Origin of the sequence: Streptomyces sp. WAC 01529 (assembly GCF_003945545.1) — a bacterium.
GTDB lineage: Bacteria > Actinomycetota > Actinomycetes > Streptomycetales > Streptomycetaceae > Streptomyces > Streptomyces anatolicus.
The window spans coordinates 8,000,886-8,055,452 of record NZ_CP029617.1; the positions used below are offsets into that span (position 1 = coordinate 8,000,886).

The 54,567-nt window shown below is 71.6% G+C and carries 56 protein-coding genes (1 of these 56 cut by a window edge); 27 read left to right on the top strand and 29 right to left on the bottom strand.

What is annotated here, in order from left to right; genetic code table 11:
- Positions 1-51: 51 nt before the first annotated feature.
- From DMA15_RS35185 to DMA15_RS35195, 3 genes are all read right to left on the bottom strand, one after another.
- The gene (locus DMA15_RS35185) at positions 52-1,260 is read right to left on the bottom strand and encodes a serine hydrolase (RefSeq protein WP_125516722.1); all 1,209 of its coding nucleotides are present in this window, start codon (positions 1,258-1,260) and stop codon (positions 52-54) included.
- Positions 1,261-1,385: 125 nt separating this feature from the next.
- Entirely contained in the window at positions 1,386-1,874 is a 489-nt protein-coding gene (locus DMA15_RS35190; RefSeq protein ID WP_125516724.1) for a glutathione peroxidase, read from the bottom strand.
- Positions 1,875-1,885: 11 nt separating this feature from the next.
- A complete protein-coding gene (locus tag DMA15_RS35195) occupies positions 1,886-2,689 on the bottom strand; it encodes an ABC transporter permease (protein WP_125516726.1) in 804 nt (267 codons plus the stop codon).
- Positions 2,690-2,811: 122 nt separating this feature from the next.
- On the opposite strand from DMA15_RS35195, the gene DMA15_RS35200 reads away from it, so the two are divergent.
- The 3 genes from DMA15_RS35200 to DMA15_RS35210 all read left to right on the top strand — a co-directional run bounded on the left by DMA15_RS35200 (position 2,812) and on the right by DMA15_RS35210 (position 5,380).
- On the top strand, positions 2,812-3,897 hold the full coding sequence (locus tag DMA15_RS35200; RefSeq protein ID WP_125516728.1) for an S-(hydroxymethyl)mycothiol dehydrogenase: 1,086 nt from the start codon (positions 2,812-2,814) through the stop codon (positions 3,895-3,897).
- Complete coding sequence (locus DMA15_RS35205; protein ID WP_125516730.1) at positions 3,897-4,553, top strand: MBL fold metallo-hydrolase; 657 nt, start codon at positions 3,897-3,899, stop codon at positions 4,551-4,553. Before DMA15_RS35200 ends, DMA15_RS35205 begins: the two co-directional genes overlap by 1 nt.
- 113 nt (positions 4,554-4,666) lie before the next feature.
- On the top strand, positions 4,667-5,380 hold the full coding sequence (locus DMA15_RS35210) for a DUF2470 domain-containing protein (RefSeq protein ID WP_125516732.1): 714 nt from the start codon (positions 4,667-4,669) through the stop codon (positions 5,378-5,380).
- Here DMA15_RS35210 and DMA15_RS35215 read toward each other — a convergent pair.
- Positions 5,345-5,632 carry a YkvA family protein gene (locus DMA15_RS35215; protein WP_125516734.1) on the bottom strand — a complete coding sequence of 96 codons (288 nt, stop codon included), beginning with the start codon at positions 5,630-5,632 and terminating at the stop codon, positions 5,345-5,347. The genes DMA15_RS35210 and DMA15_RS35215 overlap by 36 nt on opposite strands.
- Before the next feature lie 60 nt (positions 5,633-5,692).
- On the opposite strand from DMA15_RS35215, the gene DMA15_RS35220 reads away from it, so the two are divergent.
- Complete coding sequence (locus tag DMA15_RS35220) at positions 5,693-6,271, top strand: isochorismatase family protein (protein ID WP_276314383.1); 579 nt, start codon at positions 5,693-5,695, stop codon at positions 6,269-6,271.
- 15 nt (positions 6,272-6,286) lie between these two features.
- Here the strand turns inward: DMA15_RS35220 and DMA15_RS35225 are convergent, their stop codons facing one another.
- Complete coding sequence (locus DMA15_RS35225; RefSeq protein ID WP_125516736.1) at positions 6,287-7,576, bottom strand: lactonase family protein; 1,290 nt, start codon at positions 7,574-7,576, stop codon at positions 6,287-6,289.
- 231 nt (positions 7,577-7,807) lie between these two features.
- Between DMA15_RS35225 and DMA15_RS35230 the strand changes: the two genes are divergently transcribed.
- Positions 7,808-8,989 (top strand): hypothetical protein, encoded by a 1,182-nt coding sequence (locus DMA15_RS35230; RefSeq protein ID WP_240660105.1) that lies wholly within the window; start codon positions 7,808-7,810, stop codon positions 8,987-8,989.
- Between the two features lie 56 nt (positions 8,990-9,045).
- Here DMA15_RS35230 and DMA15_RS35235 read toward each other — a convergent pair whose 3' ends face one another.
- The 3 genes from DMA15_RS35235 to DMA15_RS35245 all read right to left on the bottom strand — a co-directional run bounded on the left by DMA15_RS35235 (position 9,046) and on the right by DMA15_RS35245 (position 11,731).
- Entirely contained in the window at positions 9,046-10,224 is a 1,179-nt protein-coding gene (locus DMA15_RS35235; RefSeq protein ID WP_125516738.1) for a GTP-binding protein, read from the bottom strand.
- Between the two features lie 14 nt (positions 10,225-10,238).
- Complete coding sequence (gene rpmF, locus DMA15_RS35240) at positions 10,239-10,409, bottom strand: 50S ribosomal protein L32 (protein ID WP_125516740.1); 171 nt, start codon at positions 10,407-10,409, stop codon at positions 10,239-10,241.
- 68 nt (positions 10,410-10,477) lie between these two features.
- Positions 10,478-11,731 carry an MFS transporter gene (locus DMA15_RS35245; RefSeq protein ID WP_125516743.1) on the bottom strand — a complete coding sequence of 418 codons (1,254 nt, stop codon included), beginning with the start codon at positions 11,729-11,731 and terminating at the stop codon, positions 10,478-10,480.
- A 142-nt stretch (positions 11,732-11,873) separates the two neighbouring features.
- Between DMA15_RS35245 and DMA15_RS35250 the strand changes: the two genes are divergently transcribed.
- The gene (locus DMA15_RS35250) at positions 11,874-12,809 is read left to right on the top strand and encodes a LysR family transcriptional regulator (RefSeq protein WP_125516744.1); all 936 of its coding nucleotides are present in this window, start codon (positions 11,874-11,876) and stop codon (positions 12,807-12,809) included.
- A 30-nt stretch (positions 12,810-12,839) separates the two neighbouring features.
- Here DMA15_RS35250 and DMA15_RS35255 read toward each other — a convergent pair whose 3' ends face one another.
- From DMA15_RS35255 to DMA15_RS35280, 6 genes are all read right to left on the bottom strand, one after another.
- Positions 12,840-13,427, bottom strand: coding sequence for a DUF402 domain-containing protein (locus DMA15_RS35255; protein WP_125516746.1), 588 nt, complete (start codon positions 13,425-13,427; stop codon positions 12,840-12,842).
- 27 nt (positions 13,428-13,454) lie between these two features.
- Complete coding sequence (locus DMA15_RS35260; RefSeq protein ID WP_125516748.1) at positions 13,455-14,684, bottom strand: ATP-grasp domain-containing protein; 1,230 nt, start codon at positions 14,682-14,684, stop codon at positions 13,455-13,457.
- 60 nt (positions 14,685-14,744) lie between these two features.
- The gene (locus DMA15_RS35265) at positions 14,745-15,863 is read right to left on the bottom strand and encodes an iron-containing alcohol dehydrogenase (protein WP_125516751.1); all 1,119 of its coding nucleotides are present in this window, start codon (positions 15,861-15,863) and stop codon (positions 14,745-14,747) included.
- On the bottom strand, positions 15,853-17,070 hold the full coding sequence (gene pgk / locus DMA15_RS35270) for a phosphoglycerate kinase (RefSeq protein ID WP_125516753.1): 1,218 nt from the start codon (positions 17,068-17,070) through the stop codon (positions 15,853-15,855). The genes DMA15_RS35265 and pgk overlap by 11 nt, the downstream gene beginning before the upstream one ends.
- Positions 17,071-17,072: 2 nt before the next feature.
- Positions 17,073-18,173 carry an N-acetyl-gamma-glutamyl-phosphate reductase gene (gene argC / locus DMA15_RS35275; RefSeq protein WP_125516755.1) on the bottom strand — a complete coding sequence of 367 codons (1,101 nt, stop codon included), beginning with the start codon at positions 18,171-18,173 and terminating at the stop codon, positions 17,073-17,075.
- A gap of 94 nt (positions 18,174-18,267) precedes the next feature.
- Entirely contained in the window at positions 18,268-19,245 is a 978-nt protein-coding gene (locus DMA15_RS35280; RefSeq protein ID WP_125516757.1) for a hydroxyacid dehydrogenase, read from the bottom strand.
- A gap of 661 nt (positions 19,246-19,906) precedes the next feature.
- On the opposite strand from DMA15_RS35280, the gene DMA15_RS35285 reads away from it, so the two are divergent.
- The 3 genes from DMA15_RS35285 (at position 19,907) to DMA15_RS35295 (ending at position 22,627) form a co-directional block, all read left to right on the top strand.
- Complete coding sequence (locus DMA15_RS35285) at positions 19,907-21,175, top strand: MFS transporter (RefSeq protein ID WP_125516759.1); 1,269 nt, start codon at positions 19,907-19,909, stop codon at positions 21,173-21,175.
- A gap of 60 nt (positions 21,176-21,235) precedes the next feature.
- Positions 21,236-22,099, top strand: coding sequence for an isocitrate lyase/phosphoenolpyruvate mutase family protein (locus DMA15_RS35290; protein ID WP_125516761.1), 864 nt, complete (start codon positions 21,236-21,238; stop codon positions 22,097-22,099).
- A gap of 297 nt (positions 22,100-22,396) precedes the next feature.
- On the top strand, positions 22,397-22,627 hold the full coding sequence (locus tag DMA15_RS35295) for a hypothetical protein (protein WP_125516763.1): 231 nt from the start codon (positions 22,397-22,399) through the stop codon (positions 22,625-22,627).
- A gap of 60 nt (positions 22,628-22,687) precedes the next feature.
- Here DMA15_RS35295 and DMA15_RS35300 read toward each other — a convergent pair whose 3' ends face one another.
- The 3 genes from DMA15_RS35300 to DMA15_RS35310 form a co-directional block, all read right to left on the bottom strand.
- A complete protein-coding gene (locus DMA15_RS35300; protein ID WP_125516765.1) occupies positions 22,688-23,794 on the bottom strand; it encodes a glutathione S-transferase C-terminal domain-containing protein in 1,107 nt (368 codons plus the stop codon).
- Positions 23,791-24,084 carry a hypothetical protein gene (locus tag DMA15_RS35305; protein WP_240660108.1) on the bottom strand — a complete coding sequence of 98 codons (294 nt, stop codon included), beginning with the start codon at positions 24,082-24,084 and terminating at the stop codon, positions 23,791-23,793. Before DMA15_RS35305 ends, DMA15_RS35300 begins: the two co-directional genes overlap by 4 nt.
- 87 nt (positions 24,085-24,171) lie before the next feature.
- Complete coding sequence (locus tag DMA15_RS35310; RefSeq protein ID WP_125516767.1) at positions 24,172-25,653, bottom strand: cytochrome P450; 1,482 nt, start codon at positions 25,651-25,653, stop codon at positions 24,172-24,174.
- Positions 25,654-25,762: 109 nt separating this feature from the next.
- On the opposite strand from DMA15_RS35310, the gene DMA15_RS35315 reads away from it, so the two are divergent.
- Entirely contained in the window at positions 25,763-26,371 is a 609-nt protein-coding gene (locus DMA15_RS35315; RefSeq protein ID WP_125516769.1) for a TetR/AcrR family transcriptional regulator, read from the top strand.
- Positions 26,372-26,408: 37 nt separating this feature from the next.
- Here the strand turns inward: DMA15_RS35315 and DMA15_RS35320 are convergent, their stop codons facing one another.
- From DMA15_RS35320 to DMA15_RS35335, 4 genes are all read right to left on the bottom strand, one after another.
- Positions 26,409-27,047 (bottom strand): HAD family phosphatase, encoded by a 639-nt coding sequence (locus tag DMA15_RS35320; protein ID WP_240660109.1) that lies wholly within the window; start codon positions 27,045-27,047, stop codon positions 26,409-26,411.
- Between the two features lie 3 nt (positions 27,048-27,050).
- Complete coding sequence (locus DMA15_RS35325) at positions 27,051-27,848, bottom strand: DeoR/GlpR family DNA-binding transcription regulator (protein WP_240660110.1); 798 nt, start codon at positions 27,846-27,848, stop codon at positions 27,051-27,053.
- A 73-nt stretch (positions 27,849-27,921) separates the two neighbouring features.
- Complete coding sequence (locus tag DMA15_RS35330; protein WP_125516773.1) at positions 27,922-28,413, bottom strand: hypothetical protein; 492 nt, start codon at positions 28,411-28,413, stop codon at positions 27,922-27,924.
- On the bottom strand, positions 28,410-28,964 hold the full coding sequence (locus DMA15_RS35335) for a hypothetical protein (protein ID WP_125516775.1): 555 nt from the start codon (positions 28,962-28,964) through the stop codon (positions 28,410-28,412). Before DMA15_RS35335 ends, DMA15_RS35330 begins: the two co-directional genes overlap by 4 nt.
- Before the next feature lie 176 nt (positions 28,965-29,140).
- On the opposite strand from DMA15_RS35335, the gene DMA15_RS35340 reads away from it, so the two are divergent.
- The 3 genes from DMA15_RS35340 to DMA15_RS35350 all read left to right on the top strand — a co-directional run bounded on the left by DMA15_RS35340 (position 29,141) and on the right by DMA15_RS35350 (position 32,524).
- Positions 29,141-29,662, top strand: a complete 522-nt coding sequence (locus tag DMA15_RS35340) for a hypothetical protein (protein WP_125516777.1) — start codon at positions 29,141-29,143, stop codon at positions 29,660-29,662.
- 173 nt (positions 29,663-29,835) lie between these two features.
- On the top strand, positions 29,836-31,653 hold the full coding sequence (locus tag DMA15_RS35345; RefSeq protein ID WP_125516779.1) for an ABC transporter ATP-binding protein: 1,818 nt from the start codon (positions 29,836-29,838) through the stop codon (positions 31,651-31,653).
- Positions 31,654-31,711: 58 nt separating this feature from the next.
- Positions 31,712-32,524 (top strand): maleylpyruvate isomerase N-terminal domain-containing protein, encoded by an 813-nt coding sequence (locus tag DMA15_RS35350; RefSeq protein ID WP_125516781.1) that lies wholly within the window; start codon positions 31,712-31,714, stop codon positions 32,522-32,524.
- 59 nt (positions 32,525-32,583) lie between these two features.
- Here the strand turns inward: DMA15_RS35350 and DMA15_RS35355 are convergent, their stop codons facing one another.
- Positions 32,584-33,132, bottom strand: a complete 549-nt coding sequence (locus DMA15_RS35355; protein WP_125516783.1) for an isochorismatase family cysteine hydrolase — start codon at positions 33,130-33,132, stop codon at positions 32,584-32,586.
- A gap of 168 nt (positions 33,133-33,300) precedes the next feature.
- Between DMA15_RS35355 and DMA15_RS35360 the strand changes: the two genes are divergently transcribed.
- Positions 33,301-34,041, top strand: a complete 741-nt coding sequence (locus DMA15_RS35360) for a polysaccharide deacetylase family protein (RefSeq protein ID WP_125516785.1) — start codon at positions 33,301-33,303, stop codon at positions 34,039-34,041.
- 42 nt (positions 34,042-34,083) lie between these two features.
- Here the strand turns inward: DMA15_RS35360 and DMA15_RS35365 are convergent, their stop codons facing one another.
- The 4 genes from DMA15_RS35365 to DMA15_RS35380 form a co-directional block, all read right to left on the bottom strand.
- A complete protein-coding gene (locus DMA15_RS35365; protein WP_125516786.1) occupies positions 34,084-36,888 on the bottom strand; it encodes a LuxR family transcriptional regulator in 2,805 nt (934 codons plus the stop codon).
- A gap of 33 nt (positions 36,889-36,921) precedes the next feature.
- A complete protein-coding gene (locus DMA15_RS35370) occupies positions 36,922-37,842 on the bottom strand; it encodes an NADP-dependent oxidoreductase (RefSeq protein ID WP_240660111.1) in 921 nt (306 codons plus the stop codon).
- Positions 37,843-37,947: 105 nt separating this feature from the next.
- The gene (locus tag DMA15_RS35375) at positions 37,948-38,931 is read right to left on the bottom strand and encodes a zinc-binding dehydrogenase (RefSeq protein WP_125516789.1); all 984 of its coding nucleotides are present in this window, start codon (positions 38,929-38,931) and stop codon (positions 37,948-37,950) included.
- Between the two features lie 42 nt (positions 38,932-38,973).
- A complete protein-coding gene (locus DMA15_RS35380) occupies positions 38,974-39,603 on the bottom strand; it encodes an NAD(P)H-dependent oxidoreductase (RefSeq protein WP_125516791.1) in 630 nt (209 codons plus the stop codon).
- A gap of 183 nt (positions 39,604-39,786) precedes the next feature.
- Between DMA15_RS35380 and DMA15_RS35385 the strand changes: the two genes are divergently transcribed.
- The 10 genes from DMA15_RS35385 to DMA15_RS35430 all read left to right on the top strand — a co-directional run bounded on the left by DMA15_RS35385 (position 39,787) and on the right by DMA15_RS35430 (position 48,664).
- A complete protein-coding gene (locus DMA15_RS35385) occupies positions 39,787-41,211 on the top strand; it encodes an MFS transporter (protein ID WP_125516793.1) in 1,425 nt (474 codons plus the stop codon).
- A gap of 279 nt (positions 41,212-41,490) precedes the next feature.
- Complete coding sequence (locus DMA15_RS35390) at positions 41,491-42,369, top strand: ABC transporter substrate-binding protein (protein WP_125516795.1); 879 nt, start codon at positions 41,491-41,493, stop codon at positions 42,367-42,369.
- A gap of 43 nt (positions 42,370-42,412) precedes the next feature.
- Complete coding sequence (locus tag DMA15_RS35395) at positions 42,413-42,901, top strand: GNAT family N-acetyltransferase (protein ID WP_125516797.1); 489 nt, start codon at positions 42,413-42,415, stop codon at positions 42,899-42,901.
- Positions 42,902-43,032: 131 nt separating this feature from the next.
- Positions 43,033-43,989 (top strand): TerC family protein, encoded by a 957-nt coding sequence (locus tag DMA15_RS35400; protein ID WP_125516799.1) that lies wholly within the window; start codon positions 43,033-43,035, stop codon positions 43,987-43,989.
- 72 nt (positions 43,990-44,061) lie between these two features.
- A complete protein-coding gene (locus tag DMA15_RS35405; RefSeq protein WP_125516801.1) occupies positions 44,062-44,250 on the top strand; it encodes a hypothetical protein in 189 nt (62 codons plus the stop codon).
- 189 nt (positions 44,251-44,439) lie between these two features.
- Positions 44,440-45,984, top strand: a complete 1,545-nt coding sequence (locus tag DMA15_RS35410) for an ATP-binding protein (protein ID WP_164551893.1) — start codon at positions 44,440-44,442, stop codon at positions 45,982-45,984.
- Positions 45,981-46,391, top strand: a complete 411-nt coding sequence (locus DMA15_RS35415; protein WP_055703312.1) for a roadblock/LC7 domain-containing protein — start codon at positions 45,981-45,983, stop codon at positions 46,389-46,391. The genes DMA15_RS35410 and DMA15_RS35415 overlap by 4 nt, the downstream gene beginning before the upstream one ends.
- Positions 46,388-46,795, top strand: a complete 408-nt coding sequence (locus DMA15_RS35420; RefSeq protein WP_125516805.1) for a DUF742 domain-containing protein — start codon at positions 46,388-46,390, stop codon at positions 46,793-46,795. The genes DMA15_RS35415 and DMA15_RS35420 overlap by 4 nt, the downstream gene beginning before the upstream one ends.
- Positions 46,776-47,396 carry an ATP/GTP-binding protein gene (locus DMA15_RS35425; RefSeq protein WP_125516807.1) on the top strand — a complete coding sequence of 207 codons (621 nt, stop codon included), beginning with the start codon at positions 46,776-46,778 and terminating at the stop codon, positions 47,394-47,396. Before DMA15_RS35420 ends, DMA15_RS35425 begins: the two co-directional genes overlap by 20 nt.
- On the top strand, positions 47,393-48,664 hold the full coding sequence (locus DMA15_RS35430; RefSeq protein WP_125516809.1) for a cytochrome P450: 1,272 nt from the start codon (positions 47,393-47,395) through the stop codon (positions 48,662-48,664). Before DMA15_RS35425 ends, DMA15_RS35430 begins: the two co-directional genes overlap by 4 nt.
- A gap of 109 nt (positions 48,665-48,773) precedes the next feature.
- Here DMA15_RS35430 and DMA15_RS35435 read toward each other — a convergent pair whose 3' ends face one another.
- Positions 48,774-49,799, bottom strand: a complete 1,026-nt coding sequence (locus DMA15_RS35435) for a 7-epi-alpha-eudesmol synthase (RefSeq protein ID WP_125516811.1) — start codon at positions 49,797-49,799, stop codon at positions 48,774-48,776.
- Positions 49,800-50,027: 228 nt separating this feature from the next.
- On the opposite strand from DMA15_RS35435, the gene DMA15_RS35440 reads away from it, so the two are divergent.
- Positions 50,028-51,407 (top strand): cytochrome P450, encoded by a 1,380-nt coding sequence (locus DMA15_RS35440; protein ID WP_240660112.1) that lies wholly within the window; start codon positions 50,028-50,030, stop codon positions 51,405-51,407.
- 11 nt (positions 51,408-51,418) lie between these two features.
- Here DMA15_RS35440 and DMA15_RS35445 read toward each other — a convergent pair whose 3' ends face one another.
- A complete protein-coding gene (locus DMA15_RS35445; RefSeq protein ID WP_125516813.1) occupies positions 51,419-52,021 on the bottom strand; it encodes a CGNR zinc finger domain-containing protein in 603 nt (200 codons plus the stop codon).
- Positions 52,022-52,105: 84 nt separating this feature from the next.
- On the opposite strand from DMA15_RS35445, the gene DMA15_RS35450 reads away from it, so the two are divergent.
- Positions 52,106-52,492 carry a PPOX class F420-dependent oxidoreductase gene (locus tag DMA15_RS35450; RefSeq protein ID WP_125516815.1) on the top strand — a complete coding sequence of 129 codons (387 nt, stop codon included), beginning with the start codon at positions 52,106-52,108 and terminating at the stop codon, positions 52,490-52,492.
- A 31-nt stretch (positions 52,493-52,523) separates the two neighbouring features.
- On the opposite strand, the gene DMA15_RS35455 is transcribed toward DMA15_RS35450, so the two are convergent.
- Complete coding sequence (locus DMA15_RS35455) at positions 52,524-53,558, bottom strand: hypothetical protein (protein ID WP_240660344.1); 1,035 nt, start codon at positions 53,556-53,558, stop codon at positions 52,524-52,526.
- Between the two features lie 371 nt (positions 53,559-53,929).
- On the opposite strand from DMA15_RS35455, the gene DMA15_RS35460 reads away from it, so the two are divergent.
- On the top strand, positions 53,930-54,567 hold the beginning of the coding sequence (locus tag DMA15_RS35460) for a M13-type metalloendopeptidase (protein WP_240660113.1). Its footprint extends 1,192 nt past the window's final position; 638 of the gene's 1,830 nt are visible here — the first part of the coding sequence; the start codon lies at positions 53,930-53,932; its stop codon lies off the right edge, out of view.

The following is a 54,567-nucleotide window of genomic DNA, read 5'->3' on the forward strand; positions in this document are numbered from 1 at the left end:
AGCACGGCCACCCCCAGCGGTCCGCTCACCCGACGGCCCCCTCGCGTCCGCTCACTCGACGAACCTCCCTCGCGCGTTCCTGCGTCGCGCCACCGTAACCGCCCGCCGCCGCAGCGCCACGACCACGCCCGCGAGCACGACCAGCGAGCCCGCCACCACCATCAGCACCGCCGGCCAGTCGGAGTCCTCCGGCTCCAGGGCCAGGGCGCCGGCCTGCGCGGCGACGTGCGCGGGCCCCGATGCGGTGCGCGGCGCCGTCGGCGGCGGCAGCAGCGAACCCACGGGCCGCACCTTCCCGGCCGCGGCGAACCCCCAGTCGAGCAGGGACCGCGCCTCCTCGTACACGGCGCGCGCACCGCCCCGCTGCGGGTTCATCACCGTCACCACGAGGGTGCGCCCGCCGCGCTGGGCCGCGCTGATCAGCGTGGAGCCGGCGTGGCTGGTGTAGCCGTTCTTGATGCCGAGCAGGCCCGGGTAGGGCGCGACGCCGCCGGCGCCGGTCAGCAGCCGGTTGGTGTTCTGGATGGGGTACGACCAGCCGCCCGCCGGGAACCGGGCCACGGGCGTCGAGCAGTAGCGGGCGAACTGCGGGTCGGCGAGGCCCGCCCTGCCGAAGACCGCCAGGTCGTACGCCGACGAGACCTGCCCCGCCGCGTCGTAACCGTCCGGCGAGACCACGTGGGTGTCCCGGGCGCCCAGCTCCCGGGCCTTGGCGCGCATCTGCTCAACGGTCCTGTGCAGGCCGCCGTTGAGCCCCGCGAGGACGTGCACGGCGTCGTTGCCGGAGCTGAGGAAGACCCCGCGCCACAGGTCGGCGACGCGGTAGGCGCGGCCGGGCGAGACGCCCACCAGGCTGCTGCCGTCGCCGACCTGGTCCAAGTCGTGCTCGGTGACGACGTGCCGGCGCTCCGCGTCGAGGCGCGGGAGCGCGGTCAGGGCGAACAGGGACTTGAGCGTGGAGGCGGGCGGCAGCGGCCGGTGCGCGTTCTTGGCGGCGAGCACCTCGCCCGTACGGGCGTCGGCCACCACCCACGCGAGCGCGGAGACGCCACCGGGCAGCCCCGGCGCGTTCGGCCCCGGGCGGACCTGCACGCCCGGCCGGTCGAGGAGGACGGAGGTGTACGCGGGCAGCGGCCGCGGCGGCGCGGGCTCGGCCGGGACGTCGGTCGCCGAGACCGGTGTGGAAAGGACGACCAGAGCCCCGAGCGCGAGCGCCGCGGTGCGTACGGAGGAGGAGCGCGAAAGGTACCTGATGGCCATTCAGCCACCGTAGGAGCGCGGCCCCGAGTCCGCAGATCGGCTTGGCCCGCCTGGAGGTATCACTCCGTCACTTCGCTTGCGGAGCAGGGCCGCTGTCGCAGCGAGGGCCGCCGGAGGCCGGCAGGTCAGGCGGGGAGGTTCTCCTCGATGGCGGCGATGACCTCGGGCGCGTCCGGCTCGATACGCGGGCCGAACCGGGCGACGACCTCACCCGAGCCGTTGACCAGGAACTTCTCGAAGTTCCAGCGGATGTCGCCGGTGTGCCCCTCGGCGTCCGCCGTGTCGACGAGGCGCGCGTACAGCGGGTGCCGGTGCTCGCCGTTGACATCGACCTTCTCCGTCATCGGGAAGGTCACCCCGTACGTCGCCGAGCAGAACTCGGCGATCTCCTCGGAGGTGCCGGGCTCCTGGCCCATGAACTGGTTGCAGGGCACGCCGAGCACGCTGAAGCCGCGCGGCCCGTACTGCTCGTGGAGCCGCTCCAGGCCCGCGTACTGCGGGGTGAGGCCGCACTTGGAGGCGACGTTGACGACGAGGACGGTCTTGCCCTCGAACTGGCGCAGGTCGGCCGAGCCGCCGCGCAGGGCGCCGATTTCTTCTTCGTAGACAGACATAGTGACCGAGCCTACGCCCGCCCCGGAACCCGCAGTGCAGGGCCCTCGCGGTGCAGGCGGCCCCGGGCGACCAGTTCCAAGGTGAGGGCCACGGCCAGCGCCTGGACGGCCATCAGGGCGATCAGGACGAAGAGCTGCACGGCGCCCGCGAGCACCGGGGGCGCGCCGCCCAGGAGCATGCCGACGAAGGCGCCGGGGAGGGTGACGAGGCCGACCGTGCGGGTCTGGTCGAGGCCGGGCAGCAGGGCGTCCGACGCGGCCGGGCGGATCAGCTCCAGGCGGGCGTCGCGGTCGGCGAGGCCGAGGGCGAGGCCCGCCTCGAACTCGCCGTGCCGGGTGCGCAGTTCATCGAGGGAGCGGCGCCCGGCGAGCACCGTCGCCGTCAGCGCGCCCCCGATGAGGATGCCTGTCACGGGGATCATGGCGATGCCCCGCACCGGAAGCAGCCCGGTCAGCGTCAGACCGGCCACGACCGGCACGACCGGGCCCGCGATCGGCAGCCCCGCCCGCCACCACGTGCCGTTCGGGGTGATGCGCCGCCCGGCGGTCCGCGTGGCCACGGCGAACATCAGCAGCAGGAACGCGAAGAGCGCCGCCGTGTGGTGCACCACCCAGCCGATCGCGAGGGAGACCGCGGCCAGTTGGACCGTGGCGCGCGCCCCCGCGACCACGATCTCGCGGGCCCTGCCGCGCGAACCGTCGGGGGCGAGCCGGAAGACGGCCGCCGTCGCCGCCGCGAGGAGCAGCAGCACGAGCAGGGCCACGGCGAGCGCCGTATTGACCGGCAGGAGGGCCTGGGCAGCGAGATCACGCACGCGCTCACCCTAGGCCGCGCGGGTGCCGGGCGCGTTGCGGTGCCGCCCGGGACATGCGGCGGGTGACCTGTAACGATGGGGCGGGAACGGGAAAGACGCGGAGAGAGAGAAGGGCTGTAGTCATGGCGCAGCAGGTGCAGGGCGTGATCGCCCGCGCGAAGGGCGAGCCGGTGCGGATCGAGACGATCACCGTCCCGGACCCGGGCCCGGGGGAGGCCGTGGTGAAGGTCCAGGCGTGCGGGGTCTGCCACACCGACCTGCACTACCGCGAGGGCGGCATCAACGACGACTTCCCCTTCCTGCTCGGGCACGAGGCGGCGGGCGTCGTCCAATCCGTCGGCGAGGGCGTCACCGAGGTCGCGCCCGGCGACTTCGTCATCCTCAACTGGCGTGCCGTGTGCGGCCAGTGCCGCGCCTGTCTGCGCGGCCGCCCCCAGTACTGCTTCGACACGCACAACGCGAAGCAGAAGATGACCCTGGCCGACGGCACCGAGCTGTCGCCCGCACTCGGCATCGGTGCTTTCGCGGAGAAGACCCTCGTCGCCGCCGGGCAGTGCACGAAGGTCGACCCGGAGGCGTCGCCCGCCGCGGCCGGCCTCCTCGGCTGCGGAGTGATGGCGGGGATCGGCGCCGCCATCAACACCGGCGAGGTCGGCCGCGGCGACTCGGTCGCCGTCATCGGCTGCGGCGGAGTCGGCAACGCCGCCGTCGTGGGCGCCCGCCTCGCCGGAGCGGCGAAGATCATCGCTGTGGACATCGACGACAAGAAGCTGCGGACGGCCGAGGGCCTCGGCGCCACCCACACCGTCAACTCCCGCACCACCGACCCCGTCGAGGCCGTGCGCGAGCTGACCGGTGGCAACGGCGCCGATGTCGTCATCGAGGCGGTCGGCCGCCCGGAGACGTACGAGCAGGCCTTCTACGCCCGCGACCTGGCGGGCACGGTCGTCCTGGTCGGGGTCCCGACCCCGGAGATGAGGATCGAGCTGCCGCTGCTCGACGTCTTCGGCCGCGGTGGCGCGCTGAAGTCGAGCTGGTACGGGGACTGCCTGCCCTCGCGCGACTTCCCGATGCTCATCGACCTCTACCGCCAGGGCCGCCTGGACCTGGACGCGTTCGTCACGGAGACCATCGCTCTGGAGGACGTGGAGAAGGCCTTCGAGCGGATGCACCACGGCGACGTCCTGCGTTCGGTGGTGATGTTCTGATGGCGGCCGAGTCCCAGGAGCACGCCTCCGGCGCGCGCGTCGACCACCTCGTCACCTCCGGGACCTTCTCCCTGGACGGCGGCACCTGGGAGGTCGACAACAACGTATGGATCGTCGGCGACGACAGCGAGTGCGTCGTCATCGACGCCGCGCATGACGCGGACGCCATCGCGGAGGCGGTGGGGGAGCGGCGCCTCGTCGCGATCGTCTGCACCCACGCGCACGACGACCACATCGACGCGGCCCCCGCGCTGGCCGCCCGCACCGGCGCGCCGATCCTGCTGCACCCCGCCGACCTGGAGCTGTGGAAGCGGACGCATCCCGACCGCGCCCCGGACGGCGAGCTGGCCGACGGGCAGGAAATGACCGTCGCGGGCACGGTCCTGCGGGTGTTGCACACGCCGGGCCACTGCCACGGCGCGGTCAGCCTCCACGCCCCGTCCCTCGGCACCGTCTTCACCGGCGACACGCTCTTCGCGGGCGGGCCGGGCGCCACGGGCCGCTCCTTCAGCGACTTCCCGACGATCGTCGCGTCGATCAGGGAGCGGCTGCTGACGCTGCCGCCCGAGACGGTGGTGCGCACCGGGCACGGCGACAGCACGACGGTCGGCGCGGAGGCACCGCACCTGGAGGAGTGGATCGCCCGAGGCCACTGACAGCTCGGCTTGGGTACGGCCCCGCGTGGTTCGCCACGCGGGGCCGTACGCGTACTGGCCCCGCTCCACGATCTCCGATAAGTTAGGCAAGGCTTACCTAATGGAGGTTGGGAATGGGTGTCCGTCACAGCAGCACGACCGTGCCCACAGCGGCGGCACGGGCCCGTTCGGTGCTCGCCACCGCATGGTCCTGCGCGGTGACCACAGAGATCGGCAGGGACGAACTCGTGGGCGCGCACAGCGTCACCGACGACGGAAGGCTGCGGCTGCGCCCGCCCGAGGACAGCGCGCTCGCCGCCGCCCTCATCTGCGCGCCGCGCGGCGAGCCGTCCACGCTGATCGAGTTCGCCGACGTCGCGCCCGTCCCCCTCAGGGACCGGATCCGCGCACGCCTGTGGCTCTCGGGGTCGCTGACCCACGACGAGGGACACCTCGTCTTCGAACCGGCCTGCGTGGTGCTGCACGACTCCCACGGCGAACGCGAGGGCGTCGAACTCGACGAACTCGCCCTGGCCGTCCCCGACCCGCTCGCCGAAGCCGAAGCGCGGCTGCTCACCCACCTCGCCGACGCCCACCCGGACGCCGTCGAACAGCTCACCCGCCTCATCAGCCCGGACAGCCTCCAGGGCGTCGTGCGGGTCCGCCCGCTTGCCATCGACCGGCACGGCATCTCCCTGCGCCTCGAACGCGCCCGCGGCCAGGCCGACGTACGCCTGCCGTTCCCTCAGAGCGTGGACGACGTCTCCCAGGTGACGGAGTGCATGCACGCCCTGCTGACGAGGGCCCGCTTCTCAACCGCCCGGCGCGGACGGCCGGTCGGCGGTTGACCGCATCGACCGCAGCGCGAGGAGCAGCACCCCGATGTCGTCCAGGTAGACGGGATCGGGGATGAGGTCCGCGGGCAGGACGAGATAGGCGACCGCGCCCCAGAACACCCACTGCCGCTCGACGGGCAGCCCGGCTCTGCGCAGGGCGCTGCGGGTGCGGACGAGACGGACGAGCAACACGACGGCGACGGCGAGCGTCGCGGCGACCAGAACGGCTGCGCAGACCAGGAGAACGGTCCATTCCGTGCTCATGCGTACGTACGTTACCGAGGCCGGCGCCCCGCGTCGCGGGGGTGCGGGCATGATGGCGGGGTGAACGCACAGCCGAAGCCTCCCGCGTCCGTCCAGGCGCTGATCGTCATCGACATGCAGTCCGCTTTCGTCAGCGGGCGTGGCGCCGTGCCCGACGCCGACCGTCTGCTCGACACCGTCGGGGACCTCATGGCCCGTGCCCGCGAGAGCGGCGCGCTCCTCGTCCAGCTCCAGAACGACGGGGAGCCCGGCGCCCCCGACGAACCGGACACCCCCGGCTGGCGCCTCCACCTGCCCGTCGACGCCGGCCGCGGCGAGGTCGTCCTGCGCAAGAGCGCCGACGACGGCTTCGAGGAGACCCGCCTGGAGAAGGTGCTCCGGGAGGCCGGGGTGACCGCGCTCGCCCTGTGCGGCGTCATGTCCGAGATGTGCGTCAGCGCCACCGCGCGCACCGCCCTGGATCTCGACTTCCGTGTCGTCCTGCCGCACGACGCCCACGCGACGTACGACATCCCGGCCGCCGAGGGCATCAGTGACGCGGTGCCCGCCGCGGTCGTCTCGCGTGTCGCCGAGTGGGCCCTCGGCGACGAGATCGAGGTCGCCGCACGGGCCTGCGACGTCGGCTTCACCAAGCCGTAACGGGGTCCGTCGCCGTCAGGCCGCAGGCAGCACGCACACCGCGGCCCGCGCCCTGAACGGCTGCCCCGCCGGGCGTAGTTCACCGCCGCGGGGGTCGACGTGGAACACGCTCACCGAGTCCGACTTCTGGTTCGCGGTGAACAGCAGCCGCCCGGAAGGGGAGAGCGCGAGGTGGCGGGGGAAGTCCCCGCGCACCGGCACGGTGTCCAGGAGCCGCAGCCGGGCGCCGCCGCGCTCGATCGCGTACCGCGCGAGGCTGTTGTGGCCCCGGTTGGCCAAATACGCGAAGCGGCCGTCGCGCGCCACCACGAGCTGCGCCGGGTGGTTGGTGCCCTCGCCGGAGCCCGTCGACTGCGGTTCGCCCGGCGTGAGGCGGCCGGTGGCGGGGTCGTAGGCGCAGACGACGACCGTGTCGTCCACCTCGTTGGCGAGGTACGCGAAGTGCCCCGAGGGGTGGAAGGCGAGATGGCGTGGGCCCGCGCCGGGCCGCAGGACCGCGTGGGAGACCCGGCGGAGCGTGCCTGCCTCGCGGTCGAGCCGGTAGGTGTAAACGGTGTCGTTGCCGAGGTCCACGGCGAGGATGTGGCGGCCGTCGGGGGCCGTGCTGATCTGGTGGGCGTGCGGTCCGTCCTGCCCCGGGCCCGGCGGCGGCGAGGAGTGCGTGACCACGTCCGTACGCTCGCCCAGCGCGCCGGACTTCTGGAGGGGGTGCACCGCCACGCTGCCGGAGAGGTAGTTCGCGCTGAGCAGCCAGCGGCCGCTCGGGTGCACCGAGAGGTGGCAGGGGTGCGCGCCGCCGGTGCCGCGCGTCCCGAGGATCTTGTGCGCGCCGCCTGGGGAGAGGGCGATGGCGGTCACCGCGCCCTTCTCCCGCTCGCTGACGGCGTAGAGCGTGCGGCCCGAGGGGTGCAGCGCCAGATAGGAGGGGTCGGGCACGCCGCTGATGGTGCCGGTGCCGGTGCCGGTGACGCGGCCCGTCGTCTCGTCGTACGTCGCCCGACCGATGCCCGTCCCGCCGCCCTCCTGGGAGGTGTACGTCCCCAGGAACAACTGCCGCTCGCGGCGCGGGCGGTGAGACGCCGACGGGTCGGGTTCCTGGCGCGTGGCGTCCCCGTCCGTGGCGCCCCTGTCCGTGGCGTCCTTGCGTGTGCGGTCCGCGCTCTCGCGGCCCGGCGGGTCAGAGGAGGCGCAGCCCGCGGTGGAGGAGAGCGCCCCCGCCGCGGCCGCCCCCGCCAGCGCCCCGACGAACCGGCGCCGCCCCGGGTGGCTTCCCCGCTGAGAGGCCGCCCCTTCTCCGCTGCTCATGCCCGCACCTCATGGGTCGCTGGTTCCACGTACGGCAGCCACAGTGCCCCCTCCATGATCGAGCCGACAAGTGGCGCACCGCCCGCGCGCCACCGCCGACCCCCACAGGGTGATCCGCGCCCGCCCAGGTCCGCCGCCCGGCGGAGGCGGTAGGTCCCGGAGGCCGACGCGGCGGCGGCGCACACGCGAAAGCCTCGGCGGGTACGGCGATCCTCGGCCCTGGGAGAAACAGTGACGGCCCCCTCGAACACCCCCGTGATCAGGCGCGCGTGGCGGAGAACCGAAGGCCCCCGCGCCCCCTGGGGCCGCCGCTGGCCCGACTGGGCTCCCCGCGCCGCGCAGGTCTGGGCCGGGCTGTACGCCGTCGTCCTCGTCGGCTGGGCCGCGACGGGCACCGCTGTGCCGCTCACGCCACACACGTACCAACCGGCCGCCTTCCAGCTCACCCAGGCGGCCCTCGCGGTGCTGGCCGCGGGAGTCTGCGCGGCGGCGGACCGCGCCAGGAGGGCCCGGAGCGGGTCTGCGGGGAGCGGCACTCCGAAGGGCCGGGCTGCGTCTGCGGTGAACGGCACCCGGAAGGGCCGGATCGCGGTGGGTGTCTCGCTCGCGCTCCTCGTCCCCGCATTCGGCTGGGGCGCGATCGGACTGCCGATGCACTTCGTGACGCTGGCGTCGGGCTCGGGAGTGGAGAGCGCGACGGGGCTCGTCCACCTGCTCCTGAACACCTGCGGCGGCGGGCTCCTCGCCATGGTCGCCCTGGCCTACCGGCGCGGGCTGCGCGGCCGGTGCGCCCGCTGCGGCCAGGGGCACGAGGGGCCCGGCGACGGCCCGCTGGCCCACCCGCCCGCATCCACCGCGTCGGCGCGGACCCGCGTGACGGCGTACGCCCTCGTGTGCGGGCTGCTGCCCTGGACCGTGGTCAAGACCGTCTGGCTCCTCGGCGGCGACGCGATCGGCGTGAGCGGCGAGGCCTGGCAGGACGACGTGGAAGCGGAGGCGACGGGCGCCTCGCGCGCGCTAGCCTCGGTCGGCGTCGACGTGACCGTGCTCGCGGCGCTGCTCGGCGTGTTCCTGCTGGCCGGTCTGATGCACCGCTGGGGACAGGTGTTCCCGCGCTGGACGCCGCTTCTGGCCGGGCGGCGCGTACCGCGGCTGCTGCCGCTCATCCCCGCGTGGCTGACCGGCGGCGCCCTGTCGGTGTACGGCGCGGGGCTCCTCGTCTACGCCCTGCTGAGCGCGCTCGGCGTGGTGCCGGGGCTCGATCCCGTCGGGGTCTTCACCACCACCGGCGGGATGACCTGGATGGTGGCCTTCGGCGGATTCTCCTTCGGGGGCCTGGGCACGGGGCTCCTCGTGGCGTCCCGCTCGTACGCGGCGCGCAGCCGGCCGGTGTGCGTGGCCGCTCACCGCTGAGGAGGGGACCCTCCAGGTCACCCCTGCCGCGCATCATCCAGGTGAGCCCAGCCACGTCATCCGGCGCCCCCGACCACCGCGCCTTCCGTCTCGCACGCGTCGGCGCCGTGCGTGTCCCATGCCGGGAAGGGGTCGTGCCGCGGCGCTTCCTCCCCTTCGGCGAGCAGGCAGCGGGTCAGCGCGGCCCGCAGCGGCGCGGCACGCAACTCCGTGCCGATGAACACCAGTTCCTGGCCCTGCGTGTCGCCCGCCGTCCGCGCCCCCGAGGGCTCGAAGCGGGCCACCGAGCCGGCCTGCGACCACAGCCCCGTCACCCGGGGGCGGCTCGCCAGCCAGAAGAACCCCTTGGAGCGCAGGATCCGCCCGAAGGCCCCGCTCTCCATCTCCTCGGTGACGAAGGACCACAACCGGCCGGGGTGGAAGGGCCGTTCGGCACGGAACACCGTGCTCGAGATGCCGTACTCCTCGGTCTCCGGCACGTGGTCGCCGTTCAGCTCCCGCACCCACCCCGGCGCCTGCTGTGCACGCTCCAGGTCGAACAGGCCGGTCTCCAGGACCTGCGCGAGATCCACCCGGCCCCGGGTCGCGGGCACCACGCGGGCGAGCGGGTTGAGGCGCGCGAGGGTGGCCGCGAGCCGCCCGGCGGTCTCCGCGTCGACCAGGTCGAGCTTGTTGAGGACGATGACGTCGGCGAACTCCACCTGGTCCACCAGGAGATCGCTGACCGTGCGCTCGTCGTCCTCGTACTGATCGAGACCGCGCTCCACGAGGCCGTCACCGCCGGTGAGTTCCGGCAGGAAGTTGGCGGCGTCCACCACCGTCACCATCGTGTCGAGCCGGGCCAGATCGCCGAGCGTGGCGCCGTCGTCGCGCGGGAACGCGAAGGTCGCGGCCACCGGCATCGGCTCGGAGATGCCGCTCGACTCGATGAGCAGATGGTCGAAGCGGCCCTCGCGGGCCAGCCGGTCGACCTCTTCGAGCAGGTCGTCGCGGAGGGTGCAGCAGATGCAGCCGTTGGTCAGCTCGACCAGGCGTTCCTCGGTGCGGGAGAGGGCGGCCTCGCCGCCGCGCACCAGAGCGGCGTCGATGTTGACCTCGCTCATGTCGTTGACGATCACCGCGACGCGCAGGCCGTCGCGGTTGCCTAGGACGTGGTTGAGCAGCGTGGTCTTGCCCGCGCCGAGAAAGCCGGAGAGGACGGTCACGGGCAGCCGCGCGGTCGGTACGTGCGTCATGTGCGGGACGGCTCTCAGCTCTCGGGGCGCAGCAGGCCGCGCTCGTACGCCTTGAGCAGCCGCTGCGGGACCATGTGCCGCTCGCCGTCGACGGTGACGGGCACCAGCTGCGGGGTGCTGGCCTTCCACTGGGCGCGGCGGTGGCGGGTGTTGCTGCGGGACATCTTCCGCTTGGGTACGGCCATGGGGTCCTCCTGAGATGAGGGGGTGAGCGACGCCTGCGACGCTATATGAAAATGGATCCCATTAACAACTAGCGCTCTTCGCTGACCCCGGCCGCGGCGCCCGCCGTGCTGGACGCGGACTCCCGCCGCGGCAGCAGCAGCGGAGTGGCCAGCATGAGCAGCCCGGCGGTCGCGATCGCGGCGCGAGGGCCCGTGGCGGCGGCCAGCAGCCCCCACAGGGCCGTCATGGCCGCCGTGGCGATCTTGCCGGTGACCGACCACGCGGACAGGGTGCGGACCACGCGCTCCGCCGGAAGCTGTTCGAGGCGGTAGGTGGCGAGCACCGGCGCGTACACGCTCGAGCAGGTGATCACGCCGAACTCGACGACCATCACGAGGACGAGTCCGCTGACGCCGGAGTGGACGAGGGCGAGGCCGAGGGGCCAGCACACGCGCAGCACCCCCGAGGCGAGCAGGACCCCGCGCTGCCCGAGCCGTGCCACGAGGCGCGGGGCCAGCCGCGAGCCGAGCAGACCGCCGAGGCAGGGGAGGGCGAAGGCCAGGCCGTACTGCCAGGGCGCGAAGCCGAGGCTGCCGAGCATCAGGACGGCGAGCAGCGGCATCGCCGCCATGATCAGGCCGTTGACCAGCACCGTGTGGAAGAACAGCGGACGCAGCACCGGATCGGCGAGGATGAAGCGCCACCCGTCCAGCAGGTCCCTTGCCCGCAGCCGGGCCGCCGGGTCGGCGCGGACAGGGCGGGGCTCCTTCCCGCGGATCGCCCCGATGCCCACGGCCGAGAGCAGGTAGCTGACCGCGTCGGCGGCCACGGTCATCACGGGGCCGAAGAGGCCGATCGCCGCCCCGCCGAGGGGCGGCCCGAGCATGGTCGCCGTCCAGGCCGTCGACTCGAACCGCCCGTTCGCGACGAGCAGGTCCCGTGGCGCCACCAGCCCCTTGAGGAAGGCACCGGAAGCCGCGCCGAAGGTGATGTCGGCCGCGGCGACCACGACCGAGACGACGAGCAGCTGCCCGAAGCCGAGCACCCCGAGCGCGTACGCGGCGGGAACGCTCACAAGCGCCGCGCACCGCACCAGATCCATCGCGATCATCACCGGCCGCTTGCGGCGGAACTCCACCCACGGCCCGAGCGGCACGGCCACCGCCGCCCCCACCGCGAGCCCCGACGCGGCGAGGACCGCCACCTCCGTGGGCCCGGAGCCCAGCACCAGGATCGCGATCAGGGGAAACGCGTCGAACGCCAGCCGCGTACCGAACGTACTGACCGCGTACGCCGACCACAGCCACCCGAACCGCCGCCCGAGCGACCGCTTCCCCGCCACTGCCCAACCCCACTTCGAACAACCCCGCGTTGACCTGCGTCATCCAACCGAATGACCCGTCGCCCGAGCAAACAACCGACTCGCGTGGTCGGCCACAACCGCGCGTTGTGTTCCCGGGTGCGTGCTCCCTAGGGTGGCCGTCATGGATCTCCATGCAGTGCGCGCCTTCGTCGCCGCCGCGGAGGCGGGCCAGTTCCAGGGAGCCGCCGCCGACCTGTCGATCACCCAGCAGGCCGTCTCCAAGCGCATCGCCACGCTGGAGAAGGAGCTGGCGGTACGGCTGTTCACCCGCACCGCCCGCGGCGCACGGCTCACCATCGACGGACAGGTGTTCCTGCCGCACGCCCGCGAACTCCTCCAGGCCGAGGAGCGCGCCGCCGCCTCCGTACGGCCCGGCAGCCGCGCGCTGCGCGTCGACGTGATCGGCCGCCGCCTCGCACCGGCCGCCCTGCTGCGCGACTTCCACCGCGCCCGTCCCGACGCCGCGCTGGACGTGGTGACGCTCTTCGACGCCGACGCGGCCATCTCCGCCGTCAGGGCCGGCACGATCGACGCGGCGTTCCGCGCCGTCACCGTGCCCGCCCGGCAGCTCCCCGACGGCATCGTGGCCGACCGGGTCCACGACGAGCCCCTCCAGCTCCTCACCGGGCCGGGCCACGCGCTCGCCGGGGCCCGCTCGGTCACCCTGTCCCAGCTCGTCGGGCACCGGATCTGGATGCCCGGCATCGTCACCGGAACCGAGTGGGCCGCCTACTACGAGGAACTCGCCGCGGCCTTCGGGCTCACCATCGAGGCGACGGGACCCGACTTCGGCACCGAACCGCTCCTGGACACCATCGCCGACGCCCCGGGGCTCGCCACCTTCGTCGGCGAGCAGACCCGCCTGGTCTGGCCCGCCGACGACGACCTGCGGCGCATCCCGGTGGTCGACCCGGCACCGGTCTACCCGCACTCCCTGATCCGCCGCGACGACAACCCGCACCCCACGCTCACCGCACTCCGCGCCCACCTCGCCGCCGCCCGCCCCACCGATGACGCCACCGCGACCTGGACACCGGGCTGGGCCCGGGAAGGGTGAGCGGCCCCTCCGGGTGACCGCGGGCAATGATCAAGCAGGGGCGGAAAGGTCCATGCGTCCCGGCACTTCCCAGATCGCGGGAGCGGACCAGTCCGTCCACCTGTCGCTCCACCACGTGGTGCCCGCGTCCAGCATGGCCACCACTCGCTGGGCCTCGGTGCGCACGGCGTCGGCCTCGCCCGGGTGGAAGCCTCCCAGGCGCTCCCGCTCCTCGAAATGCTCCACATCCTTCCACTGGAAGGAACTGCCGTCTGCGGGCACCCAGATGTCCAGTTCCTGATCGAGGGTGTCGAACCCCCTCGCGTCCCTCCGCATGGGCTCCTGGAAATTGATGTACCACCCCGAAAATGTGTCACCTTTCCAGAAGTGCCATACGGAGTAGCCGTCGCCCGGCCGCTGCACTTGGAGCACACCGTCGGACTGCCAGATGTGATCGAAGTTCGCCCAGGGATGGGTGCCCCATCGGAAATCCCCCTGCCCGAACGTGAGTGGCGTCCCCTTCGCCAAGTACACGGCGAGATGGTCTTCGGTGTCCTCGACCACGCGCACCGGGTAGACGATCCATTCACGGCCGTCGAGCATTTCGCGCCGCCGGATGATGTCACCGAAGCCGAACATGTGCACCACTCTCTCCGTTTGTCGATCTCAAGGAACGTTTGTGGTGAGAACTGAGAATCGGGTGTGGATGTCCCGAAGGTTCTCGCTCACTTCTGCCGGTGACTTTCCCGCCACGACTACGTGGCCGAGGTCCTGGCCTCGCGTACCGACGACTGGGGGCAAGACGTCGCCGGGAGCCTTGTTCACCTCGACGTGGCAGACGTAGGGCAGGGCTGACAGGGAGTCGGCGTCAGTGATGCGGTCGATCCTGCCGGTGGCGGAACTCCAGAGGTACGAGGCGCCTGTGCAGCCGGAGATGTCGCCGGCCGGGGTGTAGCCGGGCTCGACCTCGGCGCGTACGGAGTCATACGCGAGATCGATTCCGTAGGCATGCCGGTACATCGACGGCACCCATGCACCGGCCATACGTGCGGCTGTCTCGCCGAACGTCAGCGTTCCCTCGTCGTCGAGGTAGAACTCCGTGTGCGCTATCCCTGTGCGCAGTCCGAAGGAGGTGACTACCGTCCGTGCCGCGTCGAGCATCTCCCGGTGAACCCCTGTGGCCGGGTGCGTGACGCTTCCCATCGGGGCGTCCTGCCAGTTCTCCAGTATCTGTGCCGTGTACTCCCCGACCGATTCGAAGAGAACTTCGCCGTCTCGCACCATGGTGTCCACGTGGAACTGCTTGCCATGAATGAAGGCTTCGACGCGGTAGTCATGGCGCTGCGCCTGCAGGAGAGGCCAGGTGCGGTCGAGTTCTTCGTCCGACGTCACCTTGTAGGTGTTTGTGCAGGACACTCCGTCATACGGCTTTATCACGATGGGGTATTGATGTTCCGCCGCGAACTGCCGTACATGGTTCTTGGTGTGGGGGAGCGTCCAGATGGCGGTCCGCAGGCCCAGTTCCGCCGCGCGGACGTTCATCGCGTTCTTGTCGCGGAAGTAGATGCTCTGTTCGACGGTCAGCCCCTCGACGCCGAGCTGTTCGCGCAGTGTCGCCGCGGCCCTGACGTCGTCCTCGAAGAGCGAGATCACCCGGACTGCGCGAAAAGGTCCGGATGCCTCGTGTGCGGCCTCTATGACTCGATCCTCATGGCCCGCGCCCGGCCGGTAGACGCCCCATGCGTCGGGTTCGCCACCTGAGAGTGCCACCTTCGAGGGGGCGACGCAGACGGCGGCCAGACCGGCGTCGTGCACGGCGCGCACCGCGCTGTCGAGCAACGGCGCATGACGTGGCTTGGTGCCGGAGAAGAGGAGAATGACGGCCTCTGGCTTCATGGTTGCCCTTCGGCTGAGTTTGATCGAAAGGGAATCGAAAGGGAGTAGGCGGGCGGAGCCTCACAGGGAGTTGCGGTAGATCTCGGCGATCAGTTCCCTGGGTATGTCCGTGATGGGATCGTTGTCGACATTTCCGCTCAGGTTCGCGAGGAAGCCCGCGATGTCGTCCGCCGCGTATCCGGCGGCCGTCAGGGTGATGTCGAGTCCGGTGTCCTTCAGGAGGCGTCCGACGCCCTGGTGGATGCTCTCGTCTCCCAGGACCGCGGCCAGGTCGTCGAAGGCGGTCGGAGCGTAGGGGTAGGCGGCGCGGAGCCAGGCGGGGTAGAGGATGGCGAGACCCAGACCGTGTGAGGGTTCGTTGCGGGCACCGCGGCCCATCGCCTGCTGCAAGCGGTGGGGAAGGCAGGTGCTCGCCGTGGCCACGTTGATTCCACCCAGCAACGCGGCCAGGCTCAAGGCGTCCCGGGACTCGGCGTCGGCACGTCCGTCGGCGACCTCGCGCAGATGCACGGAGAGCAGGTCGACAGCCTGGCGGGAGAGGTTCTTGTTGAGGGCTGTGGAGCGTCGGGCGACTGCGCCCTCTATCGCGTGGGCCAGTGCGTCGAAGCCCGACTCGAGGGCCACATGGCGGGGAAGCCCATCGGTGAGAGCGGGATCCACGAGCGCGGCACGGGGGAAGATGGCGTCACCGCGGATGCCGGACTTGAACCCGCGCGCGGTGTCGGTGAGGATCGCGCCTTTGGTGACCTCCGCGCCGCTCCCGGCGGTGGTGGGCACCGCGATCATCGGCAGTGTGGGGGTGTCGGCTGCCAGAGTGGTGCCGACCAGCGGGCCGACCGGACCGAGGTGGATGGCTGCGGCCGTCGCCTTGGCGGAGTCGAGCACACTCCCTCCGCCCATGCCGACGACGGCGCCGACCTTGAGACCGCGCGCCAGCTCCAGCGCGCGATCCACCTCGTCCGACCGGGGGTTCGCCGAGATCTGGTCGAAGACGACGCCCCGTACGCCGGCGGCCCGGAGACTGGCAAGCGCACGTTCCTGAAATCCGGCAGCCTTCATTGCGTGCCGTCCGGTCATCAGCAAGGCGCTGTCAGCGAACTCGGCGACGACCGAACCCAGTTCGTCCAGGCGGCCGCGACCGAAACGGATGCGGGTGGGAATGTGGAAGTCAAAGTGCACGACGGCTCCTCATGGTCAGCCCGTTGTTGCGCCTGAGCGCGTCGAGGACGACAACGTCCGCCTGGTCGAGGTAGCACAGAGCCGAGCCGCCCCCGGTCGACGTGACGCCGTCGAACGGCAGCTCAGCTACGGTGTCACCGCCCAACAACATGGCGCTGACCGTGGGTGTGCGCGCGGCGTCCAGGAGCGCGGAGGACGCTTGGGTGAACCCGTGGGTATGGAGGTTGGGGGTGCCCGCGATGATGAGCCGGCCCCCGCACGCGGCCACTCTCCTCAGTTCCTGGATGAGCCAGGGGTGGAGGTGGAAGTCGACGATGGAGAAGCCGGTCGGCACCCCCTCGCTGACGGAAACGGTGTGGGCTTCGTGCCATCCGTGGCGGTCGGCCCGGGCGATCACGACGCGTCGTGGGACATGGATACGGGCTCGGGGATTCGCCAGGGCGGCCTTGGTGGCCGCGGCCCGGCGCTCGACATCGTTGCCCAGGGGTGAGCTGCCGATGGCGTATCCCAGGTGGTGCAGCACATGGTTGAGGACGATGCCGCCGGGGACGACGATGTCGTAATCGCGGGCGAAGCATGGAAGGCCGACGACGCTCTTCTCGCTCTTCACCCCGCCGACCGCCGCGATCGACGGCGTCTTGGGGGACCTCCCCGCCCAGGGTTCGAGTCTGCGGGTCTCATCGATGAGACTGCCAGCGGCCCAGCCGGGCAGATGACGGAGGATTCCCACGTTCGAGGCGTGGCGTCGGTGGGCCTTGGAGAATCCGCCGATCGCCGCGTAGTCGCCGAGCCTTGCGAACTGGGCCGCCAGGACAGGATCGTTGTCTTCTTCCCCGCTGTGCAGGCGGGTGTTTCCGAAGAGGGCGACCTGCCCGTCGGCGAGTGAGCGTGCAGCGGTGACCGCGTCGTCCGAGGCGCTCTCGGGGATGTAGGTGACCGGGCGGCCGAGCCGCTTGCCCAGGTACTCGGCGGTCCCTGCCAGATGCACGGCCGTGCCGTCGCGGTGACTTCCCTGGTGGGAGAGGATGGCCACGCGCGCGCCTCGGTCGGCGAGGTAGCGCAGGTCGTCGAGTTCGCAGTCGATGCGGGACGTGTCGGTCATGCCGGAGACGACGTTGAAGCCGGCCGAGTACACCCAGCGCTGTCCGGGGTGAATGGGCTGCTCTCGCAGGAGGCCGACGGAGTGGAGGGTCGTGCTCGCTGACATGGTCACAGTCCGTACGTCCGAAGAGCCAGCGTCTCCTCAAGACCGAGCATGACGTTCATGTTCTGGATGGCCGATCCCGCCGCTCCCTTCACCAGGTTGTCGGTGACGGAAAGGATCTTGATAATGCCGCGCCGCTCGTCGTAATCGGCGCCGATGTGGCAGAAGTTGGAGCCCGTGACCGAGGCCACGCCCGGGTAGACGTCGTAGTCCTTGGCGTTGAGACCACCGCTCTTGGCGAGGTCGTTGACGCGAACGAAGAACTCCCCTTCCGCACCGGCGCCGTAGAACTCCGTCAGGCATCCCAGGAGCCTCTCGCGCGACATGGTCGCCGCCAGGTCGGGATTGACCGCCAGATTCGCCTGGAGGTGGATGCCACGGGCGAAGTTGCCGTGGGCGGTGTTGAAGTCGACGACCAGATCACGCCCGGCCGCCACAGCGAGGTGGGTTTCCAGTTCGGGGCCGTGGCGGTGGCCCTCCATGCTGTAGGGAAGCATGGAGTTGAGGGCCTCGGCGTGCATGATGGGCCGCTTGGGCTTGTTTCCGGCGCCGGTGGTTCCGTTGACGGCACTGAGGTGAAGGGGGCTGCTCAAATCCGCCCATCCGGCTCGCAGAAGAGGAGTGAGTCCCAAGATGGCGGTGATGACATAGCAGCCCGGGTTGGCCACGAGCCTGCTTTTCGCGATGGCTTCACGGTTGAGTTCGGTCACGCCGTAGGCCGCTTCGGCCAGCAGTTCGGGCACGGCGTGAGCGGTGCCGTATACGCGCTGATACGTCGCGGGATCGGCGAAACGGAAGTCGGCACTGACGTCGACAACCTTGACATCGCGTTCGAGGAACCAGCCGGCCTGGCGCATGGCCTGCCCGGAAGGAGTGCAGAAGAAGACCACGTCGAGTTCGTCCACGCGCGCCTGGACATCCTCAAGGGTGACGAAGCGCAGGCCGCTGCCGCGCAGGTTCGCATGAATCCGCTCGAACTCCTCGTCTCCCCGGGCGGTGGGCCAGATCGATCCGACACGAGGGTGGTTGAGCAGGAGGCGGCAGAGCTCCCCGCCGGAGTAGCCGGTTCCGCCAACGACGGCGACGTTGAGCGTCTGGTGGTTCACGTACGTAGTCCTCGACAAATGGTTGCGAAAAGAGAGAAGAGAGAGAAGAGAGAAGAGAAGAGAGAAGGGGGATCGGCCTGGGGATCGACGGCGATCAGCAGACTCGGGTGGGGGCGTCCCGCCCGGACAGCGCCAACCGGAGGCCTTCGAGCAGCAGTTGGCCGATGCGTTCCTGGGAGTCCCGGGTCATCGCGCCGATATGCGGGGTGAGGACGACGTTGTCGAGCCCTGCCAGGCCACTGGGAGCACGCTCCGCCGCGTGTACGTCAAGGGCAGCGCCGGCGATGACCCCTTCAAGCAGGGCGACGCGAAGGGCATCCTCGTCGACGACACCGCCACGGGCCACGTTCACCAAGAAGGCGGTGGGCTTCATCAGTCGCAGCGCGTCGGCGTCGATGAGGCCGCGGGTGTGGTCATTGAGCGGGCACGCGAGGACCACGACGTCCGCTTCGGCCAGGACCTCCTCGGTCGACCGCAGGTCGATCCCTGACCGGCGGCACGCCTCGCGCCGCTCGTCATCGCGCCGCCGCGCCGACGCGATGACGGACATGCCGATTCCCCGGGCGAGTTCGGCGACCCTGGAGCCGATGCTTCCCAGCCCGACCACACCCATGGTCTTGCCGGACAGCTCGCTGCCGACCAGATCGGCCTTGCGCCATACGTTCGCGCGGACCTGCTGGTCGGCCGCCGCGATGTGACGAGCCACCGAGAAGGCGAGCCCCAGAGCCAGTTCGGCGACCGCCGGCGAGGAAACGCCGGGAATGTTGAAGACCTGCACCCCCGCCGACCGTGCGGCCGCCAGGTCGATGTTGTCCGTCCCATTGCCGGCACGCGCGATCACCTTCAGGTCAGGTGCGTCGGCGATCAGATGGCCCGGCAGTTTCACGCCACTGCGCAGCACGATGGCATCGGTCTGGCGCAGCAGTACGGCCAGTTCATCCTCGGCAGGCTGCATCTGGACGGTCACGTCGTAGATGCGCCGCAGCGCTTCGAGGGCGTCGGAAGCGAGGGGATCGACAACGAGAACACGTGGGAGTGTGTGACGTTGCACCGTCGGAGGCTTGAAAGTCATGTCCTGATTCTTTTCACGGTGGCCGAAGAGAACGACCTTCGAACGGTGACCTGGCGCTCGCACCCGCTGCGGCAGGCCCCGTCTCGCGACTCGGAAGACACGGATCGTTCCTCCGCGCCTGGGCGGCAGGCGGAGATCCGATCCGGGGCAGGCCTCACGCCCGGCGCCGTCCGGCGCACCTTGCGCTCGTCGGCCAGTGGCGTTCAGCAGACGCTGTGCCGTCGCTCGCCGGGGGACCTGCCGGACACAAAGCAAGCACCCCACCGAAAGGGCTGTCAACGATTTGTTGCCTTCGCCACATACGCATGCGAAGCGAAGCAACTCGCCCTGAATAAAAGGGAGTTGGTCACTGGCTTGCGCTTAATCACCCATGCTTTTACTTGATCATTGCTGACGGCCAAGTTGATCTTGACTTGCCGTGAGGCGCCGCTCACATCCCAAGTAGGGACCGGTGGCGAAAAAGGGACATCTTGCAGCCCCCCGCGCAGGTTCACCCGTCGTCGGCTTGCCGTTCATTCACTTGACATCTTTCGGGTGACGGGCGAATGTCCTGAATGCCAACGACCACAAGTCAACAGATTCCATCGCCACTTGAGCGCTCACCGCATGCGCGCACCCCGCGGCCCCGGCTGCCTCAACGCGATGACGGGTTCGGTTCTTCATGCAACAAAGACATGCCAAGAGGCTCATACGGCAATTGCGAGGGCTCCTGCCCGACGCTGGTGCCGCGCGCAGACTCTGTCTCCTGACAGCCGTCCAGTCGGCGGGTAGCGGAGTATTCCTGTCGTCGAGCGTGATTTTCTTCAGTCGGTACGCGGGGCTGTCACCCACACAAGTGGGCCTCGGTCTGGCGGTGGCGGGCGGAGTCGGATTCCTGGCCACGGTTCCGGCGGGCCGGTTGGCCGATCGCTTCAGGCCGCGAAGCCTCCTGGCTCTCGGATACTCCGCACTCGTCCCGCTCTTCATCAGCTACGGATTCGTGCGCACCTTTCCGGCCTTCATCGCCGCCGCATCCCTCATCTCGGTCTGCGAGACCACGGGAAGCCCGCTGCGTGCCACGCTGATGCACCAGCTCTTCCGCGAAGAGGGCGCGGTCCGCGTCCGAGCCCAGATGAGGAGCTTCTTCAACGTCGGCTACATGCTGGGGGCCGCAGTGGCGTCCATCGCGCTGACGGTGGGCACCTCGCGCGCGTTTTATGCGGTGCTCCTGCTCAACGCGCTGGCCCAGGCCTGCTGCGTCTACATCGTCTTGTCGGTGCGAGTCCCTGCTGCCGCGCCCCGCGCCGCACCCCCGAGAAAGGGGATGCGCGGGGCTCTGTCGAACGTGCCATTCCTCGCCTTGACGGCTGTCAACGGAATCCTGGAGCTCCACTACACGATATTCACGGTGGGCGTCCCCTTGTGGATCGTGACTCATGCTCATGTCCCGGCAGGCTTGAATTCCGTCGTCATCGCTCTCGACACCGTCTTGGTGATACTCCTGCAAGTTCCCTTGAGCCGAGGGACGGGCACGCTGGCCGAGGGTGCGAATCAGATGCGGCGCGGTGCATGGTTCATGGCAATCGCCTGCGCCGTCTACGCACTCAGTCAGTCGAGTTCAGAAGTGGTCGCGATTTGCTTTCTGCTTGTGGGCACTGTAATTCTTGTTTTCGGCGAGATATTTCAGTCGGCCGGCAGCTGGACCATTTCGTTCAAACTTCCACCCGCCGGCAAGCAGGGTGAATACCAGGGTGTATATGCTCTGGGGCGAGGTGTCCGAGAATTCGCAGGACCGGCTCTGCTCACCGCACTGATTGTGCCTCTCGCCTGGTGTGGCTGGATCGTCCTCATGGCGATTTTCCTCGCACTTTCCACCCTGGTCGGACCGCTCGCAGAAATGGCCGAGCGGCACGCGTCCCGAGCGGTCGTGGAGCCGACTCCCTCTCGCTGAGCGGGACCATTTAATCACCCGCTATTTTTCTGCCTCACCGAAAGAATCGGAGTTTCAGCTATGCAGCGCCCCCAGTCCCCCTCCTTCCGGTCGGTCGTGGCCAAGGGAGAGATCGTTCGTGTGGCCGGAGCCCACGACGCGCTCGGCGGCATCCTGGCCGAGCAGGCGGGCTTCGATGCCGTGTGGTCGTCCAGCCTCGAGGTGTCCGCTGCCCGTTGCCTGCCCGATGCCAGTGTGCTCACGATGACCGAGTACCTGGAGGCCGCCGCCAATATGCAGAAGGCGCTCGGCATTCCGGTCATCGCCGACTGCGACACGGGCTATGGCAACAATCTCAACGTCGTGCACATGGTCCACGAGTACGAGGCCGCCGGCATTACGGCCGTATGCATGGAGGACAAGCTGTTCCCGAAGCTGAACAGCTTCGCTGGCGGCGACCAGACCCTCCTGAGCACCGAAGAGTTCTGCGGCAAGATCCGAGCGGCCAAGAAGGCGCAGCGCACCGACGAATTCTTTGTGGTGGCGCGTACGGAAGCCCTCATCAACGGTCTGAGCGTCGATGTCGCACTCGAGCGCGCGTACGCGTACGCCGAGGCAGGCGCGGATGCCGTCCTCATCCACTCCAAGTCCAAGGAGAAGGACGAGGTCGAGGAGTTCCTCAACCGCTGGGACGGCTGCCGCCCGGTGGTCATTGTCCCCACCACCTACCCGAACTGGCACATCGACGACATCGCCAAGGCCGGCGCGTCCGTCGTCATCTACGCCAACCAGGGCCTGCGTGCGACGGTCTCCTCCCTGCGCAAGACCTTCGAATCCATCCGGCGTCACGGCGACACCACTGCTCTCGAGGAGAGCATCGCTCCCGTCAAGGAAGTGTTCGGTCTCCAGAAGCTCAAGGACTGGCAGGCCCTGGAGACCGTCTGAGCCCGGCTCTGACCACCCGAGCGAGGCGGCCCCTCACCGGCCCGTGCCGGTGAAGTCCGCCCGCTCCTGGGCGGGTTGAGTACGCGCGTGGTGCTCGGCCTGCGCGGCGCGGATCGCAAGAGCGCGCTCGCGTCGGCCGGATCGGCGGCGCGGCGGCCGGTCGGGCGGGCGGGGGAGTAGCGGCGGGAGTGCCGGGGGCCGGGGAGCCTGGGGTCCAGGGGCAGCGGGAGCCGGGGAGTAGCCCGAGCGGCCGACAGGTGAGGCGGTCCTTCGGCTCACCGTGGAAGAGTTCCAGGCATGAGCGAGTACCCGTACGTGACGCACCCCCGGATCACGGTCCTCGGGGTCCAGCCCGGCAGCCCGCCCTTTCGCATCGTGGAGATCGACGGCGAGGTCGTCGGCACGGCGAAGACGGTCACGGACGTCCTGGACGCGGCCGTGATGGCGGGCATCACCGTGCACGACCTCGACGACCCGGACGCCGTGCGCTGGGTGGGCGGCGACAAGTTCACCTGGCGACCGCGCTGACGCCGCCGACCGGGCCCGGCGCCGACCTAGCCGCTGGGCGAACCGTGGCGCACGTGCCGCTCAGGGCCGCCCGGGCGCCGGCACCTCCTCCCCGGCCGGCACGGGACCCGGCGGTGTGCCGTCGCCGAACGGCCGCCCGCCCAGCTCCTCGCGGTGATGCGGCGTCAGCCACCCGTCGAGGTCGGGGCCGAGCGGCACGATGCCGGTCGGGTTGATGCCCGAGTGCACCTGGTAGTAGTGCCGCTTGATGTGGTCGAAGTCGATGGTGTCCCCGAACCCGGGCGTCTGGAAGAGATCCCTGGCGTACGCCCACAGGACCGGGTCCTCGGTCAGCTTCCGGCGGTTGCACTTGAAGTGGCCGTGGTACACCGCGTCGAACCGCACCAGCGTGCTGAACAGCCGGATGTCCGCTTCCGTGATCGTCTCCCCGACGAGGTAGCGGCGGCTCGCCAGACGCTCGGAGGTCAGCTCCAGACGGCGGAACACATCGCGGCACGCCGCGTCGTACGCACCCTGGTCGGGCGCGAAACCCGCGCGGTACACGCCGTTGTTGACGTCGCGGAAGATGCCCTCCATCACCGAGTCGATCTCGTCGCGCAGCGGCTGCGGGTACAGGTCGGGCGCCCCCTCGCGGTGCAGCGCCGTCCACTGGGTGGCGAAGTCCAGGGTGATCTGCTGGAAGTCGTTCGTGACCAGCTTCCCGCTCGGCACGTCCACGAGCGCGGGCACGCTGACGCCGCCCGGAAAGCCGCTCTCACGCGCCTCGTAGGCCTCGCTCAGGAAGCGGATGCCGAGGACCGGGTCACGGCCGCCGGGATCCAGCGTGAAGCGCCAGCTCCGGTCGTCCTGGATCGGGTCGGTGACCCCCAGGGACAGGGCGTCCTCCAGGCCGAGCAGGCGCCGGGAGACCAGTGAGCGGCCCGCCCAGGGGCAGGCGCGGCTCACCACCAGGCGGTAGCGCCCCGCCTCGACGGGCCAGCCGTCGCGGCCGTCGGCGGTCACCCGGTCCGCGAAATGGCTCTTGGAGCGCTTGAACTCCTTGTGCCCGTACGAGGCGTTGCCCTCGGCCGAGCCGCCCTCGGCCGAGCCGCCCTCGGCCGAGCCGCCCTCGGCCGAGCCGCCCTCGGCCGAGCCACCCGCCGCGGGCTCGCTCTCCGCCGCGCTCATGACTGGCTCCCCTCCCGCGCGCAGGAGCGGGCGACCCCGGAGGGCGCGGCCTGCTCGGCGGAGCGTGGGGGCGGCGTGAGATCGTAGATCCGCTCGATGAGCACCGCCTCGTTGCCCGCGAGCCCGGCGCGGCGCAGCGCGTCGTCGGCCTCCGCGATCGGCCCCGCCAGCAGCGAGGCCGCGGCGGCGGGAGGAACCTCGGACCCGTCGGACAGCGCGGCGCGCGCGGTGTGCAGCAGGCGCAAGCAGGCCTGCGCGGCGAGCAGTTCCTCGGACGTCGTGCCGGTCATGTCGAGCGACTCCTCTGCGCTGGATGGCGTGGCGGCATCGCGACGATGCCACCTCCACTGTGGCGCAAGGGTCTGACAATCGCGTTCCTACGCGGCCGGTGAGCGGCGCGTGAGCCGCAAAGTGAGGCCGTCCGGCATGAGGGTCAGACGCTCGGCGACGCGCAGCCGGTAGCCGGGGTCGGCGTGCAGGTCGTAGCGGCGCAGCAGCAGACCCAGCACCAACGTCGCCTCATGCAGCGCGAACTGACGTCCGATACAGGCCCGCGCGCCCGTGCCGAACGGCTTGAAGACATGGGCGGGCCTCGCCCGTACCGCCGAAGGGGCGAACCGGTCGGGGTCGAACTCGTCGGGCCGCTCGCCCCACGCGGCCGGATCGCGGTGCAGCATCGTCGCGAGGACCAGCGCCCACGCTCCCCGGCGCATCGGGTGCACGCCCCCCAGCACGGTGTCCTGGCGGGCCTCCCGTGCGAACGCGGGAGCGGTCGGCCACAGCCGCAGCGACTCGTCGAGCACCCGGCGCAGATAGCGCACTTTGGCCACCTGCTCGTACGCGGGCTCCCCCTCGGCGCCCCACACCTCGTCCACCTCGGCCCGCGCGCGGGAGAGCACTTCCGGGGAACGCGACAAGTAGTGCAGCGCGAAGGAGAGCGCCCCGGACGTCGTCTCGTGCCCCGCGACCAGGAAGGTGATGACCTGTCGGCGGATGTTCTCCGGAGACAGCCGCTCCCCGGTCTCGGGGTGAGCCACCTCCAGCATGCGGTCGAGCAGATCCCCCTGACCTCCCGAACTGGACGCGGCGCGGCGCGCGGCGACCACCGCGTCGACGGTGCGGTTGAGGTACGCCATGTCGGCGTCGTTGCGCCGCACCGCTCCGCGCAGCAGCACCGGCGTCAGCAGCGGCGGAACGACATTGCGCCGCTGTGCGAAGGAGAGTGTGCCGACCATGGCCCGCACGAAGGGATGCGGCGCCGACCGCTCGAAGGAGCCGAAGTCATGGCCGAAACCCGTGCGGGCGATCGTCTCCAGCGTCAGCTTCGTCATGTCGCCCGGCACATCCACCGCCCGGCCCGCTGCCTCCCACTCGTCCCAGCGCGCGGTCAGCCGGCGCGCCACGTCCAGCATCAGCGGGTGGTAGCCCGCCATCGCCTCGCGGCTGAACCCGGGGGCGAGTATGTCGTGCGCCAGCTGCCAGTTGGGCTCGTGGTTGTACGCCGTGAAGAGCCCGTCGCCCGCGACCGGACGGAGGTTGGCCACCCCCAGCCCCACATGCTTGGCGAAGCGCGTCTCGTCCGCCAGGTCGGCGGCGAGAGCGGCGCCCCACACGAAGACGAACTCCTTGCCGAACGCCTTGCGCCGGAAGATCGGCCCCAGCCTGCGCCCCATCCGCATCGAGTCCTGCAACGGCGTCCGCACGTCGGCGCCGAGGACGTCGCCGAGGAACGGCAGGCGGCGCGGCGGGTGCGGTATCCGGTGCAGTTCGGGCCAGCCCAGCTCCGCGCTGCGGAAGCCCTTGGGCGGCGGGCCCACCGGCTCCGTCGGCCCCGCCGCGGACCGCGTCGTCTGCGCCATGTGCCCATCTCCCTTGCGCGGCGGGCCCATTGGGGCCTGTTATACGTGGGTTCAATAAGAGTTCCCAGTCTGGGGCCGCTATTGAATTCACGTCAAGTAAGGTGCCCGCATGGCCGCGAACCCACCGGAGCGCACGCGCCGCAGAATGAGCACCGAGGAGCGGCGTGAGCAGCTGCTTTCGGTCGGGGCGCGACTGTTCGCACAGAAGCCGTACGACGATGTGTGGATCGAGCGGGTCGCGGAGATCGCGGGCGTCTCACGCGGCCTCCTGTACCACTACTTCCCCGCCAAACGGGACTTCTTCGCCGCCGTCGTGCAGCGCGAGAGCGAGCGCATGCTGCGCCTGACGGCGGCCGTGCCCGGCCTCCCGGTGCGGGAGCAGATCAGCGCCGGGCTCGACGCGTTCCTCGGCTATGTGGAGAGCCACGCGCAGGGTTTCCGCGCCTTCCACCGGGCGGAGGCGGCGGGCGACCCGCTGGTCCGCGAGGTCTACGGGCGGGGCCTCGCCGCCCAGGAGCGGCAGATCCTCGCGGCCCTCGCGGCGGACCCGGACGCGGCGGACCTCATCCGGGACCCGCCCGCGCTGCGCCTCGCGGTGCGGGGCTGGCTCGCCTTCATGGTCGCCGTCTGCCTGGAGTGGCTGGCCGAACCGGAGCTGACGCGCGCACAGGTACGGGACCTCTGCGCCAGGGCGCTGCTGGGCGCGATCACGCGCTGAGCCGCCCCGCGCTGAGCCGTCCCGCGCTGAGCCGTCGTCACGCGCTGAGGCGCAGCGCCTCCCGCAGTCGGGCGGGGGTGGTGAAGAGGTGGCCGCGGATGCCGCTCGCCCCGGCGGCACGGATGTTGTCCTCGCGGTCGTCGACGAAGAGCACCCGCTCCGGCTCGGCGCCCAGGGCGTCCAGGCACCAGCGGTAGGCGCCCGGCTCGGGCTTGGCGTGGCCGATGCGGCAGGAGAAGCCGCGCACCTGGAAGTGCTTGAGCCAGGGGTGCCGTCCTTCGTAGTGGACGGCCAGCTCCTCGGGGATGTTGGAGAGCAGCGCGATCGGCCTGCCCGCCGCGGCCAGTTCCTCGACCAGCGCGACCATCGTGTCGTCGACGGAGCTCCAGCTGGCGATGTCCGCCTCGATGAGCCGCGCGATCCGGTGCGGCCCGAAGTCCGTGCCGAGCGCGTCGGCCACGCCCCGCCAGTAGTCGAAGCCGGCTATGTCCCCACGGTCGTACGGCTGACGCAGCCCCCAGTACGCCTCCCAGAACCGCGACTCGGGAACGTCGGCGAGGGCGGTCAGACGCGCCTTGCCGTCCTCGGACTGGTGGCGCGCGATGACGCCGAACATGTCGAAGAGCAGGATGTCGTGCGCGGGGCCATTCACCGGGTCGTTCATCAGATCACTCACAGGTCATACCTTTCGTACGGTCACGCCCGCCGCGGCCAGTGCGTCGGTCTCCTCGTCGGCCGCGCCGTCGTCGGTGACGACGGCGTGCAGGGCGGCGACGGGTGTGACGAAGGCCAGGGCGGTACGGGAGAGTTTGGCGGCGGCCGCGACGGCGATGACGCGACGGGCCGAGGCGATCGCGGCGCGCTTGACGGCGGCGTCGTCCAGGTCATAGGCGGTCAGGCCGTCCGCCGCGGTCAGCCCGCAGCATCCGATGACGGCGGTGTCGAACCGCAGGGCGGCCAGTGAGGCCGTGGTCAGCTGGCCGGTCAGGGCAAGCTCGCCGGGGCGCGGCTGCCCGCCCGGCACGAGCAGCGTCACCTGGGGCGCACCGGCCAGCGCGTTCACCGCGTGCAGGGAGAGCGGCATCACGGTCAGCCGGCGCTGCTCGAGAACGCGGGCGACCTCCAGACAGGTCGTGCCGCTGTCCACGACGACGGACTCCCCGTCGGCGATCAGCCCGGAGACCTCGGCGGCGATACGTCTCTTGACGTCCAGGCCCTCCTGCTCCCGCAGCGCGAACGGAGGCTCCTCGCCCCGCAGCAGCAGACTTCGCGCACCGCCGCGGTAGCGCTCGAGGACGCCCTGGTCGGCCAGGACCTCCAGATCGCGCCGGATGGTCATCTCGGAGGCGCCGGTGAGCCCGGCGAGTTCCGTGACGCCGATCCGGCCCGCCTCGCGCACGGCGTCGGTGATCTGCCGCAGTCGGTCTCTGCCGCTGACGGCTCTGCTTGCGCTGTCTCTGCTCGTAGGGGAAGGCACAAGGCAATTTGAACACCGAACGTGTTCGTTAAGCAAGCTTTCGAACATGTCAGATGTTCGTTATGGTCTGACCTCAGGGCGCCGGGAAGCCCGCCAGGAAGTGCTCCAAGAGCGCGCGGCGGGCCTCGGGGGTGGCGAGCCGGTCGGCGGCCCAGGCGAAGAAGTCGTCCGCGAGCGCGTCGGTCCAGTCGTACGCGGGGTCGAAGGCGCCGGGATCCGGTGCCGGGTAAGGGAGTTCCAGGTCAGGCCCGTCTCCGGCCTGCTTCCCGAGCCCCTCTCCGCCCCGGCGTCCCGCACCGGAGACGGTGAAGCGGCGGGTGCCGTCCGGCAGGGACGCCTGCCGGACGGACACCGCCGCGCAGTCCCAGCGCCGCGCCCCGTACTGCAGCCAGAGAGTTCCGGTGCCAGGCCCCGACGCGTACAGCGCGGCGGCCGCGTACTCGCCGCCCTGGCGGGGGACGTGCGCGAAACCGTGACAGGGGCCGGACGCGGGGGACAGGAGCCCCGTCGCGGGGTCCAGGTCCCACACGCGGCCGTGCTGGTCGTAGTCCGCCAGCGCCGTCATCGGCGGCGGGGCTCCAGGCCCAGTTCCTGGTCGACGGCCGCGCTGCTCCTGGTGGAGGCCTCGATCACCGCGGCCCAGCTGCCGTACTTCGCGAACTGCTGGTCGGCCGTGGGGCCCAGCGGATTGCCGTACTTCTTCATGTTGCGCGCCTCCAGGGCCTCGACGGCCTCGGGGGACATGCCCGCGCGCGTGATGTCCTTGGCCTCGTTGCGCATGGCGACGAGCGTACGGGCGATCTCCTCGTCCGAACTGCCCGCGGCCCGCATCCGCTCGGCCACCAACTCCATGCCGTCCAGGAGCCGGTGATAACGCGACCGGGTCTCACGCGCCTCCTCGCGCTGCTCCGGAGTCATCTCCCGGATCATGCAGACGGCGGGGTCGTTGCTGGTGCAGGCGATGCCCGTCGGGTGAGCCACGGCCGGGACGGCGTGCGCCTGCGCCTGGCCTGTGGGGAGCAGGAAACCACCGACCGCGGTCAGCAACGGGAGCAGGAAGAGGAGCGTGAAGCGGGCGAGCGGGCCGCCAGGGGCGGGTGCGTACGACGAGGACATGGGGAGGGGGATCTCGCTTTCTGCCGGGCGGCGTTCGCCTCGGAGCGGGGGGCGAAGCGGACGTTACGACGGAACAGCGAGGCCACGTGCGTGCGGCGACGGCGCGTACGGGTGACCGCTCACGCGTCCACCGGATCCGCGGACGCCGACCGCCCCGGAGGGCGAGAATCCTCGGCGTGGACGCGGCACTCGCAGGTCTCATCGGCGCCCTCGGCGGCAGTGTCATCGGCGCGGGCGGGGCCTGGGGCGCGGCGCTCGTCGCGTTCCGCGGCGCCCGCTACCAGGCGGACCGTCAGGTGGCGGGAGCGCACGAACAGTGGCTGCGCCAGGTCCGGCGTGAGACGTATGCCGCCTACCTCGCCCAGGTGCGCGCGGCGTACGACATGGCGACGGCGACCACCCGCGGCCTGCGCTGGAACGAGGCGCCCTCCCTCCCCTCGGCCACCGAACTCCGGCAAATCATCCAGGAGGTGAGGGAGGCGTACGCCCACGTCGAACTCGAAGCCCCCCGGCACATCAGCACGGTGGGATACGAGCTGATGGCGGCCGTGACCGCCGTCCTGCTGAAAATCGACGACTGGATCGACGAAGCCCCGTCCACCGCGTCACGGGAATCCGTCGAGGCGCTGCAGAACGCGATAGGCCGAGAGATCGCCGACCTCGCGGAGTTGTGCGCGGCGGACATCCACGGCGAGTAGGCGCTGTGCGAGCAGGCACTATGCGAAATATCCGTGCGGAATCGTCACTGCACCCGAATCACGCCGGGCGGCGAATCGCCGTATCTCCGTAAGGGTAGGGATCCCCTCATGGACTCCGGAATGACACGCGCCCGCCGATCAGGTGGACCACGCCCCCTCGCGTCCTGCCAGACGTGACCGATACAGCCCCCGCCCCCGCCAAGACCGCGAAGGCCGCCCCCGAACCCGAGCGCCTGCCCGCCAAGGAGACCTGGCGCGCCCTGTACCGCCACTTCCGGCCGCACCGCGGCGCCGTGGCCCTCGGCGCCCTGCTCACGCTCACCGGCTCGATGACCGCGCTGGCGCAGCCGCTCGCGGCCAAAACGCTCGTGGACCGGCTCGGCGGCGACGAGCCGATCGCCGGCATCCTGGTGCTCCTCGGCGCGCTCGTGATCGTCGGCACCGCGATCGAATCGGTCGGGTCGTACGTCCTGGAGCGCACCGCCGAGTCCGTGGTGCTCGCCGCCCGGCGCACCCTGATCGGGCGGCTGCTGCGGCTGCGCCTGACTGAGGTGGAGCGGACCCAGCCCGGCGACCTGATGTCCCGGATCACCTCGGACACCACGCTGCTGCGGGCCGTCACGACCCAGTCCGTGGTCTCGGCGGTCTCCGGCGGCCTCACCTTCCTCGCGACGATCGCCATGATGGGGCTGATGGACCCGGTACTGCTCGGCGTCACGTTCGGCGTGATCGTGCTGATCGGCGGCGCGGCATCGCTGGCCATGCCGAAGATCGCGCAGGCGACCCGGCGCGCCCAGGAGGCGGTCGGCACGATTTCGACCGCGCTTGAGCGGGCGTTCGGCGCTTTCCGTACGGTCAAGGCCTCCGGCGCCGAGCGGCGTGAGACGGAAGCGGTACAGGAGGCCGCGCGTGAGGCGTGGCGGCACGGCGTGCGGTCGGCGAAGTGGCAGGCGGTGGCGGGGAGTTCGGTCGGTCTGGCCGTGCAGGTGTCGTTCCTCGCGGTGCTGGGGATCGGTGGTGCGCGGGTCGCGTCCGGCGCGATCACCGTCTCGACGCTGGTGGCCTTCCTGCTCTACCTCTTCTATTTGACCGAGCCCGTGGCGCGCCTTGTCGACGCGGCGTCGCAGTACCAGGTCGGCTCGGCGGCGATCGCGCGGATCGTGCAGGCGGAGCGACTGGAGACGGAAGAGACGGAAGAGGTAGGGGAGAGGGGCGCGCCGGGGCAGACAGACGCCGCCAGTACAGGCGGACCGGCCTCGGTGGCCTTCGAGGACGTCACCTTCCGCTACCGCGACGAACTCCCCTACGTCCACCATGGCGTGACCTTCGAGGTGCCCGGCCCCGGCATGACGGCTTTCGTCGGCCCGTCCGGCGCGGGCAAGACGACCGTCTTTGGCCTCATCGAGCGGTTCTACGAGGCGACGGGCGGGCGGATCCTGGTCGACGGCAGGGACGTGAGGGAGTGGCCGCTGGCCGAACTCCGGGCCACCATCGGATACGTGGAGCAGGACGCGCCCGTCCTCGCGGGCACCGTCCGCGAGAACCTCCTCTTCGCGGCGCCGGACGCCACCGACGCTGAGGTGCGGGACGTTCTCGTACGGGCCCGTCTCGACGGAGTGATCGAGCGGCTGCCCGAGGGGCTGGAGACGGTGGTCGGCCATCGCGGCTCCAAGCTGTCCGGCGGCGAGCGCCAGCGCGTGGCGATCGCCAGGGCGCTGCTCAGAAAGCCCCGTCTGCTCCTGCTCGACGAGGCGACCTCGCAGTTGGACGCGGTCAACGAACTGGCGCTGCGGGATGTCGTGACGGAGGTGTCCCGGGAGGTCACCGTCCTGGTGGTGGCGCACCGCTTGTCGACGGTGACGCTGGCGGACCGGATCGTGGTGATGGACGCGGGGAAGGTACGCGCGGTCGGCAGGCACGCCGAACTGGTGGCGGCGGACCCGCTCTACGGCGAGCTGGCGGCGACGCAGTTCCTGGCGGCGTCGGCGTGAACGGTCACGGGCGGCGGCTCGCGTCCCACGGCTGCCACCCGTGGTCTACCGTGACGGCATGACGCGTCCGAGCCCCAGCGCGGTGTACGACCGCTATGTCACCCGGATCTTTGAGCAGAGCGCCCAGTTGGTCGCGGCTCTCGACGGCGCGGAGGCCACCGCGCCCGTGCCTGGCTGTCCTGGGTGGACCCTCGCCCACCTGCTGCGTCACGTCGGCGGCACGCACGGCTGGGCCGAGACGATCGTGCGGACCCGGGCGACCGCGCCCGTCCCCGACGATCAGGTCAACGAGGTCACGCCCGACGCGGACGACGACATCGCGACGCTGACCGCCTGGCTCACGGAGAGCACGGGCCGGCTCGTGGACACGCTGCGCGAGGCAGGCCCGGACGCCAGGGTCTGGACGCCTGCCCCGGGCGGCACCCCGCTGGTCTGGGCCCGCCGGATGACGTACGAGACGGTCGTCCACCGCTTCGACGCGACCGCGGCGGCCGGCGGGACGTACGCCCTGGACGCCGATGTCGCGCGCGACGGCCTCGACGAGTGGCTGCGGTTCAGCACGCTGCCGCAGGCCTACGCGTCGGAGGCCGAACATGACGCGCTCCTTGGCCCTGGCCGCACGCTCCACTTCCACGCCACTGACGCCTCCGACGGGGCGGGGGAGTGGTTCATCGACCTGAGCGCGGCCCCCGTCACGGTGAGCCACACCCACAAGAAGGCGACCACGGCGGTACGGGGCCCTCTCACGGACCTCCTGCTCCTCCTCTACGAACGCCGCACCCCGACCCCCGCGGACGGCATCGAGGTCCTGGGCGACAAGGAACTCCTCACCACATGGACACGGGCAGCGGGACACTGGCTGCGAAGGTGAACTCCGGCTCCTGCCAAGGGGCCTGGATCTGAGACCGCTGCCAGCTGGTGATCGAAGGGTCACTCCCCAGGCCAGTCCGCGCAGGACATGACCCCGAAACCCCGGCTGGGGAAGACCGCGTCCATGAAGAAGTCGTGGATCGCCGCGTCGCCGTCGGCGCAGCCGTCCCGGAGCACGGTCAACTCGTAACCTCGGTCCGCCGCGTCATAGCAGGTCGCCGCCACCATCGCGCTGGTCGCCACCCCGGCGACCGCGAGGGTGGTGACGCCGCGCGCGCGGAGCACGAGGTCGAGGTCCGTGCCGGCGAACGCGCTGGCGCGGCGTTTCAGGACGACGACGTCCTCCTCGGCGACCGGCAGAGCGATCTCCGTACCGGCCGACCCCTCGTGGAAGGCGTCCCCGGTTTCGTAGAACGCCTTGAGCATGGCGTTGCCCCGAGGTACGTCCGCCCCGTTGTCCCGGAAGGCGAAGTGCACGAACACCACGAGGACACCGGCCGCACGGGCCCGCGGGATCAGTTCGGTGAGCGGTGGCACGACACTCCGGGCGAACGGGTAGCCACTCGTGATGCCCCGCTGGATGTCGCCGATGATCAGTGCGGTCGTCATGACAGGCTCCCGTCCCACCCTGCTGTCCAGCGCCCCGTGCCCTACAGGGCAGCCATTCCGGCGGTCACTTTAATACGATGATCGCCGGGCTGGGAGTTCCTTGAGATCACCCGGGCGCGCGGCGCGGGCTGAGCCCGAGGGGACGGCGTATCCGCGCAGACTCGGAAGATGAACGCGACACGACGTGCCCTCCTGACAGGGCTGTTGGCCGCGGGGCTCGTGCCCTGCGCGGCAGGACCGGCCGCGGCGGCACGGCCCCGGCCCGCTGCCTCGCTCCTGGGGAAGGAGATCCGGCGGCTGCCCACCTCGCGCCGCGTGGTCGCCCTCACCCTCAACGCCGCGTGGAACGAGAGCGGACTCGACACCGTCCTGACCGAGCTGCGGCGCAGGCGGCTCCCGGCGACCTTCTTCCCGACCGGCCGGTTCGCCAGGGCCCACCCCCGGGCCGTGCGCGCCATGGGCGCCGAGCACGGGCTCGGCAACCACTCCGACACCCACCCGTACTTCGACCGGATCAGCAGCGCGCAGCGGGAGCGGGAGGTGCGGCGCGCGGACGCCGCGATCCGGGAGGCGGCGCGGACCGAACCGCTGCCGTTCTTCCGCTTCCCCTTCAGCCACACCACGCCGGAGACGGTCGCCGACGTCAACAGGTTCGGGTACGCGGCGATCGAGTTCACCGTCGACACCAACGGCTACCTCGGCCCGGGCGGCGGCATGACCGTGGAGCGAGTCGTCGGGCGGGCCGTCGCCGCCCTCGCGCCGGGCGCGCTCATCCAGATGCACGTCGGCAGCGCGAGCGACGGAACCGTGCTCGACGCCGAGGCACTGCCCCAGATCCTCGACGCCGTCCGCGCGCACGGCTACGGCGTCGTGGACCTCCGCGAATTCCTGGTCCCCGAGGGGAAGTGAAGAAGCCGCCGCCCGCCCCCTAGGCAGCCGCCGCCCGCCCTCTTAGGCCGGCAACCGCTCGCTCAGACGCGCCAGTTCGCCCCGCGACGCCACCCCCAGCTTCGGATAGGCGTTGTACAGGTGATAGCCCACCGTCCGCGGGCTCAGGAACAGCTGCGCCCCGATGTCGCGGTTGCTCAGACCCGCCGCCGCCAGGCGTGTCACCTGCAGCTCCTGCGGGGTGAGCGCGCTGAAGCGGTCGCCCGCCGGGGTGGCCGCGGGGCGGGACTCGCCGGTGGCCCGCAGTTCGGAGCGGGCCCGCTCCGCCCACGGCCCGGCGCCCAGGCTCTCGAAGGCGTCGGCCGCGCCGCGCAGCGGGACGCGGGCCTCGGTGCGGCGGCCCGCCCTGCGCAGCCACTCGCCGTACAGCAGTTCGGTGCGGGCCCGCTCGAAGGGCAGGCCCTCGCCGTGGTGCAGCCGCACCGCCCGTTCGTAGAGCTCCCCGGCCCGCTCCTCCGGGGCGAGCAGCGCCCGGCAGCGCAGCGCGATCGCGTCGGCCCACTCCTGACCGGTGGCTTCCGCCCAGGCCTCGTAACGGGCGAGGGCCTCGGACGCGCGGTCGGCGGCACCGGCGCGGGCGGCGGCCTCGACGAGGTCCGGCAGGGAGTAGAGGACCCTCACGGCGTGCCGCGCGGGGCCGTCGAGCAGTTCCTCGTACCGCCGCAGCGCGGCCTCGGGGCGGCCGAGCCCCAGGTCGAGCAGGCCGAGCGCGCCCACGCCCCACGCGAGGCAGGGCGGGTCGGCCCGTACGTCGTCGCGGATCGCGAGTTCCCTGACGCGCTCCTCGTCGCCCTCGACGGCCGCCAAGTGCGCCAGGACTCCGCGGATTTGGTCGACGTACGGCAGTTGGCCGATGTCCTCGGCCACGCGCAGCCCCTCGGACGCGGCGGTGTGGCCGTCGCGGTGGCGGCCCAGGAGCGTGTGCGAGCGGGCCAGGAGCATCAGGGCCAGCGGGAGCATGCCGATCGCCCCCTGCGAGCGGCACTCTTGCTCCAGAGCGGTGAAGTGCTTGTGCCCAGCCTCCAGGTCGCCCGTGGAGAACGCCCAGGCGGCGATGGACAGCCGCTCGCGCAGGTCGAGCCCCGCGTGTTGCCCGTCGAGGCCCGAGACGAGGCCGCGCAGCGCGGGCAGTGCCGCTTTCGGGTCGTCCGCGGCGAGCTGCTCCAGGGCCAGCGCGGCGTCGACGAAGGGCGCCGTGTCCGCGCTCCGGGGCAGCTCCAACGAGGCGAGGCGGGCGGTCAGTTCGGACACCGCGGAGCGCGGACCGCCCAGCCAGGCCGCCGTCACCGCCTCGTAGAGCATGAACGCCGCGGCCCCCGGGGCCACCGCCGCGACCGCGGCCGCGCCCTCACCGAGGAGGGTGTACGACGTTTCGAGGCGCCCCTGCTCACGGGCGACGGCGGCCCGCACCTTGACCAGTTCGGCGCGGCGCAGCGGATCGGTGATGTGCGGGGCGGCCCGTGTCGCGAGGTCGGCGGCGCGCGGGCCCTCCCCTGCGGCGGCCGCCGCGTGCGCGGCCAGCGCCAGACGCCGGACGCGGTCGCGGGAGTCGGGACTCAGCAGCGCCGAACGCTCGCAGGCGGCGGCCACGGCCGTGTAGCCGCCACGCGCACGTGCGTGCTCCGATGTCTCCTCCAGGATGGCGGCGACGTACTCGTCGGGCTCGGTGGTGGCCGCCGCCAGATGCCAGGCGCGCCGGTCGATGTTGCCCACGCACGGCAGCGCGTGGGCGAGTGCCCGGTGCGCGGCGAGCCGGTCGCCGAGCGGTGCGCTCCGGTACGCGGCCGAGCGGATCAGTGGGTGACGGAAGACCAGACGCCCCTCGGTGACGCGCACCAGGTCCTTGCGTTCGGCCGGTTCCACGTCGGTGACCGAGGCGCCCAGCGCGGAGGCCGCGGACGCGATGACCGCCAGGTCGTCGGTGGCCTCCGCGGCGGCGACGAGCAGTACCGTGCGGGTGCCCTGGGGCAACCCGCAGATGCGGTCGGTGAAGGTCCGCTGCACGCGCGCGTGCCCGCTGATCGGCGTGGTGTCGTGGGCCAGTCCCTCCCGTTGCGCCACGGGCAGTTCCCGCAGCGCCAGGGGGTTGCCCGCCGCCTCGCCGAGAATCTGCACGCGCGCGTGGTGCGGCAGATCGGCGGCGTGCTCGGCGAGCAGCTCCCGGGCGGCGGCATCGGGGAGCGCGCCCACCCGGAGCTCGTCCAGGCCCGGCGCGGGGAACGGCGGCGCGTAGGTGTCCCGCGCGGCGAACAGCATGACGACACCCTCGGCGTCCAGGCGCCGGGCGGCGAAGAGCAGCGCCTCGGCCGACGCCTTGTCGAGCCAGTGCGCGTCGTCGACGACGCACAACAGCGGCTGCTCCTCGGCGAGATCGGCGAGCAGGGTGAGCACGGCGAGCCCGGTCAGGAACCGGTCCCCGCCGCTCGCTTCCACGGGCGGGTGGTCAAGGCCCGCCGCCGCGCCGGCCGAACCGCCCGCCAAGTCCGTGAGCCTCAGCGCGTCCCCGAGCCCCAGCGCGCCCCCGAGCGCCCGCGCCTGCCGCTCGGGCAGCTCCCCGACGCGGTCCGCCGCCCGGCCGAGCAGCAGATGCAGCCCCGCGAAGGGCAGTTCGCTCTCCGAGTCGGTGCCGGTGGCCCGCAGCACCCGCAGTCCCTCGGCGCGGGCCGCGGCGACCGCGTGCGCCAGCAGTTCGGACTTGCCTATCCCGGCTTCGCCGCGCACGACGAGCGCCGCGCTGCGGCCCTGTCGCGCCCCCTGAAGAACCCGGTCGATGACGCCGAGTTCGTCTTCCCTCCCGTACAACTCCATGGGCCAGACCCTACGTCCCACCAGCGACTTCGTTCAGTCGACGGTGAGGACGACCTTGCCACGCCCGTGCCCGGTGGCCACCAGGCGGTGCGCGTCCGCCGCCCGCTCCAGCGGGAACGTCGCGCGTAGACGCACGTCCAGCGCCCCCTTCTCGTACAGCGCGGTCAGCTCGGCCAGGCGCGCGGCGGAGCGGGTGCCGCCCCAGTCGGGCAGGCCCAGACGCGCCGCCTCCTCCGTGGCGACCATGGTCACCACCCGGGTGCGGTCCTTGGCCACCGCCACGGCGGCGCGCAGCCCCTCCGGGCCCGCCGCGTCGAGCGCCGCGTCCACGCCGTCGGGCGCGACGGCACGGATCCGCTCGACGAGCCCTTCCCCGTACGTCACCGGGATCGCCCCCAGCGCCCGCAGATGGTCGTGGTTGCGCTCGCTCGCCGTGCCGATGACGGTCGTGGCGCCCCAGGCCCGCGCCAACTGCACGGAGAACGTGCCGAGCGCGCCGGCCGCGGCGCCGATCAGAACCGTGTCCCCGGGGCCCACCCGCAGCTGCGACAGCGCCAGGTGGGCGCCCTGACCGTTGCCCGAGAAGCCGCCCGCGACCGTCCACGGCATCGCGGTGGGCTTGTGCACCAGCTGCTCTGCGGGGACGCAGACGTACTGCGCGTACCCGCCGAGCAGGCCGTATCCCAGCACCTCGTCGCCGGGCGCGAAGTCGGCGACCCGCTCGCCGATCCGGTCCACCACCCCGGCGAACTCGTTGCCCGGCACGAGGGGGAACCCCGGCTCGGCACCCGGCGGCGTCCACCCCTCCCGCACCCTCAGGTCGAACGGCTGCACCCCGGCGGCCCTCACCCGTATCCGCACCTCACCGGGGCCCGGCTCGGGCACGGCCAGCTCCATGGGCCGCAGCACTTCGGGCGGACCGTAGGCCGACAGGGCGGCGGCGGTCATCTTCATGGCAGTTCCTTGCTTCGCACTCACGACAATTCCTACGTACGTTGCGACAGGTGACGCCCAGTGGGGCGGCGGGGTTGAGGAAGGCGCGCCAGGCCGCGCCCGCCTTCACGGGACCAGGACGACCTTGCCGACGGTCTCGCGGTTCTGCAGCGCCCGGTGCGCCGCCGCCGCTTCCCGCAGCGGGAAGCGCGTCACCGCGGGCAGCAGCCGTCCGGCGGCCGCCTCCGCGATGGCCCGGTCCTGCGCGGCCCGCAGCCCGCCGGGCACCTTCAGCAGGCGCGGCCCGAGCGCGACCGTGACCTCCAGGAGACGGTCGAACAGGTCCCGCGCGCTCAGCTCGGTGACCGAACCGGCCGACCAGCCGAAGAGCAGCAACCGCCCGCCGAAACCGACCAGTTCGAGCGCGTCACGCCCCGGCCTGCCGCCCACCCCGTCGAGCGCCACCGTCACCTCGCGGCCCCGCAGCGCGTCACGGACGCGCTCGGGCCACCGCGGGTCGTCGTAGTCCACGGCCACGTCGGCGCCCAGCGCCCGCACCCGCTCCACCTTCTCCGCGCCGCCGGCCGCTCCCACCACCGTGGCGCCCGCGTTCCTCGCGGCCTGCACGAGAAGCGTCCCGACGCCGCCCGCGGCCGCCGTCACCAGGACCACGTCGTCCGCGGTGAACTCGGCCAGGTGCTCGATCGCCAGGGCGGTCCGGCCGGTGCCGACCATCGCGACGGCGGTGTCGAAGGCGACCTCGTCCGGCAGCGGATGCAGCGCATCGGCCTCGCGTACGGCGAACTCGGCGTAACCCGCGTTGACCAGACCCAGGTGCGCGGCGACCCGCCGCCCGAGCCAGGACTCGTCCACGCCGTCACCGACCGCGTCGATCACGCCCGCGACCTCACGGCCCACGATCAGCGGCAACTCGGGAAGTGCGAAGGGGAGTTGGTCGGCGGCGCCCTCGCGCAACGCCGTGTCGAGCAGATGGACCCCGGCGGCCCCGACGGCGATCCGTACCTGGCCGGGCCCCGGCACCGGGTCGGGGACTTCCTCGTACGTGAGGTTCTCGGCGGGCCCGAAGGTGTGCAGACGTATGGCATGCATGGTGGTCAACTCCTGCTGGCAGAAGGGGAGGAGGAGCGGGGTTCAGGCGGCGTAGGGGCGGACGGTCTTGCCCTCGCGCAGGGTGTGGCCCCACCAGGCGAGCTGGTCGAGCATCGTCTTCGCGGCGGCGGTCGGCCCCGTGGGGTCGCGCAGCTCACCGGAGTCGTCGAAGCAGTCCCACACGCCGTGGAAGCTGACGGTGTCGCGCACCGTCACCGCGTGCAGCTCGGCGAAGACCTGCCGCAGCTGCTCGACGGCGCGCAGACCGCCCGCCATCCCGCCGTAGCTGACGAAGCCCACCGGCTTGGCACGCCACTCGGCGTAGTGCCAGTCGATCGCGGTCTTCAGCGTCGCGGGGAAGCTGTGGTTGTACTCCGGCGTGACGATCACGAACGCGTCGGCCGCGTCGAGCCGCGGGGTGATCCCGGAGACCTCGGGCCCGCGCTGTTCGGAGAGCCCGTCCGGCAGGCGCGCCTCGGCCAGGTCGATCACGTCCACGTCCAGGTCGTCGCGCTGGGCGGTCTGCGCGCTGAACCAGTCGGCGACGGTGGGCGCGAAGCGGCCCTCACGGGTGCTTGCGACGATGACGGCCACCTTCAGGCGCTCGTCCCGCCGGCTCCCGCCGCTGCTCTCGGCACGCTCGTTGGTCAGGGTCTGCTGGGTGTTGCTCATGTCTGCCTCCTCGGCTAGGTGACGCGGCTTGTGACACCGACGAAGTTACGAACCCGACCCCGGTCACCGCCTCTGTCGTACGACCGGGATCGGTACCTGCCCGGGGACTAGGCCGACCGGTGGAGCACACCCCGGTCATCCGACAGAGGCGGCGAACGGATCACCCTTCGTACGGTCGCCCCCATGACGAACACAGCCGCAACGAAGAGCTACGACGACGCAGTTGACATCCCGCGCTGGGGTCCCGTCGTCGTCATGGCCCTGGCCATGCTGATGGTCTCCCTGGAGATGAGCCTGTCGGCGGTCACCTTGCCCTCCATCGGCCAGGAGCTGGACGTCGGCAGCGGAGCGGCGAAGTGGGTGATCCTCGCCTACGCCCTGCCCACCGCGGCGCTCGCGATCCCCGCGGGACGCTGGGTGGACCGCGCGGACACCCGGCTCGTCTTCCTGACCGCCGTCGCCGCCGTGGGCCTCACCAGCGTGCTCGCCGCGCTCGCGCCGTCCCTCTGGGTGCTCCTGGTCGCCCGCGTCCTCCAGGGCGCGACGGGCGCGATGGTCGTCGCCATCTACATGCCGGTGGTCGCGGCGAGCGTCCCGGCGAGGCTGCGCGGCCGGGCACTCGGATACGTCGCCACGATCATGCCGCTCGGCTCGATGGCCGGTTCCTCGCTGGGCGGCTTCGTCGCCGACGCGTACGGCTGGCGGCCGGTGTTCCTCATCAAGCTCCCGGTGCTGCTCGTGGTGTGGTGGCTCGGTGCGCGGATGCTCCCGCGCGGTCGCGGCGGGCTCCCCGCGCCCGACCGGACGCTGCTCACCGATGTCCTGGTCCTCGGCGGCGCGGTCACCGCGCTGCTGCTCGCCTTCGACCGGATCGAGAGCGGCGCGGCCTACGCCGCCGGGGCGCTGGCGGCCGTCGCGGCCGGGCTCGCGGTGGTGTGGACGCGGCTGCGGTCGTCGAAGCCGATCGTCGCCCTGGTGAAGCGGCCCGCGTTCGGACTGCCGTTGCTCTCCTTGCAGTTGACGGGCACGTTCGTCGGGCTCTCGCTCTTCCTGCTGCCGTTCTTCGTCGCCGACGTCCTGCACGCGAGTGCCGAGCTGATCGGCCTCGCGATGATCTTCTTCGTCGGGGGGATCGCCGTGGGCTCGCCTCTCAGCGGCCGCCTGACGGACCGCCACCCGCCCCACCTGGTGGCCGGGCTCGGCGGCGCCCTCACTCTCGCCGGGCTGCTGTCGACCCTGTCCCTGGACGCGCACGCGGGCCTCGCGGACCTGTCCTGGCGGCTGGCGGTCATCGGGTTCGGGCAGGGCGTGTTCGGCGCCCCCAACAACACGGCGATGCTGGCCGCGACCCCGCCGGGCATGATCGGCACAGGTGGCGGCGTGGGGGCGACGGTTCGAACCCTGGCGTTCACGGTGGGCCCGGCGATCGCGTCCCTCGCGTACGGCCTCGGCGAGGGAGGGGCACGGGGGTTCCGTACGGGCGTGATCGTCCTCGCCGTGTTGCAGGTGGGCGGGCTGCTGGCGGTGGCGGCGGGCTGGGTGGCGGCGCGGGCGTCGGCCGGGAACGCCGAACGGCCCACGGCGGCCGGGCCGGTGGCACGAGGCTGAGCGCGCCGAACCGGTACCGGAACTCGCGGCACAGACCCGGGGCAAGCCCGCTCGCCCGCCCCCGTGTACGCCGGGGCGCGCCCGGGCAGGTAGCAGCGGACGGCCACGGCGCAAAAGCGACCCGACGGAAAAGAGCCACGGCCGAGCAGACCGGCGCCGGCACGGACCGGCGTCGGCACCGGCGGGGAGGAGCCCGGCGTCGGCACGCACCGGCGCCGGAGCAGGCCAGGGCAGGGGCGGGCCGCAGTGCGGCACCGGGAGCGGGAGGAGTCGGAGATCATGGCACACGACACGGTCCAGGACTGGGAGTTCACCGACGACCGGGACCATTTGATCAGGGCCCCACACCGCCCGGCGCGGCTCGTCGCCTACGTGCCGACGGCCGCCGCACTCCACGACCACGGCATACGTACGGCAGGCGTCTTCGGCTCCGCCCACGACGACCCCGCCGTACCGGATCCGGCCAAGGCGGGCAGCCTCCCCCTGGCGGGCCTGCCCTACTTCGGAGCGGGGTCCGCGCTCGACCTGGAGGCGCTCCTCGACGCACGGCCCGATCTCGTCGTCGCGCTCACCTATGGCGGAGGCCAGGTCTACGGCATCGATCCGGAGGCCGCCAAACACCTGGAGGAGCGGGTCCCCGTCGCCGTGCTCGACGTCGGCCGGGGCCGCAGCCTCGCCGGGATCCGGGACCGCCTCACCGCTCTTGCCCGCGCGCTCGGCGCCCCCGCCCGTCCCGAAGCGGAGGCCGAACTCGCCGCCGCCGAACGCAGGTTGAGCGAAGCGGCGGAAGGACCCGTACGCCCGCGGGTGCTCGCCCTCTCACCGGCGGGGCCCGACTCCGTCCACCTGGCGAGGCCCTACGCCTGGCCCGACCTCGCCGCGCTCACCGGACTCGGCGTCGGCCTCGTGGACCCCGCTCCCGGCCAGGGCGCCAACTGGTCCACGACCACCTGGTCCGAGGCGGCCGCGCTGGAGCCGGACCTCGTGCTGACCGACGTACGCTCCAACGCGGCCGACCTCGGTGAGGCCCTGGGCGACGGCGTCCGAACCCTGCCCTGGAACCCCGAACTGCCGCCCAGCGCCCAGGAACACGCCCGCTTCTTCACCGCGCTCACCGAGGCCCTGGAGGAGGTGGGTCCCGGACGGGCCGAGCGGTAATTCACGTGCGACCGGTCTGCCCCGCGTGGTACCTCCATGTGCCATGGAAGATCTTGTGACGGCCCGGCTCGTGTTGCGTCCGATGAGCGTCGAAGGGGCGCACCGCGTGGTGGCGGGCACGCCCGCGGAGGGGGAGCGGTGGGGGCCCGGATACCCCACCGACGGCGACGTGGAATCGGCGGTCGACTTCCTCGGCCACTGCGCGCGGACCGGCAACCCGCAGCCCTTCGGGGACTACGAGATACGCGAGCGCGAGGGCGGCCGCGTCATCGGCAGTCTCGGCTTCAACCGGCCGCCGGACGCCGAGGGGACCGTGACGATCGGATACGGCCTGATCCCCGCGGCCCGCGGCAAGGGGTACGCCGTCGAGGCCCTGCGCGAACTGCTCCGCATGGCCCGGGAGCGCGGCGTCACCTGTGTGAAGGGCGACGCGGACCTCGACAACATCGCGTCGCAGCGCGTCATGGCCTCGGCGGGCATGCGGCACGTCGGAGCGGACGAGCGGGTGAAGTACTACGAGAGCACCTGGTAGGCACCCGGCCCGCACGCTCCCCGTGCCGCCCACCGGTCCCGTCCGCTCCGCGTGCCGCTGCGGGCGCGATGCCGGACACTGCTGAGTAAGGGCCGGCGCACTTGGCGTCGGCCACGGCGAGGGTGTTCGGCATGCTTGAGGTCCCGCTCTGGTTGTGGGGGGCGTTCGCCGCGACCGTGATCGTGTCGCTGGCGGTGGACTTGCTGGCGCACCGCACCGCGCACGTCATCGGCTTCAAGGAGGCGGCGGCCTGGAGCGCCCTGTGGGTGAGCCTCGCCCTGATCTTCGGCGCGGTCGTCTTCCTCGTCCTCGGGACGACCGCGGGCACCGAGTACACGACCGCCTGGCTTTTGGAGAAGAGCCTCTCGGTCGACAACCTGTTCGTCTTCGCCGTGATCTTCGCGTACTTCAAGGTCCCCCGCGCCTACCAGCACCGCGTGCTCTTCTTCGGGGTCATCGGCGCCCTCGTCTTCCGCGGGATCTTCCTCTCCCTCGGCGTGGCCGTGGTCAGCCGCTTCACCGCCGTCCTCTTCGCCTTCGCGGCCGTGCTCTTCTACAGCACCTACAAGCTCCTCAAGGACGAGGAGGAGAGCTTCGACCCGGGCAAGAGCTTCGCCGTACGGATGCTGCGCAAGCTCATCCCGGTGCGGGACGAGTACGCCGGGGCGAAGTTCTTCGTCAGGGAAGCCGGCCGGCGGGTGGCGACCCCGCTGCTCGCCGTGGTCGCCGCGATCGAGGCGGCCGACCTGATCTTCGCGGTGGACAGCGTGCCGGCCGTCCTCGCGGTGAGCGACGACGCGTTCATCGTCTACACCAGCAACGCCTTCGCGATCCTCGGCCTGCGGGCCCTCTACTTCATGCTGGCGGGGCTCCTGGACCGCTTCCACTACCTGAGCAAGGGCCTGGCGGTCATCCTCGGCTTCATCGGCGTCAAGCTCATCCTCCAGGCCTCCCACAAGATGATCAGCTCCGACATCCCGGAGATCCCTTCCCCGCTCAGCCTCGCGGTGATCGTCGTCGTACTGACGGTCTCCGTGGTGCTCAGCATCAGACGGCCGGCCCCCGAAAAGAGCGGGTCGCAACCGTGAAGGCGGTCCGCGATCCGAGGGCCCAGCGCACCAGGACTTCCCGACGGGCTATTTCGGGCATATCGTAAAGATATGGTCAAAATCAAGCGCGAGGTCGACGCCTTTGCGTGTCCGACCTGCAAGAAGTCCGTGCCCGCCGCCATCCACCGCCACAAGACGCTCGCGGTCTTCGTTCCCGTGTGGCGCCCGGGCGCGTGCCAGAACCGCGACTGTCCCGACTACCGCCTGGATCCCGGGCACAAGCGCCCCTCGACGCGGTAACGAAGATCACTACTGGCCCGTAGTCGATGCCGGACCAGGTTGATCCACATCCCCTCCAACCCTATAAGCTCCCTTGTGGCACAGCGTGTTGACGCGATCGCGATCCGCCGCACCGCGCTGTGTCGCCGCCCTGCGCGGCCTTCCGTATCCGGTTGTCTCCCGTTCGAGCGCGTTGGTTTGAGGATGCAGATGGAACTAGCCACTCCGCCACCGGCGGCGGCCCGGGAGCCACGGGCCTGGCGCGCCTGGTGGCTGTTGCCGCTCGGCTTAGGCGCGGGCACCTTCGCCGCCGCGGTGGCCGGGCCCGACGAGGCCCGAATACCCGTCCTGCTTGTCGGCCTCGGCATGACCGCAGCCGCCACCTACTGTGTGCGGCTCCTGCTGCGCTCCAGAGACGAGCTGCGCCGCGCCGCCGAGCAGGCCCAGTCGGCGCTGATGAGCCACTCCCGGCAGTGGCAGCACCACGTGGCCTCCCTGGAGCACGAATTCGGCACCGAGCGTGCCGCCCTCCAGGCCCGGCTGGCCGAGGAGACCGAGACCTGGCAGCGGCGGGTCGACCGCCAGCGGGAACTGCTCGCCCGGCTCGGCGACGAATTCCTGCCCGAGGCCCTGAAGGGCCTGCGATCCGGCGAGGCCATCGACGACGTGCTCCCCCCGCTGGCCCAGGAGAGCGACGTCTCGTCCGAGTTCCGGCAGGAGCTGCGCAAGGTCCTGCGGACCGGACTGATCGCCGTCGAGGAGGAGTTCAACCGCAGCACCTCCGCCGAACAGGCCGTCATCAGCATCGGCAGCCGCCTGCACGTGCTCACCGGCAAGATCCGCGGCCGCCTCCACGAGATGCAGGGCGAGCACGGCCGCTCACCCGCCGTCGCCCAGGGCCTCATGGAACTGGACCAGGCGATCGGCCCCGCCGACTGTCTGGCCGCCAGCATCGGCGTCCTCGGCGGCACGGACCGGCCCGGCCGGCAGTGGCAGGAACCGCAGCGCCTGCTCAGCGTCGTGCGCGGCGGCATCGGCCGCATCAAGGACTTCGACCGCGTCCAGGTGCGCCAACTGCCCGAACTGGGCGTCGACGGCGGCCTGGTGGACCACCTCACGCTGATCTTCGCCCACCTCCTGGACAACGCGGCACGCTACTCGCCGCCCACCGAGCCCGTGATCGTCTCGGGCAAGGAGGTGCCCAACGGCGTCGGCATCGAGATCCAGGACGCGGGCAAGGGCCTGAGCGAGGAGCAGAAGCAGCTCGCGCTCGACTCCCTCGAAGGCGTCGCCGCCGGTCCCGGCATCGGGGGCCTCGCGGAGGACGCCCAGCTCGGACTGCGCGTCGTCGGCACCCTCGGCCGCAAGTACGGGATCCGGGTCACCTTCGCCGACTCGCCCTGGCTCGGCACCTCGGTCGTCGTGGTCGTGCCGCACAAGTACTTCAGTCGGCTCCCCGCCGGCGCGGCGCCCGCCCCGGCGGCCCTCACCGAGACGGACGCCGCGCCACAGGCGTCCGGGGCGACCGCCCCCGCGGCCGACACCGCCCCCGGCGCGGAGACCACCCCCGGCGGCCTGCCCAAGCGGCGCAGGAGCAGGCCACGCGGAGATTCCCCGGACGAGGCCGGCACCCCGGCGGCGGCCACCGCCCCGCCCGTCGTGCCGCCGGACACGTCCTTCACCGGCCTCGCGGCTTTCGCCACCGCCGGAAGAGAGACCGAAGAGCCCCGGACCGAAGAGAGCGACCAGCGATGACGCAGCACGAGACCGACGTGAGCTGGGCGCTCCGTGACCTGACCGAGTCCATCCAGGAGATCCGCTTCGCGTTGGTGGCCTCCAGCGACGGCAAAGCCATCACCTCGTACGGGGCGGAGGACCCCGACGACGTGGACCGGTTCGCCGCCGTCGTCGCGGGCCTCCAGGCGCTCGCCCAGCCCGTCGCCGCCCAATTCCCCAAGTACGGCGGCCAGTTGCGCCTCGCGATGATCGAGGTCGACGGGGGGCACCTCTTCGTGGTGCGGGCCGGTGTGGAGACATACCTCGGAGTCCTCGCCAAGGAGGGGCTCGACCAGGGGCTGCTCGGGCACCAGATGAGGGACCTGGCGCGGCGGATGGGTGAGCTTCTCGGCACCACTCCGCGCCGGGAGGAGCAGCCTGGATGAGTGGCCCCCACCGGCCGAGGGACCCGTCCGGTCTCGAGCGCTACTACGTCCTGACCGGCGGGCGCAGCGGACCGGCCGGGCCCGCCGCCGGGCTCGACGTGGCGACGCTCGTCATCACCCGCGGCGCCCGCACCGCGCCCGCCCCCGGAACGCAGTACGAGCACGTCCCGGGGATGCAGCACGAGCACGAGGAGATCGTGCGCCGGTGCCGCGATCCGCTGTCGGTGGCCGAACTGGGCGCCCATCTCGGACTGCCGTTCAACATTCTCGCGGTGCTGTTGACCGACCTGCTGGAGGCGGACCGGGTGGAGACCCGTGACCCCATCCCGGTTTCTTCCCCCTCCGGCCGCGGGCCGGACCTCGCGCTCCTTGAGGAGGTACTCAGTGGACTTGAAAGGCTTTGACCGTCCCGACCAGCCGTCGGCGACGGGCGCACTGCCCGCCGGAAGCCGCTCGGTCAAAGTGATGATCGCCGGAGGCTTCGGAACCGGAAAGACGACCATGGTCCGCTCGGTGAGCGACATCAAACCGCTCACCACCGAGGAGACCCTGACCCAGGCCAGCATCGACGTCGACCATCTGATCGGCGTCACCGACAAGCAGGAGACCACGGTCAGCCTCGACTTCGGCCGCATCGGCCTGAACGAGCAGCTGGTCCTCTACCTGTTCGGCACCCCCGGGCAGGAACGCTTCTGGTTCCTGTGGAACGGCCTCTTCAAGGGCGCCCTCGGCGCGGTCGTGCTGGTCGACACGCGCCGCCTCGCCTCCAGCTTCCGCGCCATCGAGGAGATGGAGCGCCAGGACGTGCCCTTCGTCATCGCCCTCAACGTCTTCCCCGACTCCAAGGAACACCCCGTCGAGGAGATACGGGAGGCCCTGGACATCTCGCCGCACACCCCGATCGTCGCGTGCGACGCCCGTGACAAGGCCTCCAGCCGCGATGTGCTCATCGCCCTCATCCGCCACCTCAAGGAACGCTCCGCCGCCGTCCTGGAGTCCCGATGAACGCCCCGACCCCGACCGGCCCCCACAGCGAAGAGACCGAGGCCGCCGGAGGCTGCCCGGTCCGGCACGGCTCCACCCTCACCCGCCTCTACGGACCGCAGGCGTCTCAGGACCCGCACGGCATCTACGAGCGCCTGCGCCACCAGCACGGCCCGGTCGCGCCCGTCCTGCTCGAAGGGGACGTGCCCGCCTGGCTCGTCCTCGGCTACCGGGAGAACCGGCGCGTCCTGGAGAACCCCCGCCAGTTCACCCGCGATTCGCGGATCTGGCGGGACTGGAAGGAGGGCCGGGTCGAGGACTCCTCCCCGCTGATGCAGATGGTGGGCTGGCGCCCGGACTGCGTCTCCCAGGAGGGCGAACCGCACCGCAGGCTGCGCGCGGCCGTCACCGACAACCTCCAGGCAGCGGCCGGACGCGGCATCAGGCGGCACGTCACCCGCTTCGCGAACAAGCAGATCGACGCGTTCGCGGCGGAGGGCAGCGCCGACCTGGTGGGGCAGTACGCCGAGTATCTGCCGATGCTCGTCCTCACCCGCCTCTTCGGCCTCGCCGAGGGGGAGGGGCGCCGGCTCGCGCACTCCTGCGCCCAGGTCATCAAGGGTGGCGAGGAGGCCGTCGCGCACAACGACCGGATCATGACGATCCTCGCCGAACTCGCCGAGCGCAAGCGCGCCGAGCCGGGATCGGACTTCACGACCGGACTCCTGCACCACCAGGCGGGCCTGGACGACGGCGAGATCCTCAGCCATCTGCGGCTCGTCCTGATCGCCGCCCACACCACCACCAGCAACCTGCTGGCGAGGGTCCTCCAGTCGGTGCTCACCCACCCCTCCCACATGGCCGGTCTGGTGAGCGGACAGCTCAACATCTCGGCGGTCGTGGAAGAGGTCATGTGGAACACCCCGCCGCTCGCCGTCTGCCCGGGGCGCTTCGCCACGGCCGACCTGGAGCTGGGCGGCCAGCAGATCAAGGCAGGCGATCTGCTCGTCCTCGGCCTCGCCGCGGGCAACCTCGACCCGGAGATCCGCCCCGACACCACCACGACCCTGCACGGCAACAAGGCGCACCTCGCGTTCAGCGGCGGCTCGCACGAGTGCCCGGGGCAGGGCGTGGGCCAGGCGATCATCGAGACGGCCGTCGACGTGCTGCTGCACCGGCTGCACGGGCTGCGGCTGGCGACCGCGCCCGATGAGCTGACGTCCACGGCGTCCACTTGGGAAAGCCGCCTCGACCGCCTGCCGGTGGAGTTCACACCTCAGGTTGCCTGAGCCTTCAGGTTGACTGAGGGGCCGGAGAGGGGGGCCTCCGTGGTCAGCCCGGTGCGGCGGTGGCGCGTATGCCCGTATTGCGAGGGCCTACGCTCACCGGGGCAGCCGGTCAGACGGTCAGCAGGTCGTCCAGCGACCCGCGCCCCCGCTCCTCCGCCGCCGCGGCCGGGCCGTCCTTGACGGCGGCGTAGCGGCCCGTGACCAGGGCCCACTCGTAATTGCCGTTGATCCAGTGCTGAATGGCCTCCACGCCCATCCGCACCCAGGCGCGCTCCTCGGTGTCGAGCCGCAACTCGGCGCACATCACGGGCACTTCGGACTCCAGGCGCAGATAGTCCCGCAGCCGCTCCTCGGTCATCCGTATCGCCTCGGCGGCGGCCTCATCGAGGCCGTAACCACGCGCCTGCTGGAGGACGGTGATGAGGTTGTGCCCGTCACCGCGCCGCTTCTCGCGCTCGAAGGAGTGGATGTCGTTCATGAAACCGATCGTGTCCGCGGCGGCGTCCCGCAACGCGACCATCAGCGGATGCGCCTGCGCCTGCGCGGGAACCTCGAAGCGGCGGCTGCGCTCGCCCGCGTCGATGCTGTGATGGATGCCGACGGTACGCCGCCGGAAGGCCGTGTACTCCTCCAGGCCGAGCCGCCCGCCCCGCGCCGCCAGGTCGACCTCCTCGGAGTGCGCGACCAGGAACCGCCCCCAGGAGGCCGCGAACCGCGTGCGCCACGCCGGTGACATGCCGTCGGCCAACTGCTCCCACACCTGCGCCCACGCCACCGTGATGGGGCAGACCACACGCGGCCTGCTGCCCACCGGGCGCAGGGGAGTGGCGATCAGCTCGCGGGAGACCTCCGCTATCCGGTCCGCCCGGTCCGGCCGTGCCGCGTCGAACTGGTCGTCGAAGAGGAAAGCGAGCGAGAACCAGTTCATCAGGACGACCATGTCATCGGCCGAGGCGTGTGGATACGTACGTATCGCGGCTTGCGGCAGGTCCCAGCTCTCGTACTCCTCGAACCCTCCCTGGCTGCGCACCAGGCCCATCTCCCGGACCCAGCGCAGGTGTTGCTCCCGCGCGTACTCCAAGTGCTCGCTGACCGGAGTGGTGAAGGGGATGTCGAACCGAACGTCCTGCGGCATTTTCCCGGACTCCTCGTGAGGCGTGTGCGAGATCCCCCCGGCCCGCGCACAGATACATGGCATGTTCAATGATCAACTGCGCTACCAAGATGCCCTGCCGCCAAACGATCTATGCTGTGATCTAGTCAACTCCCGTGACCTGCTTGAGGGCCCGAGGTTGCTCCGTGGGGCGAGAGGGGAAGTGATAAGCGGAATTGTCCCCACCGTCACAGGAGCCCCTGACTCATCGTGTCCACCGCACCCGCGTCCCCCGCTCCCGCCTCCGCCGCCGGCATCCCCACCGCCCCGGGCTCGCTGCCCCTGCTCGGCCACGCGATACCCCTGCTGCGCGACAACCTCGCCTTCATCGCCTCGCTGCGCGACCACGGCCCCCTGGTGAGAATCCATCTCCAGCCCGGCAGACCGACGATCGTCATCAACGACCCCGCCCTGATCCGCCGGATGCTGGTCGATCTCGCACCCGGCCTCGACAAGGGGCGGTTCTTCGAGAAGATGGGCCAAGTCCTCGGCGGCGACAGCGTGGTGACCGCCGCCGGCGCGGACCACGTCCGCAAGCGGCGCCAGCTCCAGCCCGCCTTCCGGCACGCCGAGATCGCCCGCTACGTCGACCTCATGCGCGAGCAGGTGACCCGCACCGCCGCCTCCTGGACGCCGGGCGCCAACCTCGACGTCCGCGAGGTCATGGTCAAGCTCTCCCTCGACATGCTCGCCGCGACCGTCTTCGCCTCCAGCCTCGACGAGCAGGCCTTCCTGCGGCTGCGGCGGGATCTGTCGGTGGTGATGAACGGCGTCGGCGCGCGCGTCATGCTCCCTGACTGGGTGGAGAAGCTGCCGCTGCCCGCCAACCGGCGCTTCAACGCCTCACGCGCGGCGGTGCGCGCCCTCATCGGCGAGGCGGTTACCGACCTGCGCGCGTCCGGCCACGACACGGGCGACATGCTCTCGATGCTGATGCGCGCCGAGGACGAGGAGACCGGTGCACCGCTGACCGCCCATCAGATCTGCTCGGAGGTCCTCACACTGGCGGTGGCGGGCACCGAGACCACGGCGTCGGTGCTCTCCTGGATCCTCTACGAACTCGCCCGCGACCCGGAGATCGACAAGCGCCTCCAAGCCGAACTGGACACAGTCCTCGGGGACCGCCCGGTGACCTTCGAGGACCTCCCGAACCTCTCCTACCTGCGCAACGTCATCACCGAGGCGCTGCGCCTGCACCACACCGGCTGGCTCGTCACCCGGCGCACCCTCACCCCGATCCGCCTCGGCGACCAGGAGATCCCGGCCGACACCGAACTGGCCTACTGCCAGCACGCCCTGCACCGCGACCCGAGCCTCTTCCCCGACCCGCTGCGCTTCGACCCGGACCGCTGGCTGGAGGGGACGCGGAAGGCGGCCCTGCCCGACGGCGCCTTCCTGCCCTTCGGGGCGGGCAAGCACAAGTGCATCGGCGACCACTTCGCGATGACGGAACTCGCCACGGCCATCGCCACCCTGACCAGGAGCTGGCGGCTGGAGACCGAGCCGGGGAGGAGCGTGCGCCCGGTCGCGCGGGCGACGGTACGGCCGGGCGCGCTGATGATGACGGCGGGGCGGCGCGGGCGGGACTGACCGCGCCGGGCTCAGCCTTCCTCGGCGCGGCGCGCGCGCAGCGTCCGTACCTTGTGGAGGTTTCCGCAGTGCTCCATCGCGCACCAGCGGCGCCGGCCGGGGCGGGAGGTGTCGACGTAGACCAGTTGGCAGTCGTCGGACGCGCAGCTGCGGATGCGGTCTGCGAACGGCCCCGTCAGGAGATCGACGGCGTCGCGCGCGACGGTGGAGAGCAGCCCGGTCCCGTCGGCGGCCCCCGCCCAGCGGCGCCCGCCGTCCGGCCCCACGGCGGGGACGAGCGGCGGGTGCGCGGCCGCTTCGTTGACGGCGTCGAGGTCGGCCGGGTCGGGGCTCTCACCCAGGGCGCGGGCGGTCGCCACGCGGAACAGCGCGTCGCGCAGCCGCCGGGCGTCCGCCACCTCGGCGCCGGTCACCACGAGCTCGGGCGTCGGTGTCAGCCGCGACCGCTCGGCCCAGGCGGCCAGATCGCCGGGCGCGTGCAGCACCTCGTACCGCCGGAACTCGCCGGGGCCGCCGGTGGTCAGCAGCTCCAGGCAGAGCGCGCCGGGATCGAAGCGGTAGGTGGCGCCGCTGTGGGCGCGCATCAGGATGCCGGGGGACGGGGACGATTCCATGTAACCAGACTAAATGGTTACGTATGGCGGGCCGGGCGCCGCCTCGCGTGCCGGGGTTCTCGGCGGGGTCCTAGACTCCCCGGCATGGACGACACCTCGCGGGCTCGGCTCGGCGCCGGAAAGTATCTGCTGGTCAGCAGCTACCGCAAGGACGGCACGCTCGTGCCGACCCCCGTCTGGGTCGTCCCGGACGGCGACGCGCTCGGGATCTGGACGGCCGGGGACTCCTGGAAGGTGAAGCGGATCCGCCGCCGCGCGGACGTCCTGGTCGGGCCGTGCGATCTGCGGGGCAACCCGACGGGCGAGCAGGTGCCGGCCACCGCCGAGATCTGCCCGCCCGAGGTCACCGCCCGCTACCGGCGCCTCATCGCCCGCAAATACGGGGTCATCGGCCGCTTCACGCTGCTCGGCAGCAGGCTGCGCCGCGGCCTGAAGGGCACGGTCGGGATCCGCGTCACGCTCACGCCCTGACGAGGGCCTGCCCAAGCCTCGCCGCGCGATCTCAGGGAGTACCCGGCTCCTGCTGCTGCGCGCCGGTCGCCGACTGGAGGGCCGAGATGCACGCGCCGATGGCCTGCTGGAGTTCTTCGAGGCGCCGCAGCATGTCGTCCTCGTAGATGTCGCGGATGTCCTCGACGGCCTCGATGTCGTCGAACGTCAGCTCCTCGAAGACCTTCGTCGCCTTCTGGAGGCTGCCGTAGAACTTCGCCCGCCGCTCCCGCACCCGCAGCTCGGGGTCGCTCTGCACGGTCTGCGCGACCAGGTCACGCACCGTGTCGTACGCCTCGCGCGCCCACTCGCCGGACTCCTCGCCGTCGTCCAGCTCGTCGATGAGGGACAGATGCCGCTCGGCCTCCTCGCGCAGCTCGGCGGGCGCGTCGATCATCTGGCCCGCGGGGGTCTTGACCTGGCCCTTCTCCACGATCTGGCGGACGTAGCCGACGCGGTCGCCCGCCTTGGCCTCGGCGGCCACGGCCTTCTTCAGGTCGTCGGCGCGCACGATGTCGCGCACCAGCTCGGTGCGGAGCGCCGGGTCCTCCTCCAGGCGGTCCATCAGCGCCTTCCTGGCCGCCTCCGCGGTGCCCGGGTCGGCGAGGATGGCGGCGCGCAGCGCGGTCGGGTTCTCCGCGACCTCCAGGGCCTTGGTCGGGCGGATGCCCTCGGCCTCGGCGGCCTGCGAGATCGCGTCCCCGCGCGGGGTGAGGGCGCTGGAGCGTGAGGAGTAGTACGACAGCCAGACGTCGGCGTCGGGCAGCTCCACGTCCATGCCGGGGGAGAGCACCTCGAAGTGCGGCACGAGCCCGTCGTCCGCGGCCTTGTCCCACGCCTTGTAGTAGCGCATGACGCGGTCGGCCGAGCACTCCGCCAGCTCCGCGAACTCCTTGGCCGAGATCTTCGGCGTCTCACCCGCGCTCTGCCCGCCGGGGCGCACGCTGCGGGCGACCTTCAGACCGAAGGCCCAGCCGCCGGTACGCGCGTAGGCCCCGAAGTCGCGGGCGTCCTCGGCCACCAGGCGGGCCGCGTCGTCGGCGGACAGGGTGGCTGCCTCGGACGGGACGGCTGCCTCGGACGGGGCGATGGCTACGGTCACAGAAGCTCTCCTGGTGTGACGGGGTACGGAGGTTGACGGGATACTTTATCGCTCCTATTGGGATGGTTTGCGCGAGAGTTGATACAGGACTTCGCCCTCGCTCGCGGCGGTCCGGCGACGAGGCTGTGCGGCGCCGGGGCATAAGCCTTCGTGCCGGGCCGAGGGCTCGCATAGGGTGCGTGGATGAGCATTCTGGATGACGCCCGCCCGGGCATGAACCCCGAGATCCGCCCGCAGGACGACCTCTTCGGACACGTCAACGGCCACTGGCTGGACACCGAGGAGATCCCGAGGACCGCTCCAGCTGGGGCCCCTTCGTGCAGCTGGCCGACACGGCCGAACAGCAGGTCAAGGAGATCATCCAGGATCTGGCCGAGTCCCCGGACGCCGAGGGCGCCTCCGCCGACGAGGCCCGGAAGATCGCCGCGCTGTACGCCTCCTTCATGGACGAGGAGACCATCGCCGCCCGCGGGCTCGCCCCCGCGCAGCCGCTGATCGACGAGGTCGCGGCCCTGCGGGACGTCCGCGGGCTCGCCGCGTTCCTCGGCCGCTTCGAGCGCGTCGGCGGCTCCGGCCTCTTCGGCTCGTACATCGACTCGGACGACCGCGACTCCGACCGCTACCTCTTCAACATCCTCCAGGGCGGCCTCGGGCTGCCCGACGAGTCGTACTACCGCGACGAGAAGTTCGCCGAGATCCGCGAGAAGTACGTCTCCCACCTCACCGAACTCCTCACGCTCGGCGGACACAAGACCCCCGAGGCCGCCGCGAAGACCGTCCTCGCGCTGGAGACGCGGCTCGCCGCCGGCCACTGGGAGCGCGCCGAGACCCGTGACGTACTGAAGACGTACAACCTCACGACGCTGGACGAACTCCTCGCGCTGGCCCCGGAGTTCGACTGGCGGGGCTACGTCCAGGGCCTCGGCGGCTCGGACGCCACCATCGCGGAGACCTG

Excerpts from the sequence above, each read along its gene's own strand:
- DMA15_RS35430 (WP_125516809.1), top strand. The coding sequence starts at position 47,393 with ATGAACGCCCCGACCCCGACCGGCCCCCACAGCGAAGAGACCGAGGCC.
- DMA15_RS35450 (WP_125516815.1), top strand. The coding sequence starts at position 52,106 with ATGGACGACACCTCGCGGGCTCGGCTCGGCGCCGGAAAGTATCTGCTG.
- DMA15_RS35285 (WP_125516759.1), top strand. The coding sequence starts at position 19,907 with ATGCAACAAAGACATGCCAAGAGGCTCATACGGCAATTGCGAGGGCTC.
- DMA15_RS35315 (WP_125516769.1), top strand. The coding sequence starts at position 25,763 with ATGGCCGCGAACCCACCGGAGCGCACGCGCCGCAGAATGAGCACCGAG.
- DMA15_RS35410 (WP_164551893.1), top strand. The coding sequence starts at position 44,440 with ATGGAACTAGCCACTCCGCCACCGGCGGCGGCCCGGGAGCCACGGGCC.
- DMA15_RS35210 (WP_125516732.1), top strand. The coding sequence starts at position 4,667 with ATGGGTGTCCGTCACAGCAGCACGACCGTGCCCACAGCGGCGGCACGG.
- DMA15_RS35250 (WP_125516744.1), top strand. The coding sequence starts at position 11,874 with ATGGATCTCCATGCAGTGCGCGCCTTCGTCGCCGCCGCGGAGGCGGGC.
- DMA15_RS35375 (WP_125516789.1), bottom strand. The coding sequence starts at position 38,931 with ATGCATGCCATACGTCTGCACACCTTCGGGCCCGCCGAGAACCTCACG.
- pgk (WP_125516753.1), bottom strand. The coding sequence starts at position 17,070 with ATGTCAGCGAGCACGACCCTCCACTCCGTCGGCCTCCTGCGAGAGCAG.
- DMA15_RS35225 (WP_125516736.1), bottom strand. The coding sequence starts at position 7,576 with ATGAGCAGCGGAGAAGGGGCGGCCTCTCAGCGGGGAAGCCACCCGGGG.
- DMA15_RS35300 (WP_125516765.1), bottom strand. The coding sequence starts at position 23,794 with ATGAGCGCGGCGGAGAGCGAGCCCGCGGCGGGTGGCTCGGCCGAGGGC.
- DMA15_RS35200 (WP_125516728.1), top strand. The coding sequence starts at position 2,812 with ATGGCGCAGCAGGTGCAGGGCGTGATCGCCCGCGCGAAGGGCGAGCCG.
- DMA15_RS35355 (WP_125516783.1), bottom strand. The coding sequence starts at position 33,132 with ATGACGACCGCACTGATCATCGGCGACATCCAGCGGGGCATCACGAGT.
- DMA15_RS35365 (WP_125516786.1), bottom strand. The coding sequence starts at position 36,888 with ATGGAGTTGTACGGGAGGGAAGACGAACTCGGCGTCATCGACCGGGTT.
- DMA15_RS35205 (WP_125516730.1), top strand. The coding sequence starts at position 3,897 with ATGGCGGCCGAGTCCCAGGAGCACGCCTCCGGCGCGCGCGTCGACCAC.
- DMA15_RS35395 (WP_125516797.1), top strand. The coding sequence starts at position 42,413 with ATGGAAGATCTTGTGACGGCCCGGCTCGTGTTGCGTCCGATGAGCGTC.
- DMA15_RS35370 (WP_240660111.1), bottom strand. The coding sequence starts at position 37,842 with ATGAAGATGACCGCCGCCGCCCTGTCGGCCTACGGTCCGCCCGAAGTG.
- DMA15_RS35330 (WP_125516773.1), bottom strand. The coding sequence starts at position 28,413 with ATGACGGCGCTGGCGGACTACGACCAGCACGGCCGCGTGTGGGACCTG.
- DMA15_RS35335 (WP_125516775.1), bottom strand. The coding sequence starts at position 28,964 with ATGTCCTCGTCGTACGCACCCGCCCCTGGCGGCCCGCTCGCCCGCTTC.
- DMA15_RS35290 (WP_125516761.1), top strand. The coding sequence starts at position 21,236 with ATGCAGCGCCCCCAGTCCCCCTCCTTCCGGTCGGTCGTGGCCAAGGGA.
- DMA15_RS35190 (WP_125516724.1), bottom strand. The coding sequence starts at position 1,874 with ATGTCTGTCTACGAAGAAGAAATCGGCGCCCTGCGCGGCGGCTCGGCC.
- DMA15_RS35360 (WP_125516785.1), top strand. The coding sequence starts at position 33,301 with ATGAACGCGACACGACGTGCCCTCCTGACAGGGCTGTTGGCCGCGGGG.
- DMA15_RS35295 (WP_125516763.1), top strand. The coding sequence starts at position 22,397 with ATGAGCGAGTACCCGTACGTGACGCACCCCCGGATCACGGTCCTCGGG.
- DMA15_RS35350 (WP_125516781.1), top strand. The coding sequence starts at position 31,712 with ATGACGCGTCCGAGCCCCAGCGCGGTGTACGACCGCTATGTCACCCGG.
- DMA15_RS35400 (WP_125516799.1), top strand. The coding sequence starts at position 43,033 with ATGCTTGAGGTCCCGCTCTGGTTGTGGGGGGCGTTCGCCGCGACCGTG.
- rpmF (WP_125516740.1), bottom strand. The coding sequence starts at position 10,409 with ATGGCCGTACCCAAGCGGAAGATGTCCCGCAGCAACACCCGCCACCGC.
- DMA15_RS35405 (WP_125516801.1), top strand. The coding sequence starts at position 44,062 with ATGGTCAAAATCAAGCGCGAGGTCGACGCCTTTGCGTGTCCGACCTGC.
- DMA15_RS35420 (WP_125516805.1), top strand. The coding sequence starts at position 46,388 with ATGAGTGGCCCCCACCGGCCGAGGGACCCGTCCGGTCTCGAGCGCTAC.
- DMA15_RS35380 (WP_125516791.1), bottom strand. The coding sequence starts at position 39,603 with ATGAGCAACACCCAGCAGACCCTGACCAACGAGCGTGCCGAGAGCAGC.
- DMA15_RS35305 (WP_240660108.1), bottom strand. The coding sequence starts at position 24,084 with ATGACCGGCACGACGTCCGAGGAACTGCTCGCCGCGCAGGCCTGCTTG.
- DMA15_RS35385 (WP_125516793.1), top strand. The coding sequence starts at position 39,787 with ATGACGAACACAGCCGCAACGAAGAGCTACGACGACGCAGTTGACATC.
- DMA15_RS35185 (WP_125516722.1), bottom strand. The coding sequence starts at position 1,260 with ATGGCCATCAGGTACCTTTCGCGCTCCTCCTCCGTACGCACCGCGGCG.
- DMA15_RS35260 (WP_125516748.1), bottom strand. The coding sequence starts at position 14,684 with ATGAAGCCAGAGGCCGTCATTCTCCTCTTCTCCGGCACCAAGCCACGT.
- DMA15_RS35415 (WP_055703312.1), top strand. The coding sequence starts at position 45,981 with ATGACGCAGCACGAGACCGACGTGAGCTGGGCGCTCCGTGACCTGACC.
- DMA15_RS35310 (WP_125516767.1), bottom strand. The coding sequence starts at position 25,653 with ATGGCGCAGACGACGCGGTCCGCGGCGGGGCCGACGGAGCCGGTGGGC.
- DMA15_RS35445 (WP_125516813.1), bottom strand. The coding sequence starts at position 52,021 with ATGGAATCGTCCCCGTCCCCCGGCATCCTGATGCGCGCCCACAGCGGC.
- DMA15_RS35435 (WP_125516811.1), bottom strand. The coding sequence starts at position 49,799 with ATGCCGCAGGACGTTCGGTTCGACATCCCCTTCACCACTCCGGTCAGC.
- DMA15_RS35390 (WP_125516795.1), top strand. The coding sequence starts at position 41,491 with ATGGCACACGACACGGTCCAGGACTGGGAGTTCACCGACGACCGGGAC.
- DMA15_RS35255 (WP_125516746.1), bottom strand. The coding sequence starts at position 13,427 with ATGTTCGGCTTCGGTGACATCATCCGGCGGCGCGAAATGCTCGACGGC.
- DMA15_RS35215 (WP_125516734.1), bottom strand. The coding sequence starts at position 5,632 with ATGAGCACGGAATGGACCGTTCTCCTGGTCTGCGCAGCCGTTCTGGTC.
- DMA15_RS35280 (WP_125516757.1), bottom strand. The coding sequence starts at position 19,245 with ATGACTTTCAAGCCTCCGACGGTGCAACGTCACACACTCCCACGTGTT.
- DMA15_RS35235 (WP_125516738.1), bottom strand. The coding sequence starts at position 10,224 with ATGACGCACGTACCGACCGCGCGGCTGCCCGTGACCGTCCTCTCCGGC.